The 44,725-nt window shown below is 51.7% G+C and carries 44 protein-coding genes, 1 tRNA gene and 7 pseudogenes; 48 read left to right on the top strand and 4 right to left on the bottom strand.

The window, feature by feature from the left end; all coding sequences use genetic code 11:
* The first annotated feature begins 260 nt into the window (after positions 1 to 260).
* From galE to JCM2850_RS14990, 20 genes and pseudogenes are all read left to right on the top strand, one after another.
* Entirely contained in the window at positions 261 to 1,262 is a 1,002-nt protein-coding gene (gene galE, locus JCM2850_RS15085) for a UDP-glucose 4-epimerase GalE (RefSeq protein ID WP_025872962.1), read from the top strand.
* Between the two features lie 182 nt (positions 1,263 to 1,444).
* Positions 1,445 to 1,921: a hypothetical protein gene (locus tag JCM2850_RS15080; RefSeq protein ID WP_148301307.1), complete on the top strand. Its 477-nt coding sequence runs from the start codon at positions 1,445 to 1,447 to the stop codon at positions 1,919 to 1,921.
* A 10-nt stretch (positions 1,922 to 1,931) separates the two neighbouring features.
* Positions 1,932 to 2,399, top strand: a complete 468-nt coding sequence (locus JCM2850_RS15075; protein ID WP_025872958.1) for a PEP-CTERM sorting domain-containing protein — start codon at positions 1,932 to 1,934, stop codon at positions 2,397 to 2,399.
* A 68-nt stretch (positions 2,400 to 2,467) separates the two neighbouring features.
* Positions 2,468 to 3,549, top strand: a pseudogene (locus JCM2850_RS19835) (TIGR03790 family protein).
* Positions 3,550 to 3,622: 73 nt separating this feature from the next.
* Complete coding sequence (gene thrS / locus JCM2850_RS15065; RefSeq protein ID WP_025872956.1) at positions 3,623 to 5,530, top strand: threonine--tRNA ligase; 1,908 nt, start codon at positions 3,623 to 3,625, stop codon at positions 5,528 to 5,530.
* Positions 5,531 to 5,580: 50 nt separating this feature from the next.
* Positions 5,581 to 6,126 carry a translation initiation factor IF-3 gene (infC, locus tag JCM2850_RS15060; RefSeq protein ID WP_081775105.1) on the top strand — a complete coding sequence of 182 codons (546 nt, stop codon included), beginning with the start codon at positions 5,581 to 5,583 and terminating at the stop codon, positions 6,124 to 6,126.
* 102 nt (positions 6,127 to 6,228) lie between these two features.
* Positions 6,229 to 6,426 carry a 50S ribosomal protein L35 gene (gene rpmI, locus JCM2850_RS15055; protein ID WP_025872951.1) on the top strand — a complete coding sequence of 66 codons (198 nt, stop codon included), beginning with the start codon at positions 6,229 to 6,231 and terminating at the stop codon, positions 6,424 to 6,426.
* Between the two features lie 11 nt (positions 6,427 to 6,437).
* Positions 6,438 to 6,800, top strand: coding sequence for a 50S ribosomal protein L20 (gene rplT / locus JCM2850_RS15050; protein ID WP_011480221.1), 363 nt, complete (start codon positions 6,438 to 6,440; stop codon positions 6,798 to 6,800).
* A 130-nt stretch (positions 6,801 to 6,930) separates the two neighbouring features.
* A complete protein-coding gene (gene pheS / locus JCM2850_RS15045; RefSeq protein WP_025872948.1) occupies positions 6,931 to 7,914 on the top strand; it encodes a phenylalanine--tRNA ligase subunit alpha in 984 nt (327 codons plus the stop codon).
* Between the two features lie 43 nt (positions 7,915 to 7,957).
* Positions 7,958 to 10,311, top strand: a pseudogene (gene pheT / locus JCM2850_RS19830) (phenylalanine--tRNA ligase subunit beta).
* Positions 10,312 to 10,356: 45 nt separating this feature from the next.
* Entirely contained in the window at positions 10,357 to 10,659 is a 303-nt protein-coding gene (locus JCM2850_RS15035) for an integration host factor subunit alpha (protein WP_025872945.1), read from the top strand.
* Entirely contained in the window at positions 10,640 to 11,068 is a 429-nt protein-coding gene (locus tag JCM2850_RS15030; RefSeq protein WP_025872943.1) for a MerR family transcriptional regulator, read from the top strand. Before JCM2850_RS15035 ends, JCM2850_RS15030 begins: the two co-directional genes overlap by 20 nt.
* Positions 11,069 to 11,241: 173 nt before the next feature.
* Positions 11,242 to 11,318: transfer RNA gene (locus JCM2850_RS15025), tRNA-Pro, on the top strand.
* 438 nt (positions 11,319 to 11,756) lie between these two features.
* Positions 11,757 to 13,276 (top strand): annotated as a pseudogene (gene exaC / locus JCM2850_RS19825) (acetaldehyde dehydrogenase ExaC).
* A gap of 218 nt (positions 13,277 to 13,494) precedes the next feature.
* Entirely contained in the window at positions 13,495 to 13,719 is a 225-nt protein-coding gene (locus JCM2850_RS15015) for a hypothetical protein (protein WP_148301306.1), read from the top strand.
* Positions 13,720 to 14,042: 323 nt separating this feature from the next.
* Entirely contained in the window at positions 14,043 to 14,333 is a 291-nt protein-coding gene (locus JCM2850_RS15010; protein WP_148301305.1) for a hypothetical protein, read from the top strand.
* A gap of 59 nt (positions 14,334 to 14,392) precedes the next feature.
* The gene (locus JCM2850_RS15005; protein ID WP_025872937.1) at positions 14,393 to 14,740 is read left to right on the top strand and encodes a hypothetical protein; all 348 of its coding nucleotides are present in this window, start codon (positions 14,393 to 14,395) and stop codon (positions 14,738 to 14,740) included.
* 126 nt (positions 14,741 to 14,866) lie between these two features.
* Positions 14,867 to 15,466 carry a glycosyl hydrolase family 18 protein gene (locus JCM2850_RS15000; RefSeq protein WP_025872935.1) on the top strand — a complete coding sequence of 200 codons (600 nt, stop codon included), beginning with the start codon at positions 14,867 to 14,869 and terminating at the stop codon, positions 15,464 to 15,466.
* A gap of 4 nt (positions 15,467 to 15,470) precedes the next feature.
* On the top strand, positions 15,471 to 16,841 hold the full coding sequence (locus tag JCM2850_RS14995; RefSeq protein ID WP_025872934.1) for a hypothetical protein: 1,371 nt from the start codon (positions 15,471 to 15,473) through the stop codon (positions 16,839 to 16,841).
* 57 nt (positions 16,842 to 16,898) lie between these two features.
* Positions 16,899 to 17,273, top strand: a complete 375-nt coding sequence (locus JCM2850_RS14990; RefSeq protein ID WP_025872932.1) for a DUF779 domain-containing protein — start codon at positions 16,899 to 16,901, stop codon at positions 17,271 to 17,273.
* A 173-nt stretch (positions 17,274 to 17,446) separates the two neighbouring features.
* Here the strand turns inward: JCM2850_RS14990 and JCM2850_RS14985 are convergent, their stop codons facing one another.
* From JCM2850_RS14985 to JCM2850_RS14975, 3 genes are read right to left on the bottom strand one after another with little or no spacing between them, the layout of a single operon-like run.
* A complete protein-coding gene (locus tag JCM2850_RS14985) occupies positions 17,447 to 18,757 on the bottom strand; it encodes a di-heme oxidoreductase family protein (protein ID WP_036266420.1) in 1,311 nt (436 codons plus the stop codon).
* Positions 18,758 to 18,816: 59 nt separating this feature from the next.
* The gene (locus tag JCM2850_RS14980; RefSeq protein WP_025872928.1) at positions 18,817 to 20,088 is read right to left on the bottom strand and encodes an ABC transporter substrate-binding protein; all 1,272 of its coding nucleotides are present in this window, start codon (positions 20,086 to 20,088) and stop codon (positions 18,817 to 18,819) included.
* A gap of 34 nt (positions 20,089 to 20,122) precedes the next feature.
* Positions 20,123 to 22,138 (bottom strand): TonB-dependent receptor plug domain-containing protein, encoded by a 2,016-nt coding sequence (locus tag JCM2850_RS14975; protein WP_025872926.1) that lies wholly within the window; start codon positions 22,136 to 22,138, stop codon positions 20,123 to 20,125.
* Between the two features lie 235 nt (positions 22,139 to 22,373).
* Here JCM2850_RS14975 and JCM2850_RS19820 point away from each other — a divergent pair, with 235 nt between their 5' ends.
* The 12 genes and pseudogenes from JCM2850_RS19820 (at position 22,374) to JCM2850_RS14925 (ending at position 30,476) form a co-directional block, all read left to right on the top strand.
* Positions 22,374 to 23,468 (top strand): histidine kinase, encoded by a 1,095-nt coding sequence (locus JCM2850_RS19820; protein WP_148301304.1) that lies wholly within the window; start codon positions 22,374 to 22,376, stop codon positions 23,466 to 23,468.
* A complete protein-coding gene (locus JCM2850_RS20720) occupies positions 23,423 to 23,830 on the top strand; it encodes a sensor histidine kinase (RefSeq protein WP_051525454.1) in 408 nt (135 codons plus the stop codon). Before JCM2850_RS19820 ends, JCM2850_RS20720 begins: the two co-directional genes overlap by 46 nt.
* A gap of 39 nt (positions 23,831 to 23,869) precedes the next feature.
* Complete coding sequence (locus JCM2850_RS14965) at positions 23,870 to 24,517, top strand: response regulator (protein WP_025872924.1); 648 nt, start codon at positions 23,870 to 23,872, stop codon at positions 24,515 to 24,517.
* 498 nt (positions 24,518 to 25,015) lie between these two features.
* The gene (locus JCM2850_RS14960; RefSeq protein ID WP_025872922.1) at positions 25,016 to 25,816 is read left to right on the top strand and encodes a flagellin N-terminal helical domain-containing protein; all 801 of its coding nucleotides are present in this window, start codon (positions 25,016 to 25,018) and stop codon (positions 25,814 to 25,816) included.
* A 75-nt stretch (positions 25,817 to 25,891) separates the two neighbouring features.
* Positions 25,892 to 26,254: a flagellar protein FlaG gene (locus JCM2850_RS14955; RefSeq protein ID WP_025872920.1), complete on the top strand. Its 363-nt coding sequence runs from the start codon at positions 25,892 to 25,894 to the stop codon at positions 26,252 to 26,254.
* A gap of 52 nt (positions 26,255 to 26,306) precedes the next feature.
* A pseudogene (gene fliD / locus JCM2850_RS23140) lies at positions 26,307 to 27,604 on the top strand (flagellar filament capping protein FliD).
* A gap of 29 nt (positions 27,605 to 27,633) precedes the next feature.
* Positions 27,634 to 28,308 carry a flagellar filament capping protein FliD gene (fliD, locus tag JCM2850_RS23130; RefSeq protein ID WP_234406299.1) on the top strand — a complete coding sequence of 225 codons (675 nt, stop codon included), beginning with the start codon at positions 27,634 to 27,636 and terminating at the stop codon, positions 28,306 to 28,308.
* Positions 28,309 to 28,322: 14 nt separating this feature from the next.
* Positions 28,323 to 28,796, top strand: a complete 474-nt coding sequence (gene fliS / locus JCM2850_RS14945; RefSeq protein ID WP_025872919.1) for a flagellar export chaperone FliS — start codon at positions 28,323 to 28,325, stop codon at positions 28,794 to 28,796.
* Positions 28,793 to 29,134 (top strand): flagellar protein FliT, encoded by a 342-nt coding sequence (locus JCM2850_RS14940; RefSeq protein WP_025872918.1) that lies wholly within the window; start codon positions 28,793 to 28,795, stop codon positions 29,132 to 29,134. The genes fliS and JCM2850_RS14940 overlap by 4 nt, the downstream gene beginning before the upstream one ends.
* The gene (locus tag JCM2850_RS14935) at positions 29,131 to 29,535 is read left to right on the top strand and encodes a hypothetical protein (protein ID WP_025872917.1); all 405 of its coding nucleotides are present in this window, start codon (positions 29,131 to 29,133) and stop codon (positions 29,533 to 29,535) included. The genes JCM2850_RS14940 and JCM2850_RS14935 overlap by 4 nt, the downstream gene beginning before the upstream one ends.
* Positions 29,532 to 30,155, top strand: a complete 624-nt coding sequence (fliK, locus tag JCM2850_RS14930) for a flagellar hook-length control protein FliK (protein WP_025872916.1) — start codon at positions 29,532 to 29,534, stop codon at positions 30,153 to 30,155. Before JCM2850_RS14935 ends, fliK begins: the two co-directional genes overlap by 4 nt.
* A 6-nt stretch (positions 30,156 to 30,161) precedes the next feature.
* Complete coding sequence (locus JCM2850_RS14925; protein WP_025872915.1) at positions 30,162 to 30,476, top strand: EscU/YscU/HrcU family type III secretion system export apparatus switch protein; 315 nt, start codon at positions 30,162 to 30,164, stop codon at positions 30,474 to 30,476.
* 183 nt (positions 30,477 to 30,659) lie between these two features.
* Here JCM2850_RS14925 and fliE read toward each other — a convergent pair whose 3' ends face one another.
* Positions 30,660 to 31,013 carry a flagellar hook-basal body complex protein FliE gene (gene fliE / locus JCM2850_RS19810; protein WP_036266410.1) on the bottom strand — a complete coding sequence of 118 codons (354 nt, stop codon included), beginning with the start codon at positions 31,011 to 31,013 and terminating at the stop codon, positions 30,660 to 30,662.
* Between the two features lie 270 nt (positions 31,014 to 31,283).
* On the opposite strand from fliE, the gene fliF reads away from it, so the two are divergent.
* The 16 genes and pseudogenes from fliF to JCM2850_RS14840 all read left to right on the top strand — a co-directional run bounded on the left by fliF (position 31,284) and on the right by JCM2850_RS14840 (position 44,005).
* Positions 31,284 to 33,047 (top strand): flagellar basal-body MS-ring/collar protein FliF, encoded by a 1,764-nt coding sequence (gene fliF / locus JCM2850_RS14915; protein WP_025872913.1) that lies wholly within the window; start codon positions 31,284 to 31,286, stop codon positions 33,045 to 33,047.
* On the top strand, positions 33,047 to 34,042 hold the full coding sequence (gene fliG / locus JCM2850_RS14910; protein WP_025872911.1) for a flagellar motor switch protein FliG: 996 nt from the start codon (positions 33,047 to 33,049) through the stop codon (positions 34,040 to 34,042). Before fliF ends, fliG begins: the two co-directional genes overlap by 1 nt.
* Positions 34,035 to 34,792: pseudogene (locus JCM2850_RS19805) on the top strand (flagellar assembly protein FliH). The gene fliG and the pseudogene JCM2850_RS19805 overlap by 8 nt, the downstream one beginning before the upstream one ends.
* Positions 34,785 to 36,181: pseudogene (fliI, locus tag JCM2850_RS19800) on the top strand (flagellar protein export ATPase FliI); the annotation flags it as partial. The pseudogenes JCM2850_RS19805 and fliI, both read left to right, overlap by 8 nt.
* Before the next feature lie 143 nt (positions 36,182 to 36,324).
* Positions 36,325 to 36,777, top strand: coding sequence for a flagellar export protein FliJ (fliJ, locus tag JCM2850_RS14895; protein ID WP_025872910.1), 453 nt, complete (start codon positions 36,325 to 36,327; stop codon positions 36,775 to 36,777).
* Between the two features lie 14 nt (positions 36,778 to 36,791).
* Complete coding sequence (locus JCM2850_RS14890; protein WP_025872908.1) at positions 36,792 to 37,274, top strand: hypothetical protein; 483 nt, start codon at positions 36,792 to 36,794, stop codon at positions 37,272 to 37,274.
* Positions 37,275 to 37,315: 41 nt separating this feature from the next.
* Positions 37,316 to 37,516: a hypothetical protein gene (locus JCM2850_RS14885; protein WP_159105189.1), complete on the top strand. Its 201-nt coding sequence runs from the start codon at positions 37,316 to 37,318 to the stop codon at positions 37,514 to 37,516.
* Entirely contained in the window at positions 37,513 to 38,055 is a 543-nt protein-coding gene (locus JCM2850_RS23120) for a flagellar hook-length control protein FliK (RefSeq protein WP_025872904.1), read from the top strand. The genes JCM2850_RS14885 and JCM2850_RS23120 overlap by 4 nt, the downstream gene beginning before the upstream one ends.
* 273 nt (positions 38,056 to 38,328) lie before the next feature.
* Positions 38,329 to 38,826, top strand: coding sequence for a flagellar basal body-associated protein FliL (gene fliL / locus JCM2850_RS14875; RefSeq protein ID WP_025872903.1), 498 nt, complete (start codon positions 38,329 to 38,331; stop codon positions 38,824 to 38,826).
* Positions 38,827 to 38,836: 10 nt separating this feature from the next.
* Entirely contained in the window at positions 38,837 to 39,844 is a 1,008-nt protein-coding gene (fliM, locus tag JCM2850_RS14870) for a flagellar motor switch protein FliM (RefSeq protein WP_025872901.1), read from the top strand.
* Complete coding sequence (gene fliN, locus JCM2850_RS14865; RefSeq protein ID WP_025872899.1) at positions 39,834 to 40,253, top strand: flagellar motor switch protein FliN; 420 nt, start codon at positions 39,834 to 39,836, stop codon at positions 40,251 to 40,253. The genes fliM and fliN overlap by 11 nt, the downstream gene beginning before the upstream one ends.
* Positions 40,253 to 40,687: a flagellar biosynthetic protein FliO gene (fliO, locus tag JCM2850_RS14860; protein ID WP_088177771.1), complete on the top strand. Its 435-nt coding sequence runs from the start codon at positions 40,253 to 40,255 to the stop codon at positions 40,685 to 40,687. Before fliN ends, fliO begins: the two co-directional genes overlap by 1 nt.
* 2 nt (positions 40,688 to 40,689) lie before the next feature.
* Positions 40,690 to 41,450, top strand: a pseudogene (gene fliP / locus JCM2850_RS19790) (flagellar type III secretion system pore protein FliP).
* A 64-nt stretch (positions 41,451 to 41,514) separates the two neighbouring features.
* Positions 41,515 to 41,784: a flagellar biosynthesis protein FliQ gene (gene fliQ, locus JCM2850_RS14850; RefSeq protein WP_025872895.1), complete on the top strand. Its 270-nt coding sequence runs from the start codon at positions 41,515 to 41,517 to the stop codon at positions 41,782 to 41,784.
* 49 nt (positions 41,785 to 41,833) lie between these two features.
* Positions 41,834 to 42,643 carry a flagellar biosynthetic protein FliR gene (gene fliR, locus JCM2850_RS14845; RefSeq protein ID WP_025872893.1) on the top strand — a complete coding sequence of 270 codons (810 nt, stop codon included), beginning with the start codon at positions 41,834 to 41,836 and terminating at the stop codon, positions 42,641 to 42,643.
* Between the two features lie 144 nt (positions 42,644 to 42,787).
* Positions 42,788 to 44,005, top strand: coding sequence for an EAL and HDOD domain-containing protein (locus tag JCM2850_RS14840; protein WP_025872891.1), 1,218 nt, complete (start codon positions 42,788 to 42,790; stop codon positions 44,003 to 44,005).
* The last annotated feature ends 720 nt before the right edge of the window (positions 44,006 to 44,725 follow it).

Raw genomic sequence — 44,725 nt, 5'->3', positions numbered from 1 at the left:
GGTAACACTACGACAGGTAACACTACGACAGGTAACACTACGACAGGTAACACTACGACAGGTAACACTACGACAGGTAACACTACGACAGGTAACACCACGACAGGTAACACCACGACAGGTAACACCACGACAGGTAACACCACGACAGGTAACACCTCAACCGCTGATACTCCCGGGAGTAATCCTATTGTGATTTCTAGGCCCTCTCCTCAATTAAGTCTAGAATGTAGATAGGTATAAAATCTCAAAGGTGTTTTGTGTTAATTCTTGTGACCGGTGGTGCTGGATATATTGGTTCCCATGCAGTTGTGGAACTAATGCTGGCAGGATATGACGTTGTTGTGCTGGATAATCTTAGTAATAGCCATGGCGAAACCCTGCAAAATATCGGACGGATTGTGGGGCAGGAGGTGGTATTTACCCATGGAGATGTGCGAGACGAATCTTTATTAACTGCATTATTCGAGCAATATTCCTTTGATGCGGTGATGCATTTTGCCGGGTTGAAGGCGGTAGGTGAATCGGTGTCGCAACCCTTGCGGTACTATGAAAATAATGTAGCAGGCAGTTTGACTTTGTTGCGAGTGATGGATAAGTTCAACGTTCGTCAATTCGTCTTTAGTTCATCCGCAACTGTTTATGGCAACCCAGCTGTTGTGCCCGTGCCCGAGTCCTCCCCAATATCTACTACCAATCCCTACGGTGCTAGCAAGGCTATGGTCGAGGGGATATTGCGCGATCTATCTCACTCCGACCCTGAATGGCGTATTGCTATCTTGCGTTACTTCAATCCCGTAGGTGCGCATCCCAGTGGCTTAATAGGTGAGCATGCCAATGGTGTCCCTAATAATCTCATGCCCTATATTGCTCAAGTGGCTGCAGGGCAACGCGAATACCTTTCAGTGTTTGGCAGTGATTACGCTACGGTCGATGGTACTGGGGTGCGGGATTACATTCATGTTGTCGATCTGGTGATTGGACATCTGCGTGCGCTGGAGTTTATTGGCCAGAGTAAGGGGATTTTGACTTGTAATCTTGGCACGGGGCAAGGCTATAGTGTTTTGCAGATGCTCAAGGCTTTTGAGCTTGCCACTGGGCACAAGGTCCCATATCGATTGGTGGATAGGCGTCCGGGGGATGTCGATTCTTATTACGCCGACCCTGCTTATGCTGAGGAGGTGCTGGGGTGGCGGGCTGAGCGTAGCATAGTGCAAATGTGCCAGGATAGCTGGCGCTGGCAGCAGGTCCTGATACATTAGCTAGTATGTTCTGCAATGGTGCTTAAAGTTAGGAATTGATAGTTAATAGTGCGAGCAGCCCAGCCTATGTGTTGGGCTTTGTTGTTTTAAGGTGTTGATAATGAATAATATTTTTTAAATATAATCATTGGCCCACTTATTGCTAATCCCACTATGCCTTAACCTTTTTGGGAGATGCAATAATGAAACGCCTTGTAATGATGTGGTTTGTGGGTGTGTTGATGCTGGTAAGTATGACGGCGGCCAATGCGGCCACGGGGTTTGATGAGGTCGGCTATCTTTACGCTGACGACGGCTTGCCTAGTGATGCTGTCTTTTCTCACAGCCTTAATGCGGGTGTATATGAGTTGTCCTTGCTTGATTACCAGTTCCCGGTAGGTTTTGTTGCCGGTAGTTTTGGGATTGAGGTGTCCAAGGGTGCCACACTCATCAGCACTTTTTATGGTTCCGGCACCTTCCTGTTGCCAGAACTGACCTCGGGAACGTATCTCTTCACCGTATTTGGTAATGCCAACAATGGCATTGGTGTAGGTTCTTTCGGTTTTACGGTATCTGCCGTGCCAGAAGCTGACACTTGGGCCTTGCTGGTTGTCGGTATTGGTTTGCTCGTGGCGTACACCTCACGTCGTAAATCCCCTTCTATTTCTGAGAATATCTAAGGATCAGATCATGAAAAAACTTTTAAGTTTGGCCAAATGGTTCATGGTGGCAATTACCTTGTCGGGTAGCCTGGCAGTTCAGGCTGCTCCGGTATTTGAGGTGGATGCAGCCACGACAATTCCGGGTATTTATAAGTACAATGTGGCGTTGCTGGCTGGGGATTACACCCTGACGCTGGAAGACATTGATAGCAGCTTTTCATGGCTGGGCGTGACTGTGGGCAAGGGTGCTACGCAGTACGGCACGCTTAACCTGTTGGGCACCATTGATGAGGGCGTGCTGAGTTTCTCAGTGGCGAACACGGGTATTTATACCGCCCTAGTATTTGCGCAAGGCGGAATAGGCCCGATCAATCTGGTAATCAGCAGTGTGCCAGAGCCAGAGGCTATGGCGATGTTGATGGCAGGCTTGGGGTTGCTTGGCTTTGTGGCGCGCGTCGGCGTCAGCGTAGATGACCTTGACTTAAAGTCATTGTAAGATTCGTGGGAGCTTAGGCTCCCTTTTTGTTTTATCCCCAACATACTCTCAACTCATTTAAGGCTGTCGTGAGATATTTTTTGCTATTGAGTGTCTTGCTGTTCTCTCCGAGCGGATATGCAGAAGAGCCGATTTCATTGCGGCTGCAGAGCAAGGGGGGCTACCAATTGCAGCCCGCCAATGTGGCCGTGGTAGTCAATGAGGATAATCCCGATAGCGTCAAGGCCGGCGAGTATTATCTCAAGGTAAGAAACATCCCTGATATCAATCTGATCAAGGTGAATATTCCCGCTAGCCCAAAGAAAATCAGTGCGCAGGCTTTCAGCCAGTTGAAGCAGGAGATGGATGCTCAACTATTGCCTCAGCATCAGGTTGTGGTACTGATGTGGACCGCACCCTACGCTGTGGAATGTAATTCAATTACCGCAGCAATCACCATGGGCTACGATCCTGAACAGTGCGCGCGCACCTGTGCGCCATCAAAGCATGCCAGTCGCTATTTCAATTCCGAATCGCGATTACCTTTTACTGATATGGGCTATCGATTGTCCATGTTGTTGCCTGTCCAGTCCTTTGAGCTTGCCAAGGAGTTGATAGATAGGGGGGTGGCTAGTGATTACAGTGCGCCTGCTGCCACTGCTTATTACTTGACCACCAAGGATGTGAATCGCAGTAGCCGTTCTCCATTCTTCCCACCATCCGGGAAAGTGGCGCAACGCTACCTCGAAATCAAGAACCTAAAGGCCAACAGCATTCGCGATGTGCAGGACATCATGATTTACCAAACGGGATTGGTGAGTGTGCCAGATCTTGATACCCTAAAGTTTCTACCGGGTGCTTGGCAGACCATCTTACTTCTACTGGAGGGGATTTGCTCGGAACCCAGCAGATGAGCAGTTTGCGCTGGCTTTCTGCTGGTGCCACTGCCAGCTATGGCACAGTCAGCGAACCATGCAATTACTGGCAGAAATTCCCAAATTCAGCGGTATTGCTCAAATATTACCTGATGGGCGCTAGTGCGATAGAAGCTACTGGAAAAGCGTCGCCTGGCCAGTACAAGGCGTGTTTATCGGCGAGCCTTTGGCTTCACCTTATCGACGTTAGTGCTGCTTGTGAGCTTGTTGTGAGAAAGTTGGCCTGTATGCGATAATCCAGGCCTTGGTTTAGCACAGTTTTTCATAAAAGCCGTTATGCGGCTTTTGTTGTTTATTGGATAGGGATATATGCCAGTCATACGTTTGCCAGATGGTTCTGAACGCAAGTTCGAGGGGCCTGTCACTGTTGCTGATGTCGCCATGAATATTGGCGCAGGTCTTGCCCGTGCAGCCTTGGGTGGCAAGGTCAATGGCAAGGCGGTGGATACTTCTTATGAAATCACCACCGACGTCGATCTGGCGATCATCACTGACAAGGATAGTGATGGCTTGGAAATTATCCGTCACTCCACTGCGCATTTGCTGGCTCAGGCCGTCAAGCAGTTATTCCCCGATGCTCAGGTGACTATAGGGCCTGTGATCGAAAACGGTTTCTTCTACGATTTTTCCTATAAGCGTCCGTTTACGCCCGAAGACCTGCAAAAGATCGAGGCACGCATGCTGGAGCTGGCTAAACGCGATATTCCTGTCGTGCGTAGCGTCATGGCGCGCGATGCTGCTGTGGAGTATTTCAAATCCATAGGTGAGGAATACAAAGCCGAGATCATCGCTTCCATTCCGGCAGATCAAGAAATTTCGCTGTATACCCAGGATGATTTTACCGACCTCTGTCGTGGCACTCACGTGCCCTCGACTGGCAAGCTAAAGGCTTTTAAGCTGATGAAGGTGGCGGGTGCTTACTGGCGTGGTGATTCCAATAACGAAATGCTGCAACGCATCTATGGCACCGCCTGGGCCAAAAAAGATGAGCTCGAAGCTTATCTGCACATGCTGGAAGAGGCGGAAAAGCGTGATCACCGCAAGCTGGGGCGGCAGCTGGACTTCTTCCATATGCAGGATGAAGCGCCAGGCATGGTGTTCTGGCACCCACGTGGCTGGAGCATCTGGCAAGAAATTGAGCAGTACATGCGCAATATGTTCCGCGAGTACGGCTATCAAGAGGTGCGCACACCGACCATCATGGATCGCAGTCTTTGGGAAAAGTCCGGTCATTGGCAGAACTACCGGGACAATATGTTCACAACCGCGTCCGAAAACCGCGATTATGCAGTCAAGCCCATGAACTGTCCTGGCCATGTGCAGATTTATAACAACAGTTTGCACAGCTACCGCGATCTGCCTTTGCGCCTAGCCGAGTTTGGCTCTTGCCACCGCAATGAGCCTTCCGGTGCGCTGCACGGTTTGATGCGCGTGCGTGGCTTTACGCAGGATGACGCGCATATCTTCTGTACCGAGGCTCAAGTCAAGGACGAGGTGGCTGACTTCATCGTTATGCTTTACCGCGCGTATAAGGACTTTGGTTTTAATGATGTGCTGGTTAAGCTGTCTACCCGCCCAGAAAAGCGCGTAGGTTCCGATGAAGCCTGGGATAGGGCAGAAGAGTCCCTGGCTGCAGCTTTGCATCAGAACAATCTTGAGTATGAAATCCAGCCTGGTGAAGGCGCGTTCTACGGTCCCAAGATTGAGTTCACTCTGAAGGACAGTCTGGGTCGTCTCTGGCAATGCGGCACCATTCAGCTAGACCCCAACCTGCCGGAACGCTTGGGTGCGGAATATGTGGATGAAGACAACACCCGCAAGCACCCCGTGATGTTGCACCGCGCCATTGTGGGCTCCATGGAACGCTTCATTGGCATTCTCATTGAAAACTTTGCAGGCGCCATGCCCGCTTGGCTAGCCCCGGTGCAAGCTGTGGTGCTGAATATTAGCGATGGTCAGGCTGAGTATGTGAATACTGTGGTGGCTGAATTGAAGAAAAATGGTCTCAGGGTCGATTCAGACTTGAGAAATGAGAAAATAACCTATAAAATCCGCGAGCATAGCTTGCAGAAGCTGCCTTACCTGCTAGTAGCAGGTGAGCGCGAAATGCAAACTGGTCAAGTGGCCGTGCGTACTCGTAAGGGCGAAGATCTTGGTTCCATGTCAGTTAGCGCTTTCATTGAGCGCCTGAAAAACGATATTGAGAACAAGATTTAAGCTCTCCAGCGAGTAGCGCGGTCTCATTTTTTTGGCCTTTTATAATCTAGATAACAGGGGATTTTGCGATAGCACAAGACAAGGAAGTACGAATCAACGGTGACATTACTGCGCCGCAGATTCGTTTGGTTGGGGTGGAGGGCGAGCCTTTAGGTATCGTCACTCTGAACGAGGCTTTTGCCAAGGCGGAAGAAGCTGATATCGACTTGGTCGAGATCGCGCCGCAGGCGAGTCCTCCGGTTTGCCGCTTGATGGACTATGGTAAGTTCAAGTATGCCGAAAGCAAGCGCCAGCATGAAGCTAGGCTCAAGCAGAAGCAGGTCCAGGTTAAGGAAGTCAAATTCCGTCCTGGCACTGATGATGGCGATTACCAGGTCAAGCTGCGCAACCTGATCCGCTTCTTGAGTGAAGGGGATAAGGCCAAAATTACCTTGCGCTTCCGTGGTCGCGAAATCACACACCAGGAGCTTGGATTGGCGCTGTTGAAGCGCGTCGAGGCTGATCTGGCTGAACATGCGGTGGTAGAGCAGTTTCCCAAGATGGAAGGCCGCCAGATGGTGATGGTGTTATCACCACAAAAGAAAGCAAAGCCATAAGCCAATAGGCTGGTGGTTTGTGAGTAGAAGTAATGAGGTAGCGACGCGGCTTAAAGGCATGCCCGATCGCTCTTTAAATTCAATATCCTTTAGGAGCAAAAAATGCCAAAGATGAAGACCAAGAGCAGCGCTAAAAAGCGCTTCAAGTTCTTGGGAAATGGCAAGGTGAAGCGTACTCACTCTCACCTGCGTCATATCCTGACCAAGAAGACCACCAAGCAGAAGCGTAACCTGCGCGGCACGGCTATTATTTCCCCAACTGACGTCAAGCGCGTACGCGCCATGATGCCTACCCAGTAAAGGAGATATAAATGCCAAGAGTAAAACGTGGTGTTATCGCCCGTGCGCGTCACAAGAAGGTTCTGAACGCTGCCAAGGGTTACCGTGGTCGTCGTAAGAACGTCTATCGCATCGCCAAACAGGCGGTGATGAAGGCTGGTCAATATGCTTACCGTGACCGTCGTCAAAGAAAGCGTCAATTCCGCGCTCTGTGGATTGCACGTATCAATGCGGGTGCACGTGAGTATGGTTTGACCTACAGCCGTTTCATCAACGGTCTGAAGAAGTCTGCGGTTGAAGTTGACCGCAAGGTGCTGGCTGATCTGGCAGTGTTCGACAAACAGGCTTTTGCCAAGTTTGCAGAACTTGCTAAATCCGGTCTCGCCGCTGCCTAAGCAACAGCAATAAGAAAAGGAGGCCTAGTGCCTCCTTTTTTTTCCGGGTTTTTTCACTAGTTGCCATACGCTGTACAAGAACTAGCACAAGGCAATTAATGCAAGCATCCATGAGAGCAAGACAGATAACATGCAAAATCTCGATCACATTATCAGCGATGCCCAAAGCGACTTCTCGGCCTGTAACTCTATCGCCGAGCTGGAGCAAGCCAAGGCGCGTTATTTAGGCAAGAGTGGTAGCCTCACCGAGGCTATGAAGGGGCTGGGTAAGCTCAGCGCTGAAGAGCGCCCAGCGGCAGGCGCTGCCATCAACGTTGTCAAGCAACAGGTGGAAGCCGCGCTCAAGCAGAAGCGTGACGCTATTTTGGAGGCCGAGCAGGCTTTGCAATTGGCCAGCGAAGCCTTGGATGTGACCCTGCCTGCGCGGGCAAATGGTAGTGGTGGCTTACACCCTGTGACGCTGACGCTCAGGCGTGTGGAAGAGCTGTTCCGTTCCATAAGTTTTGAAGTGGCGGAAGGCCCAGAAATTGAATCTGACTTCTATAACTTCACCGCCCTCAATATCCCCGAGGATCACCCGGCACGCGCCATGCACGACACCTTCTATGTCGATGCACAACATGTGCTGCGTACCCATACTTCACCAGTGCAAGTGCACTACATGCAAAATAAGCAGCCACCGCTGAAAATTATTGCGCCTGGCAGAGTTTACCGAGTGGATTCTGATGCCACGCATTCGCCTATGTTCCACCAGGTAGAAGGTTTGTGGGTGGATGAGAACATCAGCTTTGCCAATCTTAAGGGCGTAGTGCAGGATTTCCTGCAGCGCTTCTTTGAGCGTGATGACCTGCAGGTGAGATTCCGTCCCTCCTTCTTCCCGTTTACCGAGCCTTCCGCCGAGATGGATATGAGCTGGGGCGATGGCTGGCTGGAGATAGGTGGTTGCGGCATGGTGCATCCCGAAGTGTTTGGCCATGTGGGCATAGATAGCGAAAAATATCGCGGCTTTGCCTTTGGTCTGGGCGTGGAGCGTCTGACCATGTTGCGCTACGGTGTTAACGACCTGCGACTGTTTTTCGAGAACGACCTGCGTTTTCTCAAACAGTTTGCCTAGCGCACCCCCAGGATAGAACGACCTACCAGGATAGAACGACAATATGCAATTCTCTGAACATTGCTGCGCCAATTTGTAAATCCTGCCATGGATAGCCAAGCCGTGAGCCATCTGCTCACCATGGCTGGGCTGGAAGTTGAAGAGCTTACCCCGGTTGCACCCGCTTTTACCAAAGTAGTGGTGGCGCAGATCGTCAGTGCTGAAAAACACCCTGATGCTGATCGCTTGCAGATTTGCAAAGTGGATGTCGGCCAAGGCGAGCTGCTGCAGATTGTCTGTGGTGCACCAAATGCCCGTGCTGGTTTGAAAGCCCCATGTGCCCTGGTGGGCGCAGAGCTGCCTGACTTCAAGATCAAACAAGCCAAAGTACGTGGCGTAGAATCCTTCGGCATGATGTGCTCTGCGAAAGAGCTGGGCATATCCCAAGAGGGCGAGGGCATACTGGAACTGTCCGAAAGCGCTGAGCTGGGCCAGGATATACGCGCACTGTTTGAGCTTGATGATCAGTTGCTGACACTCAAACTGACGCCTAACCGTACGGACTGCCTGAGCATCTTGGGCATAGCCCGAGACGTGGCGGCCCTGACCGGAGCGCCCTTGGCACAGCCAGAAATTGCTGTGCATACGGCCGCACATACCCAGCAGCGCGCGGTTCAGGTGAGAGAGCCTGAAGCTTGCCCACGCTATAGCGGCCGCTTGATTCTGGATGTGAATGCCCAGGCGCAAACGCCGGAATGGATGGTACGCAGGCTAGAGCGTAGCGGCATACGTAGTATCAGCGCCGTGGTGGATATCACCAACTACGTGCTGCTGGAGCTTGGCCAGCCTCTGCACGCCTTTGATGCAGATAAACTACAAGGCAATATACAAGTGCGTTATGCCCGTGCCGGGGAAGAGCTGCTTTTGCTCAACGAGCAAACCGTCAAGCTGGCAGATGACATGCTGGTGATCGCTGATGACAGTGGCCCACTGGCCCTGGCTGGCATCATGGGTGGAGAAAGCAGTGCTGTCAGTGATTACACTCGCAATATCTTCCTGGAAAGTGCTTACTTCGCGCCTGCTGCCATTGTCGGCAAGGCACGACGCCTGAATTTCTCTAGTGATTCCTCTTACCGCTTTGAGCGTGGTGTGGATTTTGCCAATACCTTGCAAGCGCTTGAGCGTGCCACCCAGTTGGTGCTGGAAATCTGCGGCGGACAAGTCGGGCCTGTTGTAGAGGTGCTGAATGCCTTGCCAGTACGTAAGCCAGTCAAGCTGCGCTTGGCCAAGCTTAATTCTGTGCTGGGGATCATACTCAATGCAGATACCGTCAGCGCACTGCTGCAACGCTTAAACTTCAGCTTTGTAGCGCTGGCGGACGGCTTCGAGGTTACGCCTCCAAGCTATCGCTTTGATATCGATATCGAAGAAGACCTCATAGAAGAAGTCGCACGCCTGCATGGCTACGACAACATCCCGGCTTTGCCACCTCAGGACAGCATTAACATGCTGCCTGCGCCTGAAGCCAGCCTGAGCCGTGACTTACTGCGTGACAAACTGACAGCACATGGTTACCAAGAAATCGTTAGCTATAGCTTTGTTGATGAACACTGGGAGCGTGATTTCCTCAATAACCCCCAGCCGATAAAACTGCAAAACCCGATTGCCAGCAATTTGAGTGTGATGCGCACTGGCTTGTGGGCAGGCTTGATGGAAACCCTGAGCTACAACCTCAACCGCAAGCAAGACAGGTTGCGCTTGTTCGAAGTAGGCTCAGCCTATTTTTCCGCTGAAAATGGCTACCGTGAAGTGGCACGTATTTCGGGTCTGGCTTATGGCCCAGCTGCACCAGAGCAGTGGGCGGCAGAAGCGCGTGACGTAGATTTCTTTGACGTCAAAGCCGAAGTGGATAGCCTGACTTCTGGGCGTGCGCAATATGTGGCTGCGCAGCACCCGGCGCTGCATCCCGGCCAGACTGCACAAGTGTTGCTGGATGGTCAGCCCGTAGGCTGGATAGGCAAGCTGCATCCCAAGTGGCTGCAGCATTATCAATTGCCGCGTAGCACCATACTGTTTGAACTGGATGTAGAGCCGCTGCTGCAACGCAAGGTCGCCTCCTACACCCAGGTGGCTAAGTTCCCTCCGGTGCGTAGAGATATTGCCGTGGTGGTCGATGAAAACACCCCAATACAGGCATTATTGGACACTATGTGGAGCAGTGGAAATAAGCTGCTGAACCACCTTGCCTTATTCGATGTTTACCGCGGCAAAGGCGTGCCTGAAGGCAAGAAAAGCCTTGCATTTCTTGTGCTTATGCAAGATACTCAAAAAACTTTGACGGATGCAGAAGCCGATGCCGTCGTGGCCGAATTGCTGGAATTATTGCACCAGCGACATGGTGCAGAATTAAGAAATTAAAATAAAGCGCTAAGAAATTAAAAAAGTAGTAGGGAAAGGTTGGGCATGACATTAACAAAAGCAGATTTGGCAGATTTATTGTTTGAACAAGTAGGTCTGAACAAGCGCGAAGCCAAAGATATGGTTGAAGCATTTTTTGAAGAGATACGCACCGCCTTGGAGTCTGGTGACAGTGTCAAGCTATCGGGGTTTGGTAATTTCGAGTTGCGTCAGAAGTCTGAACGTCCTGGCCGCAACCCCAAGACCGGAGAAGAAATCCCCATTACTGCACGTCGCGTTGTAACTTTCCATGCCAGCCAAAAGCTCAAAAGCAAGGTAGAGGAGGCTTATGCCGGAGCAAGCGCCTAAGGTTCAGCTCCCACCCATCCCCGCCAAGCGCTATTTCACCATCGGTGAAGTTAGCGACCTTTGCGGGGTGAAACCTCATGTCTTGCGTTACTGGGAACAAGAATTTACCCAGTTGAAACCCGTCAAGCGCAGGGGTAACCGTCGCTACTATCAGCACCATGAAGTGCTGTTGATCCGTCGTATCCGTGAACTGCTCTATGAGCAAGGTTTTACCATCAGTGGTGCCCGCAATCGTCTTGATGGCAATGCCGGCTTGGATCTCGTGCATGATCCAGTGGCTCAGGCTACAGATCACTCAACCGTTCATCCTGACGAGTTCTATGAGACCTCATCCACCACGCAACCGGGCTTTGACTTCAAAGGCCTGCGCCTAGAACTGCGTGCGGTGCTGGATTTGCTAACGCCATAGATTTTTCTTGGACAAGATTTGATATCTTGGTCTTGTCCTTGAATTTACTCCCTAGCTCTGGCTGTTTGATCCAGCGTAGGCTCAGCAAACAAAATCATCTTTCCTCTGTGACATTCTGGTGATATTGGTTATAATCTCGTTCTTGCTGCTTTGTACTGCAAAGCAGCCCGGTTCGGGGCGTAGCGCAGCCTGGTAGCGTACTTGCATGGGGTGCAAGGGGTCGTGTGTTCGAATCACACCGTCCCGACCAATAACATCAAATAGTGACGAGCATTCCCCCTCGTCCCAGTCTCAAAAGTACTAGAGCATGTTCTAATACTCGGTCTTTCAGTGGCATGCGCAGAATCATCTCTGATTCAGCCACAATCTCAACTTTATATACTCATCAGTCATAAGTTCATTAGTGTGAGCTTTTGTCACTAGTCTGTTGCCAAATTTAAGCTATCTCCAAGCTTGCCTTAGCCTTCACATGTCCGGCATAGGCATGTTTGAGGGGGCTAGCCCAGGCACTTCTAAAACTCGAACATTAAACCTTCTTCCGTCAAATTTGCGAAACGCAGAGCTATTCCCAAGGACAAACACTAGACTAGGGAGTATATTTATAAAAATATAGAGTTCAGTGAGGCTCTATGTTGCAAACAGCTGCCAGTTCAGCACAGTCATTAATAACGCTTGGAGGAGTGTAGTTATGAGTATTGAGATATTGAAGGGTTTGGGTATTAAGGTTCCGTACAAAAATAAATATGAGAACTTTATTGGTGGTAAATGGGTAGCTCCGGTGGATGGGGAATACTTTGATAACATCAGCCCCGTGACCGGTAAGGTGTTCTGCCAAGTACCTAGGTCCAATGAAAAAGATATCAATCTGGCGCTGGATGCGGCGCATGCGGCCAAGACTGCCTGGGGCAAGACATCTGGCACTGAGCGCTCCAATATCCTGCTCAAAATTGCTGACGCGATGGAAGCCAATCTGGAAGCCATTGCCACTGCTGAAACCATAGATAACGGCAAGCCCATACGCGAGACCATGGCGGCAGACATTCCTCTGGCCATCGATCATTTCCGCTATTTTGCGGGCTGTATCCGCGCACAAGAAGGCGGTATTAGTGAAATTGATCACAATACCATCGCGTACCATTTCCATGAGCCCTTAGGTGTAGTCGGTCAAATCATTCCCTGGAATTTCCCTATTCTAATGGCTGCCTGGAAGTTGGCACCCGCATTGGCAGCGGGCAACTGTATTGTCATGAAGCCCGCAGAACAAACGCCTGCTTCTATTTTGGTGGTGATGGAAATCATTGGCCATCTGTTGCCTGATGGCGTGCTGAATGTGGTCAACGGTCATGGTGTTGAGGCGGGTAAAGCCTTGGCGACCAGCCCACGCATTGCCAAGATTGCCTTCACAGGCTCTACTTCTGTTGGCCGCTTGATCATGCAATATGCCAGCCAAAGCCTAATCCCGGTGACGCTTGAGCTGGGTGGCAAATCGCCTAATATCTTCTTTGAAGATGTGATGGATAAGGACGATGCCTACTTTGATAAGTGCCTGGAAGGCTTTGCCTTGTTCGCGCTGAATCAAGGCGAGGTTTGCACCTGCCCAAGCCGTGCCTTGATCCAGGAATCCATTTATGAGCGCTTTATTGAGCGTGCTATCAAGCGCGTCAAGGCGATCAAGCAAGGTAGCCCGCTGGACAGCGGCACCATGATTGGTGCGCAGGCGTCCAGCGAGCAGGTGGAAATCATTATGTCCTACATCAAGCTGGGTCAGGAAGAAGGCGCCCAACTACTGACTGGCGGCAAGGCCAATAAGCTGAGTGGTGACCTGAGCGATGGCTACTATATTGAGCCTACCGTGTTCAAGGGCCATAACAAAATGCGCATTTTCCAGGAAGAAATCTTTGGTCCGGTATTGGCCGTGACCACCTTCAAGGACGAAGCTGAAGCGCTGGAAATTGCCAATGACACCATGTACGGCCTAGGTGCTGGTGTTTGGACTCGCGATGGTAGCCGTGCATTCCGTGTAGGTCGTGGCGTGCAGGCTGGTCGTGTTTGGACAAATTGCTACCATCTCTATCCTGCCCATGCAGCCTTTGGTGGTTATAAGCAATCAGGTATTGGGCGTGAAAACCACAAGATGATGCTTGATCACTATCAGCAGACGAAAAACCTTTTGGTGAGCTATAGCCTGATGCACTGGGTTTCTTCTAACACTAATAATATGAAGTGAAAATAGGTCTGGATTTGTTCACAAATCCAGACCTTTATTTTTATGGGTTAACGTGGCCACTGTTGCTGCTCAGGGGAGGAGCTGATCCAGTACGGATCAGTATGTTGAGTGTTTAATGTGCAGGGTGAATATTATGCTGAAAAGGAAATTTTTGTTGTTGATGGTCGCTTTGCTTGGATTAAGCCAAGGAGAGCTAGTGATGGCAGCCGAGTTTGCTTCTTGTGTGGGAGTTCAGGAAGAAGGAGTTGAGCTCAACTGTGCGGTGCAGGATCGCAATGGCAATCCCTTGAATGTTCCTGAGCGGTCAATAGGTGCAATGTATGGAATGGGTTGGCGATTGATTCAAGTGGTTAAAAGCGTCAGAGATAACAACCAGAACACCAAGAAAATCAATGTGAACATTTTTTATTTCGACAGACCTTAATGCCTCAAGCTTTACTACCCCGCATCATGCCGGGGTAGTAGCAACGCCAATGCGGGTGCTGTAACACCAAGTAAGTCCCAAGTCCCAAGTCCCAAGTCCCAAGTCCCAAGTCCCAAGTCCCAAATTATTAGTAAAATAAAAGACAAATTGGTATTGTTTTTTTTGATACGCGTCTTTAATATCCAACAAATTGACAATTAAATATTTCCGTCTAGCTTTGGTTATTGTGGCTTTGATATTTGTTGTTGATTTTATTGATGTTTTTATTGATAAGAAAATTCGTCGCAAATATGACAATTAGGTTAATAGTAAAAATACTGTATTTGAGTCTGTTTGCTGGATCGCTGACAGGGTGTGCTCATGCCCTTGGAAAAAGCAAATCAGAGGATTTGGTGGGCTTGCTGGCCGATTCAAAATCTAAGAGTGGCGTCACTGAGGAGCAAGCAGCGTATTTGGAGAAGTACTTATACCGTCATTCAGCTATTGATGAAGTGGACGATTATTTTATTCGAGATGCTGATTATCCCTTTGCAAAATCAATAGAGGATGCGGTCAGTTTTCAAAAAAATATCTTGATAAAATTGAAAGAAAAGAACAGAAAGATATCAATGTAAGTGAAAAAATAAAAAACAATTTCTATCAAAATATTCAAGCAATAAAATCGGCAGTTTCAGTGAGATATATCAATAAGAAAACCCGTATTGATGAAGATGGAAACGAAATTTTATCTTTGATTATTTGGATGGAAAACAATTCGGGAAAAGATGTTCATCAAGTCCGGGGAAAAATGCTAATGATGACCAATGATGGTATGGAAGCAGCAACATTGAAAATTAATAGCCATCAAGTGATTCGAAGTGGATCAGCATCATTATGGAAAGGAAGTTTTTCTTTAGACACGAATTTGAACGGGTTGGTAAACAGAAGGTTAGCAAAGATTTCAGATAAAGATTTAAAAGGAATTTGGGTGCCAGAATTGATTCTTTTCTCAGATAAAAGTCGTCTGCAAATTTCTGAGTAAAAATTGCACATAAGGGGATAAATTTATTATTTATAAATAATGATGATTTTATCTTTTAATGCGGCAATTTTTTATGTTGGTGTAATTGCTGTATGAGTAAATTTTAATGGTTAAAGGGAGATTTACATGAATAATCCAAAGCTGAGTGTGGTGGCCCTCGCGGTGTTGTCAGTGATTAATGCAGGTGTAGCTGTAGCTGCAACTGCTAACGAGGGTTATAAACAATTAATTAATGTTTCGGACCGTGCTGTAGATGATGGGATTGCAGGAAGCGGTAAGTATCCGCGCAAGACTTTTTATAAAGACCGCCATTACGTCATACCAGAAGGTTTGGAGATTGGCTCTTATTATGCCACTTGGGGTGGTTATCCAGGGCGTGATTATCGCCCTCACCAAGTACCAGTTGAGCGGTTAAATACCATTTATGTGGCATTCGCTGGTATTTGCGGTGAAAACCCGGGTGCTAATGAAGGTGGCGCGGGTTTACGAACGGCTTGTTCGGGCCTGCATGCTGCAGAAAATGGCGCTTACTTCTTACCCGGTCTAGATAAACTGCAAGATGGTGAAGTGAGTTTTGTCGATGACACCTGGGGGCTGCTTGATAAAGCCTTTGATGGCCCAGCAGATAAATACTCACATTTTGCCGGCATGATGGATTGGAAAAGACGCAATCCAAACTTGAAAGTGATCTGGTCGGTTGGCGGCTGGAGCTACAACCGGGGATAAATGGGTGTTATTTGAGGAGCAGCGGCTGTCAGGTTTCATCAGTGTCAGAAACTGGCGCGCTGGAGATGCCTATCCAATGATAGGCATGATCGTCAAATATCTTGAAAGAGATTGGGTCAATCTGCGCCCCGTGTTGTTTGATGGCACCATGCCTCCTTCGTCCAATGCCTGGGAGTTGTTGAACAAAAAAGATTCAGGCACTTCTGCTGCCTTGGGGGCAGCGGTCAGCGAAACCGATGTGCAATGGCAACAAGCGCGCAACTACAACATCATAGGCACGGTGGTGACATTCAACGGTCTTAAATATAGAAGCCTGATTGAAGTCACTGGAGGCAACCCGCCGCCTTATAACCAGCAGGCTTGGCAGCTATTATCCGACCTCAAGACGGCTGGTACCACATTGATGCCGTTAACCACCGAAGCAAAATCATCCGCCGAATGGAACCCGCAAACCATCTATGACACCCGCGGGGCGGTAGTGAGGTATATGGGGCAGGACTGGACCAATAGCTACTGGACTCAGAAAGATGTGCCTGGGGAAAGTCTGGTCTGGCAGCCATTGGTCATTGCAGATGAGGCTGCATGGAACAGATATATTATTTACGACAACACGCGTACTTATACCGTTTTGTACAAAGCCAAGCTTTATAAAAATCAGTATCGGACGCAAGGAGATGAGCCTGGCGTTTCATCTGCATGGTTGGAAGTCACCAGTTATGCAGATATCAACGGCGCAAATTGGTCAGCTACTTCGCAATACACTGCCCCCAGAATGAAAGCCAAACACAATGGACGTACCTGGTATAACCTCTGGCCAACCACTGGGCAAGAGCCAGGCGCGAGCGGCGTGTGGCAACCTGAGACATTGTTGGATGAAGAGCCTTGGAGCCAGTTTGTTATTTACGACTATAAAAGCCGAGGTGAGCCTGAGCGCAATTACCGGGTTACCTATCAGGGTAGGGTATGGGTACAAAGCTGGTGGACACAGGGCGATACCCCCGGTGTGAATGATGCATGGAAGCCTTATGTCGCCAATACCACGCATGTGAATGGCAATGAATGGCAAGCAGAACGCATTTACTCCAGCCCCAATATGATTGTGACCTGGCCTGCGACGGGCAGTACGCGAGAATGGTATAACCGCTTCTCAACTAAAGGCGACACCCCAGGGCAAAATCCGGTATGGCAACCAGTGACCATTCTTGATGGTGAGGCTTGGAACACAAATGTGATTTATGATGCTTCTGCACGTGGAGAATCCAAGCGCAACTATGTTGTCACATACAATGGTCAGCGCTGGACAAATCAATGGTATTCACAAGGTGATCAGCCAGGAGTCTCCAGTGTCTGGCAATCGCTGGACAAAAAACCATAGAGTATCCATTGTCACCTCGTGGTCTAAGGGGCAATGGCTTAGCCCCTTGGAGGAAATATGAGTGTGAGCCGTATTGTTGCAAGTCCCTCAGCATCTGCCTTGATTGATGAGTTGAGGGCCCGCCATGGTGATTTGATGTTTCACCAATCCGGTGGCTGTTGTGAGGGTAGTGCCCCGATGTGCCTGAAGGATGGAGAGTTCTTGCTTGGCACTTCAGACGTCAAGGTTGGCGTGGTGCATGGCGTGCCCTACTATATGAACAAGACCCAGTTTGAATATTGGGAACACACGCATCTGACCTTGGATGCTATCCCCGGACACGGCGGCATGTTTTCCTTGGAGCAAGCCACAGGCAAACATTTTTTAATCCGCTCCCGCTTGTTTACCGATGACGAAGCGCAAGACCTGGAACCGGTGCAAGCTTGTGGCTAAAAGCTGCTGGGATGCAGGAAGCGTTTGCGAAGCGGTGGCTGCACTACATTATATGGTTTGCCATTACTTAGAATGCCAAGTAATTAAGCAGTAGCTTTACTTCTTGTTAGATGTTGTCGCATGCGATGACTTGCATCTGCAGGCTGGCAATTTGCCACTATGCATTTTGCCACTCAAAGCGATTCCAGAAACCGCAACAAAGCCTGCCTATCCTCATCTGGCATAGTCCGCACTTGCTCTTTAGAGGCTTCTGCCTCACCGCCGTGCCAGAGTATGGCTTCCAGCAAGCTTCGTGCACGGCCATCGTGCAAAAAGCCCACCTGCTCATCCACCTTTTGCGCCAAGCCTATGCCCCACAAAGGCGGCGTGCGCCATTCACGACCACTGGCCTGGAAATCCGGGCGGCCATCGGCCAATTCCGGCCCCATATCGTGCAGTAGTAAATCGGTATAAGGCGCAATCTGCTGATGACTCAGCGCGCTCAAGCCAGGAAAGTCCCCGGTCTGTAATACTGGTTGGTGGCAGGCCGCACACATGGCGCGTTCAAACACCTGCTTGCCGCGCATAACCATGGCATCACCCGCTTGGCGTTGTTTGGGTACGGCGAGTGCCAATTGATACATTGTCATTTGCTGTAACTGGCTGGCGTTGATCTCTGGGGCAACTGTCTGAGCTGCCTGCTGGCAATCACGCTGCTTTGGTGCGCAATTACCATGGGGAAACACGCTGGAGCTTAGGCCCATATCGCCCGAGAGTGCGCTCGCGGTCTGCTGACGCAAGCTAGGGACATTGGCTTTCCAGCCAAAGCGTCCCAGGCTTATTTTCTTAGCTTCTTCATCCCACACCCAGTTGGGGCGGCCTTTGATTTTGCCGGGCTTGGTTTGGGCTGCCAGCGTCAGGATAGTTTTTTCCTCTATCGCTTGTAGCAGGCCCATGCCATAAATGGCAGGCGCAATTCTGAGCGAGGTTTGAATATTCTTGGGTAATGGGCCATAAGCCAGCTCAGTGAAACGCAGCTGGGGTTTGCGCAAGCTGACATTCTGGCCGTTAGCTAGGCTTACCGTATGCTCGCTATAGCTCAGGCTGGCTCTACCCTCGGCCACTACGCTAGGCGCACCATACTCTTGCAATTGATCGCCATAAAAAGGGTGGGGCAGAGGCGCACCGCTCAGGGTTTTGCCCGGGATGCTAAGCCGCACCAACATGGCGCGCATGGACTCATGCTCGTTAGTTGGAGCAAAGCCACGGCCATTCTTGGCGTGGCAGGCTATGCAGGAGTTACGGTTGTAAAGCGGGCCCAGGCCCTGAATCTCGCTATCTAGTGCTGGGCCGATAATCCAGCTTTGTCGCACCAGTGTGCGGCCCTGCATAAAGTCGCGCAGCTCATCCTCGCTTAATGGGCTGATGGGTTGGCTATAGGCTTCCCGGCTTTCTAGCGCGGTATATACCTGGCTTTCCTGGCTCAGGGCCAGTGTGGTAAGCATCGGGCTGGGCAGCAATATCAGAAAAACAAGCGCGCGCCATACGCTTTTGCTGGCTTGCTTCAAGGCTGTGCCAGAATGCGCGCAGCTTCTGCATAGCGTTGCTGCATTTGCAGTTGCCAGGCCTGGATTTGTGCCTTGTCCGGGCTGGTGATTTCGGTACTCGACTCGGTATCAATAGGCTCAGGAATAGGCAAGGTTTGCAGCAATGCCCTGGCTTTCAGCACTTGTGGCGCATCAGCCCCCAGCTTCTGCGTGGCGGCAGTCAATTGCTCATAGCTATATTGTAGCTGGGCGATATTGAGGCTGATGATGGCATCGAACAAAGCATTGGTGAGTTCTTGTCGTGCCAGGCCTTTTTTACTGTCGTAGATAAAGCCTATGTTGCTGGCGTAAGGGTTGTAATAATCGGCTGGCTTGTAGGCATAGGCGGAAGGCCGTACCGGCAATTTGCGCACATCAGGATGAAACAGCAAGCGCTGGCCAGCTTCAGATAACACAAAGTCTCTGAACGCCCGTGCACCTTCAACGTTAGCCGCCTGGCGCATGATGGCAATATGGGCAGGGGAGTAAGCCGTAATCTCCGGGTAAACAAACTGCAGCGGGGCACCATTGGCGATGGCCGAGGCGGTAAAGAAATCAATGGTCAGTCCTGCCAGCAGCCGACCATTCGCGACATCATCGCTGATAAAAGTAGCGCCACTGGTGACCAACTCGGCATTGGCGGCCAAAGCTTGCAGCAAATTCCAGCCAGCCTGCCAACCATAACCTTGCAACAGAATATCAATCAAAGGCGGCGCATAGCCCACCTTGGAGGGTATAGGCAAACCTATCTTGCCGTGGTAGCCAGCTGCGGTCAGATCCTGCCAAGTGCTAGGTGATGGCAGCCCTTGCGCTTGTATAGCCTTGGGGTTGATGGCCATGCCATAACCTGCTATTTCGCTGGCGATGTAATGGCTGCTGCGCAAGGGGTAGCCGTGCAGCTGCTCAGGCAAACCTGTGAGGTCAAGGTCTAGCGGCGCCAGGGCCTGCATGTGCTCAAGCTGCGCAAAGTTGCGTTGTGCTGGAGTCCAATACACATCTACTGGCTGTGGCGGCTGTTTGAAATAGGCCATGGCATCCCGCGATTGACGCCAGAGCACTTCCAGTTTGTATTGCGGGTATTGCTGTTCAAAAGCCGCCTCGAAGGTGGAGACAACTTCTTGCGGATAACTGGTCATGACCACAACCTTGCTGCTTTCCGCGTATAGGGCTTGGCTGCCTAGTAGCAGCCCAGCCAGTAAAAATGAGGTGAGCCAGCGCAATGCTGCCTTGATAGTAAGTGCGCTGGGCATGGTGTTTCCTATCTAATAGTAAGGTTGAGTTCGCTTAGAACTTGCGGGTGACGTTGACGAACATATTGCGGCCTTCCATATAGAAGCCTTCGGTGTAAGCGTAATTCTTGTCCAGCAAGTTATTAACGCCTGCTTCGGCAAACCAGTCAGCATTCACCGCATACATGGCCTTCAGATTGCCTGTGGCATAACCCTTGGCAGACAACCAGTCATTAAGCGCGGAATTCTGGCGTGAGTAGCGTGAGGATGCTGCCTCTACACTGGCGACGAGTTGCAGGGCATCTGTGGCTTTCCAGCGGCCATAGGCAAATAACTTTTGGCGTGGCACATCGGTGAGTCGCAGGTCGTTACTGAGGTTGTCGCGATTGATAAAGCTGTAATTGCCGCCTATTTCCAGAGAGTCGCTGCTGAACCAAGTTGCGCCCAACTCTATGCCCTGACTCTCAACCTTGCCTATATTGCGGAACTGGAAGCATTGGCCACCGCCTGCGCTACAGGCTGAGTTTGGCAGGCTGACGGACTGAATCATGTCCTTGGTGTCGGTATAGAACACGGCACCCTGCAAGCGCAGTTGCGGTGTGACAAAAGCCGATGCACCAAGCTCATAATGGGTAGCAATCTCAGTATCCAGGTTTGGATTGGCCACGGCACGACCAAAGCGACCTGAGAATCTATCCTTCATAGTGGCAAAGCGGCTTTTTCTGGCCACAGTCAAATGAATGTCACTATCCTCAGAAGGTTTATAGAATAAGCCAGCCTGTGGGTTCAAAGCGTGAGCACTGCCTCTAGGGAAGTCGTAAATACGATTCGCGTTATTTAAACCTTCTGCTTGCAAGGTGTCACGCACGTCATAGCTCAAGCCTGTAACCAAGCTCAGCTTGTCCGTGATCTTGTGTGTATCTTCAACGGCAAACGAGACAGTCCGGTCTTCAAAGGTTTGCACCGGATTGCCTTGGTTATGCTCTTCATGCTTATCGTGCTTGTAATGTGCGGCAAACTTAAGCGTATTACGTGCGGCAATCTCAAAGCCCAGTTCTGCACTTGCCCCATAGGTATCGTCGTTATAAATACTGGTAAATGAGCTGCCACGTGTCATGGTGGCATAGCGCGCATCATCGTAGCTTTCCAGCACGTTCTTGAACTTGTCATAGAAGGCGCGCACCTTGAGGTAAGCGTTGCCACCCAGACTAGTACGCGAGATGAAATACAGGCTTTCCTTATCCCACTTGGGCCAATCCCAGTAATTGGCAGTGCGGCCGCTATCATTGCCCGCATAGACAGGGCTGCCTTTATCACCTTGTTGGTTGATGTAGTTCAGGCTGTATTCATCACCTTCTCTTGGGGTAAACCCTATCTTCAGGTTGATTTTGCCGTCACGGTTGTAAGCACGTTCACGGTCGCCGCCATTCTCAAAGCGATTGGGGTTGTACTCGCTGGACATGCGATAGCGGTCATTGTCCAGATAGGAGGTGTTGGCCTGCCAATACCAGGTGCCATAGTTGCCCCCCATATTGAGATCGGTGCTGTAGCCGTTGTACTTGAAATTGCGGTCAGTTTTGAGGCCTGCCGTGATGCTACCTTCAAACTCCTTGCTGGGCTTGCGGCTGACCAGGTTGATGGCGCCACCCAAGGTGTTGGGGCCATAGAGAACCGAGCTGAAGCCCTTGGAGACCTGAATCTTGGACAAGTCGAAAGTATTGAAGCGCGCCAGATCTACATAACCATCATAGGTCACATACACCGGGATGCCATCAACAAACACCGGGACTTGGCGCAGATCGAAACCGCGTAATTGCACTAACTGCTCATTGCGCTGACCACCCTGGGTCATGCTGATGCCAGGCAGGGTATTGAGTGCTGTGCCAACCGTCTCGCGATTGAATAAACGCATGTCCTCTTGGCTGATGGCATCGTCGGCCAAAGAAATAGCCTCACCCCTGGGCGCGGTGACATTGATCTCACCCAAGGTATAAGGTGCAACCTCAGCCTGAGCACTGGCTGCCCAGGCTGTTAACAGCGCGAGCGCCAGAGGTTTGTAGTAGTAATGCATGAAACTCCCCGAAATAAGTCATTCAAAACCAAGACACTCCTAAGACAAGTGCTTGAATCAGGGCGGATTAGATAATATTTCATTGTATTTGTAAATATATAACGAGGTCAGGTTGATGATGCATTCAAAAGTCCCTTGATCCAAGGCCCGCAATTTTTATTCCCCGTTTGCGCATCAACTGGTGACTCGACTTGAATTGGTGAATTAAACTAGGTAGTCTTTTTTGGCAGCCATCATGTTGAGCCTACCCTTGTCCCCCTTATCGGAAATCCGCAAATATCTGGAATCCGCAGCACTTAGCTCACTGGACGATGCTTATCTCATCGATCCATTGCGGCTTAACCTGCTTGCGGTGCTGGTGGATGGGCAAGAATACGAGAGAGATGCTTATCCACTGGATGAACTATTGCAGGCTTTGGCACAGCCGCAGGCGCGCAAGGTGCTAGACACTGCACCTGTGGATTGGCCACTGATAGATATCAGCCATGCACTACAAGAGATCAATGGTTACTTTGCCGAATTCCGTTTGCTGCTGGTGGGGCGTGGTGAGGAACGTGCTTTACTTATTGTGCGCGACAGCCGTGCGTTCAGCCGCCATATTCTCCATGTGCTGCAGGATGGCGGCTCCAAACTCAGCGCGCTGATCTCCAATACCCCTGGTGTGGTCTATCAGGCACGTATGAACCGGGATGGGGTGGTTGGTTTTCTTTATCTTAGTGATGCCTGTAAGCCCTTGTTGGGTGAGGAGGCAGACACCTTGATCAGCAAACCCGATGTGTTCTTGTCACTGATTGATGAGGATGACAGGCTGGCCTACGAGAAGAATATCCGTCAGTCGGCACAGAATCTCAGTGTGTTGAACTGGACCGGACGTTTCTGGATGAAGGAGTGGCAGGATATCAAGTGGATCAACCTGCGCGCCAGCCCACGCCGCATGCCGGATGATACCGTGCTGTGGGAAGGCATCATGACCAATATTACTCAGAGTCGCCGTGAGCAGTTGGCCATTAGGCAGTCACATCAAAAACTCGCGCGTTTATCTGCGCAGATGGCGCAGATCAAGGAAAAAGAGCGTCTGCGTATTGCCCAGGAGATTCATGATGACCTCGGCGGCAATCTGACGGCAATTCGGCTGGGTTTATCTTCTATCATCAAGCGGCTAGACCCTAGCAATGAAAGTTTGCTAGCCAAGCGCGCCAACTCGAATCTATCGTCGATGATACTTTTGAGTCTGCGCATCGCATCGCCAGCGATTTGCGTCCCAATGTGCTGGAGCTTGGAATTGTGGCTGCGCTGGAATGGCAGGCCGCACAGTTTGCTGAAAAAATAGGCATAGCATGCGAGTTTGCCTGCAATCATGCAGAAGTCGATATCAGTACCGACCAAGCCATTGCCTTGTTCCGCATCTGCCAGGAGGCCATGTCCAACATTGCCAAGTATGCCCACGCCAGCCATGTTGAGGTTACGCTGGAAGCCACCAGTCGGGAAATTGTCATGCAGGTGATTGATAATGGGCTAGGTATTGCCCCAGCCGATGTGCTGAAACCCAATGCCTTTGGCATTAATGGCATGGTAGAGCGGGCGGTGGCACTCTCCGGTCAGTGCCGTGTGCAAGCAGGAAAGCAAGGCGGTACAATTGTCATTGTGACCATTCCACTACAACCAGCCCAGCTGGATGCGGTCACGGTTTGAGTCCCCATTATCCATTCGGACATTTTTCATACAGCAACCATGCCAACAACACCAACAATTAAAGTCATTATTGCTGACGATCACGCCATTCTGCGCGAAGGTCTGAAACAGATCCTAGCCGAAACCGAAGATATAGAAGTGATTGCCGATGCCAAAAATGCGGCCGAAGCCATCAAACTGGCGGGCACGAGTGGTCTGGATATTATGCTGCTAGATATCTCCTTGCCGGATCGTAGTGGAATTGAGGCCTGTAGTTTGATCAAGAAGGCGCACCCCAGGGTTTCTATACTCATGCTCTCCATGCACAGGGAAGATGCTTACGCTATTCGTGCCTTGCGCTCAGGGGCTTCAGGCTACCTGAGCAAACAAGGCGCTTCGGATCAGTTGGTAACGGCCATCCGTACTATCGCCAAGGGCAAAAAATACATCAGCGAAGAAGTGGCCATGGCTTTAGCCGAGCAAGTTGGCGGCAATGCGGACAAACCTCTGCATGAATGTCTGTCCAACCGGGAGTTTCAGACCCTCACCATGATTGCCTCTGGTCTGGCAGTGGGTGAAATTGCCGAGAATCTCTCGCTCTCGGTCAAGACCATCAGCATGTACCGAGCGCGTCTGCTGGAAAAGCTCAACCTGCGCCATAACGCTGAGCTGACGCATTACGCGATCAAGAACAATCTGGTTGATTGATCACAACCCCAGCGTCTAAACATCTTATGCGCCGATTTGGCGCAATTTCCCCTGCCTGTTAAGCCGATTGTGACTAGCCTGACCTCGCTAATATAGCGGTCAGGCTCATGTTGAATGGCCCTCAACCCTGAATTTAGAAAATATTTTTCACCGAATTTGACCTGGCTGGACCGTAAAAAACAGGTGAAAAAACTTTAGGGTTAAAGATAAATAATATTCTTTTTTAAATTTTAAGTTATTGATTTAATTGATTTTGTGTTGAAATATTAATTGCAGAAAGGCGAGGTCCCTAAAGATTTATTTAAGTAATCCGACAACTGCAGCATGGCATTGGTAAACGATGCAAACCGCGAGAAAAGATAAGTGCAGAACACCGCTAAATTTTTCGCAGGAATGACCGATAACAGTCTTAACAGCGCAACGTAACAAGAGCTGTGAAGCGATACCAAATGCAACACGTGGTTTTGGAAATTAACTTAAATCGAAGGAGATTTGAAAATGGCTGCAATTATCAACACCAACCTGGCTTCGCTGAACGCTCAACGTAACCTGACAACTTCGCAATCCAGCCTGAATACATCCCTGCAACGTCTGTCTTCCGGTCTGCGCGTTAACAGCGCCAAGGATGACGCGGCTGGTATGTCCATCGCAACACGTATGGATGCTCAAGTTCGCGGTCAAACCGTTGCTATCCGTAACGCTAACGATGCGATTTCTTTTGCACAAACTGCTGAAGGCGCGCTGGGTAAGGTAACTGACGCTCTGCAACGTATGCGTGAACTGGCTGTACAGTCCATCAATGCTACTAACGGTACTGGTGACCGTGCTAACCTGGATGCTGAATTCCAACAACTGGCTACTGAAATCGGTCGTCTGGGTACAGACACCAAGTTCAACGGCTCTGCAGTATTCGGTGCTACTGCCATGACCTTCCAGGTTGGTGCTGATAGCGGTCAAACTATCACTGTGGCTGCTACTGCGGCTTCCACAATCACTGGTAGCATCACTACTGCTGACAATGCCAACACTGCGCTGACTGCAATTGATACTGCGTTGAACACTGCGAATACCAACCGTGCGACTTTGGGTGCTGTGCAAAACCGCTTTGAATCTGTGATCAGCAGCTTGCAAGTGTCGGTTGAGAATCAGTCTGCCGCCAAGTCCCGTATCCTAGATGCAGACTTTGCTTCGGAAACTGCCAACCTGACTCGTGGTCAAATCTTGCAACAAGCAGGTACTGCGATGCTGGCACAAGCGAACTCCTTGCCTAACAACGTTCTGACACTGTTGCGTGGCTAAGGTGACACAATAGGCACTAACTCCCGCAGTCTGCTCAGATAGAGGCTGCGGGTTTTGCTTGAGGAAATCAAGAAAATGGCTATCTCCAATATAGATGTTTATAGTCAAGCAGGAAGTTTCCCCACTTCAGCACGTAGTGCTACGCCAGTCAGTGCATTGCCAGGTACCAAGGAATTGGTGCAGCAGCAGGCCCAGTCTGCCACGAGTCAAGTAAGCAAGGCAGAAGTAGATACCGCGGTGAAGCAGATCAATGAGTTCATATCACCGATTCTGCAGTCCATCCAGTTTTCTACTGATAATGATTCTGGCCGTGTAGTGGTCAAAGTCGTGGATTCTGAGACGCAAAAAGTATTACGTCAGATTCCCAACGAGGAAGTGCTGGCAATTTCAAAGACGCTGGACAAGCTTCAAGGCTTGATCATCCGACAAACTGCCTAAGGTTTAAGGTGAGTATGCTGAAGGCGAGTATTTAAGGAAGCGAGTAAAGATTATGGCAACCACAAGCGGAATTTCTGCAAGTACCAACTTTGATATTAACGCAATCGTCACTAGCCTGATGCAGGCGGAACAGCGTCCTGCGGTCTTGTTGAATGAACAGAAAACCTCATATCAAGCAAAAATTTCTGCATTTGCCACATTGAAAAACTCGCTATCCACCTTCCAGACAGCCCTGGGCAATCTTGCCTCTACTAGCAAATTCAAGGTGCAGGCAGCAACTTCCGGTAACAACGATATCTTTACCGCTACCTCGGATGGTAATGCCACGGTGGGTAATTACGCCATTAAGGTTGGCCAGCTGGCGCAGGCACATAAAATTGCGACTAGCAGCTTTGCCAACACAAGTGCTGCGGTGGGTACTGGCACTTTGACCATTACCTTGGGCACGTATGATGCCGTTAACAACAGCTTTACCGCCAATCCGGACAAATCACCCAAGAACCTGACTATTACCGCTGCCAACAACAGCCTGACGGGCATTCGTGATGCCATCAATGCAGGTGATCTGGGTGTAACCGCTTCCATCGTCAATGATGGGCAAAATGGTGGCCGACTGGTGTTGACCTCCAAGGAATCTGGCGCTGCCAACAGCATCAAAATCTCCGTAGCAGATGCAGATGGTGGCAATACCGATGGCACAGGCCTCTCCAGCCTGGCTTACGATCCTACTGCCGCCGCTGGGGCTGGTAAAAACCTGGGTGAACTTCAAGCTGGCAAAAATGCACTGCTCAACATTGATGGCATAGACGTAGAAAGCGCTAGTAATGTGGTGTCTGGCATATTGCAAGGCGTGACACTGAACCTGTTCAAGGCCGATCCCACTACCAGTGTCTCACTGGATATCACCAAGGATTCGGCCAAGATTGAAGAGTCGGTGAATGCCTTCGTCAAGGCGTTCAATGATTTCAACACCACTTTGCGCAATCTGACCAAGTTTGACGAAAGCACACAGACTTCACCAAGAAAAACTCTGGTGTATTGCTGGGGGATGCTACGACGCGCTCTATCTCGACGCAGATTCGCTCGGCTTTGACCAGAACCGTGACTGGCGTGGGTGATTTCAATTCCCTGAGCCAGATAGGTGTGGCATTCCAACGCGATGGGTCTCTGGCGGTAGACAGCACCAAGCTCAAGGATGCTATCAGCACTAATTTTGATGATATTGCCAAGCTGTTCTCTGCCGTAGGCACTGCCACCGATAGCGGCGTCAGCTATGTCACCCAGGGTGCCAAGACGCAATCCGGCAACTACTCAGTGAACATCACCCAGGCAGCTAGCGTGGCACCCTGACCGGTAGCGCAGGTCCCAACCTGAATATCGTGGCTGGTAGCAATGATGCGCTGCAAATCAAGATAGGCGAGGGCACTTACAACATCACGTTGACGGCTGGTAATTATGCCAGCGCAGCAGATTTGGCCAATGAAGTGCGCAGCCAGCTTTCAAGTGCCAAGTCCACGGCAGAAGTCACTGTCGAAGGCGGTGTGCTCAAGATCACCACCCCAGGTTATGGCAGCGAAGCCGTAATCGAGATCAAGGGCGGCAATGCCGCTGCTGACCTGTTTGGCAGTAGCCCAACGGCTGTCGCGGGCAAAGACGTGGCAGGCACCATCAATGGTGCTGCCGCTACCGGCAAGGGTCAGGTGCTGACCAGTTCCGCCAGCGGTAATGCAGCTGAAGGCCTGGCCTTGCTGATCCAGGGCAATACCACAGGTGCACGCGGCGATATCAATCTGAGCGTGGGCTATGCTGCTACGTTGAATAGCCTGGTCAAGGAGATGGTGAGCGACACCGGCATCCTGGCATCCAAGACTGAAGGCCTGACCGATTCCGTCAACCGCGTCACCAAGCAGGAAGAAGCCCTGACGGTGCGCTTGACCGCAGTGGAAGCCCGCTACCGCGCCCAGTTTGTCGCACTGGATGTCTTGGTGAGCCAGTTGAAGACTACCCAGTCATACCTGACGCAGCAACTGGCTGCGATTAGTGCCAATAGCTAGAGAAGGAGGGCAGCATGTTTGGATATAATGGAGGCGTCAACGCCTACGCACGCGTGGGTGTAGAAACTGGTGTTGTGGCAGCAAGCCCGGCACGTTTGATCGTCATGCTCTACGATGGTGCGATTGCTGCGTGCAGCTTGGCTATCAAGCACATGCGCGAGAATAACTATGCTGCCAAGAGTGCTGATCTGACCAAGGCCATTACCATCATAGATAATGGCTTGCGTGCCAGCTTGGATCAAAAATCCGGTGGCGAGATTGCCCAAAGCCTGGATAGCCTGTATGAATACATGTCCGGCCGTCTCTACAACGCCAACAGCAAAAGCGATATTGCGGCGGTAGAAGAAGTCATTAAACTGCTCAAGGATTTAAACGAGGCATGGACCGCCTTGGGTGAGCAGCCTGCGGTGCAGGCCAATGCAGCGAATCAGACCCAGGGTAATCAGGCAGTGCAGCAACAAAACCATTTGGCAAAGGCATACTCATGAGCACTCAGCAAACCTTGTCCCTTTATGCAGCCGTGGTCGATATCACCGACCAGATGCTTGAAGCCGCCAAGCAACAGAATTGGGAAAGATTGGCCAGCCTGGAGCTGGAGTGTGCTGAGCGCATCAAGCTGGCGGATGTGGGGGCTTGTGACGAGCCGCTGCGTGAGCCTGAGCAACAACTCAAAGTGGCGCACCTCAAGCGCATACTCGCCTCTGACCGCGAGATTCGCAACATCATTGATCCCTGGATGGTGAAACTGTCTGGTTTGCTGACCAACCACACGGCCAATCGCCAGATGTTCGATACCTACAAGCAATTGATACGGCCCAGTAGATGATTATCAAGCAATCTCCTGACCCAGTCGCGAATGTTGCGCCACTCTCGCGAGTGGCACCTGCGCTGGCGGTAGAGGAGATTGCAAGTACCGTCCAGGATCAGGCATTACGTGCCAGCCTGCTAACTCGCGGGCAGGATTACCTCGGTCAGGTCATGGCCAGATTGCAGCCCGGCGTATTTCAGGTCAATATCAACGGCCAGAGCTATAAAATGGATCTGGGCCAACAGGCCAATGTTGGTCAGCAGATGCTGCTGAAATACGTAGCAGACAGTCCAGTACCTACCTTCCGCATGCTGGGCCAGGCCCCCGGCCAAGCACCCCTCGATACCACGCGACTAGCTGGCATGATGCTGACAGCCGTGCCTTTGCCAACACCGATGCTGGCGTTACTACCGCCTTGAGCACGGGGGCAAGAATACTCAGTCAGCAATTGGCGCACACTGGCACCCAGGAATCTTCGCAAACCCTGGCCAATCAGGCGGTGATTAGCCATGCACCACAAAATCCGCGTGTATTGGCACAGGATATCCAGCGTGCGCTCACCAGTTCGGGCATGTTTTATGAGTCGCACTTGGAACAATTTGCCACCGGCAAACTCAGCCTCACTTCACTCTTGCAAGAGCCGCAGAACCAGCCTGGTGTTGCGGCCGAATCCTTGATCAACAAGCAATTGGCGGTGCTGGAAAACCAGCGTTTTCAGTGGCAAGGCGAAATCTGGCCGGGGCAAAAAATGGATTGGCAGGTACAACTGCAGGAAGAAGCCGTGCGCGAAGACCAGCATGGGGCTGATCAACCCACGGCCGAAGAAGCCCCTGTTTCCAGCACCTTGAAGTTGGATCTACCTTCGCTGGGCAAAATTTCCGCGCATATCACGCTGCAAGAAGGGCGTTTGCGCGTACGCATGGCCGCTGTCGCTTCTGACGCAGCCAATCGCATGCAAGCTGAATTGTCCAGCTTGGCGCAGGCGCTTACCAGCCATGGTCAGGCACTGGATGCGCTGGCCGTTGTGCGTGAGGAGTAAGCGAGCATGGCGGATAATAGCTTGCAGCAGGCGGTAGCGCTCGCGTACGAAAGCGGTGATTTTGCACCACGGGTCGTGGCCAAGGGTAAGGGCGTGGTGGCTGAGCAGATTATCGCCCGTGCCAAGGAACACAATGTATTTGTGCATGAGTCTAGAGAGTTGTTATCCCTGCTGATGCAGGTGGATTTGGATGAACATATCCCCGGGGCGTTGTATCAGGCCATCGCCGAAATACTGGCCTGGCTTTACAGGTTGGAACATGGCGGTCTGGAGGCCGCGGGTGCATTACCCAATTTTGATCCGCAGGCTAGCGAAAGCTAAACCTCAAGCGCTTGAGTTGTCTGTCACCCAAGTGTTCGCTTAAAAGCTCAGTTCCGCCTCAACACCTCATCTGGCTGCAGATCGCCATCTCATTTGATCACCGCATTGAGCAACATCGATCACTATATTCTTGCTGGTCAACATACCAATTCCCAGCGGTGAATGTCTTCAACGGCCAGTGTTTTATACCTGCATATTCATGATGTCCTGGTAAGCGGATACCAGGCGATTGCGCACTTGTATGGTGGCTTGCAAAGAGATATTGGCTTTTTGCCCGGCAATCACGACATCCGATAGACTGACTTTGTCGTCGCCCATGGTAAAACTCTTACCCAGCGCATCTGCATTCATCTGGGTCTGATTGACGTGGTTAAGTGAGGATTTCAGCACTTCGGCAAAATCCACGCGCTGGGTAGCCTGGGTCTGTGCCAGTTTCGAGGCAGCGTCACCGTTCTGCGCAGCCGCATTCACGCCATTTTGCACAGCGGCATACTCGCCACCCGGGCGTTGGGCAGCCGCCTTGAGTTGCGCCATCATGCTTCAATGCGGCCTGAATCTATCGCTGAGGTTTTCATGCCTTGCTCCTGTCACCGCCAACTTTGCGGACCTTTTTCAACATGACAGCAGCTTATCACCCGATACCAACCTATTTGCCTGCAAACAGACAGGTAAAACCTGCCTTATTTCGCCTATGAAATTGACGGTACACTCATGATAATGGCATCGCAGTGATATAGCGGTGACCAGTGGTAAGCTGGTTGCAGCCACTGACAGCATTGTGATTCGCCATTCCATGGGAGAAGTATTATGGCAGCAGCCAATGAGGCGGCATTACCCGCAGAAGCCACCACAGCCCAGAACTTGTTCAGCCTGAAATCACCCTTGGGCAACAAGTTGCTGCTGGGTCTGGGCGTGGCTGCCGTCATTGCGCTGATGACTGTGTTCTGGCTCTGGAGCCAGAAGCCTGAGTATCGCGTGTTGTTCTCCAGCTATTCCGACAAGGATGGCGGTGCCATCGTGGCCGCGCTGGAGCAGATGAACATCCCCTACAAAATAGCCGAAGGTGGCAGCGCCATTCTGGTGCCCGCTAACAATGTGCACGATGTCAGGCTTAAGCTGGCAGCACAAGGCTTGCCCAAGGGCGGTAATATCGGTTTTGAATTACTGGAAAACCAGAAATTCGGCGTCTCGCAATTTGTAGAACAGGTGAATTTCCAGCGTGGCCTGGAAGGTGAGCTTGAACGTACCATTCAATCCATAGGTGCAGTGCAGGCGGCACGTATCCATCTGGCCATGCCCAAGCCTACGGTCTTTACGCGAGATCAGCAGAAACCTACAGCATCCGTCATGCTCAATCTGCACCCAGGCCGTGTGCTTGACCACGGTCAAGTGAGTGCCATTGTGCATCTGGTGGCCAGCAGTGTGCCTGAGCTGCCAATCTCCAATGTGACTGTCGTTGACCAGAACGGCAACCTGCTTTCCGAGAACGGCGTCAAGGACAAGGGCGCTAACAATCTTGACCCCACGCAGCTCAAGTATGTAGATGAAATGCAGCAAAACATTATTCGCCGCGTAGAGTCCATTATTGCGCCGCTGGTGGGTGCCAAGAATGTGCACGCAGAAGCCAGTGCTGAGGTGGATTTCTCAGTGATTGATCAAGCTTCGGAAAGCTATAAGCCAAATCCAACACCTGATGCTGCCTCGGTGCGTAGTTTGCAGAACAGTGAAGCCCAGACCTTGCCAGGGCAGGGCGCAGGTGGCGTACCAGGTGCGCTGACCAATCAACCGCCCGTGCCTGCAACCGCACCCATTACCACTGCGCCTACCCCTGGGGCGGCTGGGGCTGCGCCAACCACGACGACTAACGCTGGAGTGGTGACGACCACTACAACCACACCGCCTGGTACTACGGTCACCACCCCCATCATGAACTCGGAGAAGAACACCACCACCAACTACGAGCTTGATAAGACTGTGCGTTACCAACAACAGCCCATGGGCGGTATCAAACGCCTCACGGTTGCGGTTGTGGTGAACCACAAGCAAGTGGTGGATGCCAAAGGTAAGGTCACTACTAGGCCTTTAACCGATGATGAAAAAACCCAGATCAGCGACCTGGCAAAGCAAGCCATGGGCTTTAACTCCGAGCGCGGGGATTCCCTGACCGTGGTTAACAGCAGCTTTATGCCTGACACCGTGGAAAGCTTCCCAGAAATCCCGATGTGGAAGGACCCCAACAATATCGAGACCGCCAAGGAGTGGCTGAAGAACGGTCTGGTGCTGCTGGTGCTGTTCCTGCTGTACCGTAAATTCCTCAAACCTCTGCTGAATAAACTCTCGCCAGAGAAACAGAAGGAAGAGGCCGCGCTTGCGAAAATGGCGCAAGAAGATCAGGATGCCATCGTCAGCCTCTCACGTGGTGAGGGCGGCGTTGACGGTGAGGCCGGTTCGGCAGCTGGGGCAACAGCGGCTGAGCGCGGTTACAAGAAAAATCTGGACACAGCACGACAGATCGCCAAGGAAAATCCACGGGTGGTCGCCAGCATCGTGACAAATTGGGTCAATGAATAATGAGTGATACCGGCATAGTCAGGAGCGCAGTCCTGATGCTCGCCCTGGGCGAGGATGAGGCTGCCGAGGTCATGAAATACCTGGGCCCGCGCGAAGTGCAAAAATTGGGCACTGCCATGGCCTCCATGAAATCTGTGGGGCACGATCAGATTGAATCCGTGCTGCAGGCTTTTATGGAAGAAACTGAGAAGAACACCTCCATAGGTCTGGATTCCGATGAATATATACGCTCGGTGCTGACCAAGGCCTTGGGCGACGACAAGGCCTCAGGCCTGCTCAACCGTATTTTGCAGACGCGTGATTCCAGCGGCATTGAAAGCCTGAAATGGATGGATGCGCAGACGGTGGCTGAATTCATCAAGAACGAACATCCGCAAATCATTGCCACTATTCTGGTGCACCTGGAGCCAGATCAGGCCGCCGAAATTCTCGGTCACTTTACCGATCGTCTGCGTCAGGATGCCATGCTGCGGATTGCCACTCTGGATGGCATCAAGCCAACCGCACTGCGCGAACTCAATGAGGTGTTGACCAAGCTGCTCTCAGGCAATGAAAGCATCAAGAAACAGCAGATAGGCGGCATCAAGGCGGCAGCCGAAATCATGAACTACATGAGTGGGGACAATGAAACCACCGTCATGGACAGCTTCAAGAATTACGATGGCGATATGGCGCAGCGCATCATGGATGAAATGTTTGTCTTCGACAACATCATGGAAATCGATGACAAGGGCATACAGATCATGCTGCGTGAAGTGCAGTCCGAAACTTTGATTGTGGCGCTCAAGGGCACTACAGAAGAGTTGCGCGACAAGATATTCCGCAATATGTCCAGCCGTGCCGCTGAGATGATGAAGGAAGATTTGGAAAGCAAGGGCCCGGTCAAGTTGTCAGAAGTAGAAGCGCAGCAGAAGCAAATTCTGCAAGTGGTGCGCAGATTGGCCGACGAAGGTCAGATTATGCTAGGCAGCAAGGGCGAGGACGCTTATGTCTAACGTCGTCATTCCCAAAGAGCAGCAAACCGCTTATCAGCGTTGGGAAATGGCCTCGTTCTCCGAGTCTGGCGAAACTGCACGGCCTGCGGTCACGGTTTCTGCCCCCACACCACCACTGGAAACGCCGGAACAAAGAAATGCGCGCTTGGAGCAAGAGCTGGACGAGGCGCGGCGCGAAGGTTACAAAATTGGACTGCAACAGGGTTTTGATGCTGGCATTGCCGATGCCGCGGCCCAGGTCAAGCAGGATCAAGAACAACTCAAGGCATTGCTTAATAGTTTGGGCGATGCACTTGGCACTGCCAACGAGCATATTGCCGAGCAATTGCTGACCCTGGCCTTGGATATCGCCAAGGCCATGATCAAGGATAGGCTGCAAGTCAATCCTGGCATTATCCTGCCTGTGGTGCAGGAATCTATACATTATTTGTCTATGGTGCAGAAGCCAGCGCGGCTCATCCTCAACCTGTTGATGTGCCTGTGGTGAAAAAATACCTTTACGAAGACATGGCCGATACCACCTGGCAAATTCAAGAAGATGCCAGCGTAGAACGCGGTGGTTGCATGGTGGAAACTGGCGAGAACCAGATAGATGCCAGCAACCAGACCCGCTGGAAGCGGATTTGCGAGGCCCTGGCCCAGCATAGTGATTGGGCAGACACTGGCACTGGCAAGGATGCTGCCAGACCAGACCATGGCCAGTCAGTAAAATCGCAAGCCGATCAAGCGCAGGACAGCGCAGATGACTAGCTTGCTAGCCCATCAGCAAGGCTGGAAGGATTACCTCAAGGATTGCAGCGAGCTGCTGGAAATCGTCGAGTCTTTAGAGGTATCTGGCCGCATCACCAAGCTTACTGGCTGGTGATGGAAGCGGTGGGCATTAAGCTGCCTATAGGTAGCGCCTGTTATGTGCCCTTGGCCGAAGGCCGCCGGGTTGAGGCTGAAGTTGTGGGTTTTGATGGCGGCCGCATGTTGTTGATGCCGCAAAGTGGTGTTGAAGGCGTCACTCCTGGTGCCAAGGTGTTTGCCCTAGAAGTGGCCGAAGCGCTGCCCAAGCCCAATCAGGCCAAGCATCCGCGCCGTAGAGCGATAGACAGGGCGCGTCATCTGCCAGTAGGCGATGCTTTATTGGGCCGCGTGGTTGATAGCGCGGGCCGTCCGCTGGATGATCTGGGTCCGCTCAACAACGAAAACAGCGTGCCGCTCAATACGCGCCCGCTCAACCCTTTATCGCGTGCGCCCATAGATAGCATATTGGATGTAGGCGTGCGTGCTATCAACAGTATGTTGACGGTAGGTCGCGGCCAGCGCATGGGCTTGTTTGCTGGCTCCGGTGTCGGCAAGAGTGTGTTGCTGGGCATGATGGCGCGATACACCACGGCTGATGTGATTGTTGTTGGCCTGATAGGTGAGCGCGGTCGCGAGGTTAAGGAGTTCATCGAGCAAATCCTTGGGCCTGAAGGCTTGGCGCGTTCAGTGGTGGTGGCAGCACCTGCCGACGTACCTGCACTGATGCGCTTGCAAGGCGCTAGCTATGCCACCGCGATTGCCGAGTATTTCCGCAACCAGGGCCACAATGTGCTGCTGATCATGGATTCACTGACCCGTTACGCCATGGCGCAGCGCGAAATAGCGCTGGCAATAGGTGAGCCACCCGCAACCAAGGGGTATCCACCCTCGGTGTTTGCCAAGCTGCCTGCCTTGGTAGAGCGCGCTGGCAATGGCAAGCCGGGTGAGGGTTCGATTACCGCTTTCTATACCGTATTGACCGAGGGTGATGACCAACAGGACCCGATAGCGGATGCGGCGCGCGCGATTCTGGATGGCCATATTGTCTTGAGTCGCAGCCTGGCTGAAAGCGGGCATTACCCTGCGATTGATATTGAACAATCGATCAGCCGTGCCATGCATAACATCACCTCGCCTGATCATCAGAAAAACGCGCGCAAGCTCAAACAACTCAATTCGCGCTACAGCCGTAACCAGGATTTGATCAATGTCGGTGCCTATGAAGCTGGCAGTGATCCGGTGCTGGATGAGGCCATTGCCAAGCATCAGGCAGTTGAGGCGTTTTTGCAGCAAGATATTGCCGAATCTGCTTCCTGGGGCGATAGTGTGCAGGATCTGGCGCAGCTGGTGCAGCGACGCAATTCGCGACAAGCTTTAATTAAGAGGTGTTTACATGTTTTATTCGGGCATGGTTTGAGGCATCACCTAATCAATAATATGAAGCTGCATGACTGAGATGCCATCAGTCATCAACAGATTGGAGGGGAAAGGGCATGGGTAGCCAGAAAACGGTCGTACTCACCACCTTGCAGGAATTGGCGGGAAAAGAAGTGGATACTGCAGCCGAACGTTTGGCTGAGGCCAACCGCCAGCTTGCCGAGGCCGAAAAAAGCCTGGGCATCCTGATGCAGTACCGCGCTGATTATGTCAGCCAGCGCGACCATGCCATGAGCAATGGCATGACCGCTGAAATCTACCAGAACTACCAGAATTTTCTTGGCAAGCTTTCCTCTGCGATTGTGAGCCAGACCGAGAGCGTGGAGCGTGTGCGCCAGGTCTCCAATCTGCGCAAGCAGGAGTGGCAGGAGTGCCAGAAAAAGAAACTGTCCTACGATGTGCTGCTGGATAGAGATGAAAAGCGCACCCAGGCCGCAGAACTGAAGAAAGACCAGAAGCTCATGGACGAACATGCCATGCGCCTGAGTCGTCAATACCCGAGACAATAAGCAGGAGCACTTCCATGAATACGCCATTGCCCAATCCAGTCAGTGTCAACCTCGCAGCGATGAATGCGGCTGCGAGCAAGGCAGCCAAGCAGGCCAATAATGACGGGCAGGAGTTCAAGCAAGTGCTGGCCAACCAGGTCAAGGCCAAGGATGCAAATACCAAGGACTCTACTCAGCAGTCCAATGCCGAATCCAATGTTAAAACACGTGAAGTCTTGGCCAGAGAGCAGGCGCAGCACTTGCAGCGCAGGCAATTACAAATCAAGGCAAATGAACAAGCTCAGGGTCAGCAGCCTGTTGAGCAAACACTTCCCGGTCAGCAAGCGCTAGATCCTGCCTTGCAGGCGGGCGCTAGCCAACTGGGCGATCAGGCATTGCCGACAGAGGCAACAGAACAGCTGGGTCTGGCAGACAGTAGCGTGGACGAAGCGTTAGCTCCCCTTGTGGCAGGCGAGCAACTCAGCAAGGAGCAGGCCTGCCAATCGCGCAGCCTGTGACACCAGAGGTGCAATCTTCCCAGTCACCAGTGGCGGGGGCGGTGCGGGATGCGTTAGCCGGGATGAAACAGCCTGTTGATGAACTAGGCAAGCAGGCCCGCGACCTTAACGCTAAGGATGTGCTGGCGGAAAGTGGCAAGCTGGACAAACTAAGCACGGCAGAACTGGAAGCCTTGCTGGATAAATCAGCTGGCGCTGCAGTCACTGCAAGAGTGTTTCTGACAGTCAGGCAACGCCCTTGACTGGTGAGCAAGGCTCACGTTTTGCCGAAACCCTGGCACAGCAGGCCGCACTGCAACAAACCAGCGCCACTGGCCACACTGCGCAAACAACTGCGGCCCAGGCTTTGGCGGTAGACCCACGCAGCAGCCAAATAGCGGCCCCCTTTGGTCAAACTGGCTGGAACCAGGCCATAGGTCAAAAAGTAGTGTGGATGGCGGCGGGTGGCGAGCAAAGCGCAACCCTGACACTCAATCCACCTGATCTTGGCCCATTGCAGGTGGTGATCCATGTGCACAACGGCCAGGCAGATACCACCTTCCTTTCTGATCAGGCCGATGTCCGCCGGGCATTGGAAGATGGCATGGCCAATCTGCGAGACATGATGAGTCAATCTGGCATGCAACTGGGCCAAGCCAATGTGCGCTCAGGCCAACAAGAGGCACAATCGCAGTCATCAGGCGCACGTGCTCAGTCCGGTCAAGATGCCAACAATAACGAAGTCAACCCAGTGCTTGCCAAGGCCGCCAAGGTTATGGGCATGGTAGATACCTACGTTTAATGATTTTAGGGCTGCGGTTTAAGCCCATGTTTTGTTAAATCTTCTTGAGTCTGGCCATGATTTGGCCGGACTTAATCTTTCGCTGGACTACCCTGTGATCCATAGGAGAGATCGTCCAGTCATCCAAGTCTGACAAACCTTTGCATATCTAGGCCAGACTTGGCTCAAATGCAGATTTGGCCTGGTTTCCTCCTTTTATTTAGCGCATGTTATCCTTCCGTTTCTTTCATAATATTTCAAACAGCTGACATAGCGGCGGGAAGGTGAATAGCAATGGCGCAAGAAGAAGCTAAAGAAGTCCAGCCAAAAAAATCCAAGAAAATTCTGATACTTGCACTGGTAGGTGTGGTGTTGGTCGCCGCCCTGGGGGGTGGAGGTGCGTATTGGTATCTGAGTCAGCACAAGGATGGCGAGCATGGCGAAAAGCATAAGGAAGAAGAAAAGAAGCCAGCCAAGGAGCCAGTCTTTGTAACCTTGGAGACCTTTACCGTGAATTTGCAGCCTGATCCTGATGATCAATATCTGCAAGTGGATATCAGCGTGCAGGTTGAAGACCAGGCTGTGGCAGATCTCATCAAATTGCACATGCCTAGCGTGCGTAACCGCATTCTCATGCTGCTTAGCAGCAAGAAATCCTCGGAATTGATCAGCGTAGAAGGCAAGCAGGCACTGACTAAAGACATCATCGCCCAGCTTTCAAAACCGTTTACCGCGGGTGGCAAGCCGCAAGTCGTCCACGACGTCTTCTTCACTTCGTTCGTGATTCAGTAAGCAGAAAGATATGGCTGATAATTTTCTCTCACAGGAAGAAGTCGACGCCCTGCTCAGGGGCGTGACCAACGAGCAGGAAGATGATACCCCTGCCGTTGATCCTGCTGGAGTACGTAACTACAACCTGGCAACCCAGGAGCGCATCGTCCGTGGACGTATGCCCACCCTGGAAATTATCAACGAGCGTTTTGCCCGGTTGTTGCGTATCGGCCTGTTCAATTTCCTGCGCCGTACCACCGAGGTCTCGGTAGGCCCGGTCAAAATTTCCAAATACAGCGAATTTATCCGCAATCTGGTAGTGCCTACCAATCTCAACCTGGTGCATATGAAACCGTTGCGCGGTACGGCGCTGATGGTGTTTGATCCTACACTGGTGTTCCTGATTGTTGACAACCTGTTTGGTGGCGATGGCCGTTTCCATACGCGGGTTGAGGGTAGGGATTTCACCCAGACCGAGCAGCGCATTATTCAGCGCATTCTCAATATTGTGTTCGAAACCTATTCAAAATCCTGGGAGCCTGTGTATCCGCTGGAGTTTGAATATATACGCTCGGAAATGAACACACAGTTTGCCAATATCGCCACGCCAAATGAGGTGGTGGTTTCCACCACATTCAACATCGAGCTTGGTGCCTCCAGTGGCGAAGTGCATTTCTGCTTCCCTTATTCGATGATAGAGCCGATACGTGATGTGCTGACGTCTCCCTTGCAAGGCGAAACCCTAGGCGTGGATAAGCGCTGGGTCAGGCTGATGACGCAGCAGATACAAAGTGCAGATGTGGTGCTGGTGGCTAACCTGGCTCAGGCCGAGTTGATGCTGGGTGATATCCTCAATATGAAAGTAGGCGATGTGATCCCCTTGAGCATAGACGAAGAAGTTGAGGCCAAGGTGGACAATGTGCCAGTCATGCGCTGCAAATATGGTTTGTTCAACGGCCAATACGCATTACGGGTAGAAAAACTGCTGCGATCCAATTCCAGCGAATATGTAAAAGGAGAGGAATCCTATGGCGATTGATCCCACAGACGAACAAATCATGGATGACTGGGGTGCGGCCATGGCTGAGCAGTCCCAGGCCGAAGCTTCTGTCTTGCAGGAAAACCCTGCCGAGCAAACCCCGGTCTTTACCGAGTTTTCTGCCAAGAACAAATTGCACGAAACCCAGAATGATATCGACTTCATCCTCGATATCCCGGTGCAACTGACCGTGGAATTGGGCCGGACCAAGATCGCCATCAAAAACCTGCTGCAATTGGCGCAAGGCTCGGTGGTAGAGCTTGATGGCCTGGCAGGTGAGCCCATGGATGTGCTGGTCAATGGCTGCCTGATTGCCCAGGGTGAAGTCGTGGTAGTTAACGACAAATTTGGTATCCGCCTCACTGATATCATCACCCCAGCCGAACGCATCCGTAAAATCAACAGATAATGTTCAATATGAAACGCATGCTGGGCAACACCTTGCTGGCAGGGCTGCTGCTGGGCTTGCCTGTCATTGCCCTGGCGGCAGTGGAAGAAGTATCAGCCAGTGCTAGCCTGTTGCGTATGGTGCTAGGCCTGGCTGCAGTGCTGGGCATCATGATATTGATTGCCTGGCTGATGAAACGCCTCACCCCTGGCCTGAAACAGCAATCCGTGGTGCGCATCGTGGGCGGCGTCAGTGTAGGCAGCCGCGAACGCGTAGTGGTAGTGGAAGTGGCCGATCGCTGGCTGGTACTGGGCGTGGCACCAGGTCAGGTTACCCAGCTTGCCAACCTCGACCCAGGCCAGGAACTGCCGCCGCTGGCAGTTAACCCAGTGCCACCCATTGCAGGCAAGCCATTTGCCAGCTGGCTCAAGCAATCCCTGCAAAGAAAACCCTAAGTATGCTGTCACGTCTTTTCCGTCCCCTATTGCCCTTGCTGGCGCTGGCCCTGCTAGTCCTGCCCCTGATAGGCCACGCGGCCGAGCCCGGTGGCCTGGGCATTATCAGCAGCCAGCCCGCAGCTGGCGGTGGCCAGAACTATACCCTGACCATACAGACGCTGATCCTGCTCACCAGCCTGTCTTTCCTGCCTGCGGCACTGCTGATGATGACCAGCTTCACGCGCATCATCATCGTGCTTTCCTTGTTGCGTCAGGCACTGGGCACACAATCTTCGCCTCCTAATCAGGTATTGGTGGGCCTGGCGCTGTTCCTGACGTTCTTTGTCATGAGCCCGGTGTTTGACCGTATCTACACCGAGCTTACCAGCCGCTGGATGAAGATAGAATCAGCATGCAGGAAGCCATGCAGCGTGGTGCGGTACCACTCAAGGAGTTCATGCTCAAGCAGACGCGTGAGTCTGACCTGGCCCTGTTCTTTAAAATGTCGCGTACCGATGCAGTGGAAAAACCTGAAGATGTACCGCTGCGCGTGCTGGTGCCTGCCTATATGACCAGCGAACTCAAGACCGCTTTCCAGATTGGCTTTGCCATCTTCATTCCTTTCCTCATCATCGATATGGTGGTGGCTAGCATCCTGATGTCCATGGGCATGATGATGGTGTCTCCGGCGATTGTCGCCTTGCCGTTCAAGCTCATGTTGTTTGTGCTGGTGGACGGCTGGCAATTACTGCTGGGCTCGCTGGCCCAGAGTTTCTACTGACGGGCGGCAGCATGAAAGCAGGAGTGAGAGTGCAAGCAAGCATGAGTGAAAGGACATTGCCATGATGGGGCCGGAACATGTCATGACCATGGGGCGTGATGCAGCAGAGGTACTGCTGCTGATGGCTGGCCCCATACTGCTGGTGGTGCTGGTGATAGGCCTGGTGGTGAGTATTTTTCAGGCCGCGACTCAAATCAACGAAGCCACGCTGACCTTTATCCCCAAACTGATAGGCGTGTTTGCCACCCTGATCATTGCCGGGCCATGGATGCTGTCGGTGTTTTCAGATTACCTCAAGCATGTGTTGACCAGCATACCCACGCTGGCTGGGTGATCGTCACCGTGAGTGTGACAACAATATTCGCACTGGCAGGGGCACGCACATGGTGACCATGAGCAGCGAGTTCCTGCAGGTTTGGATAGCCACGCTAATCTGGCCGCTCACCCGTATTCTGGCATTTATTACCACCGCGCCGATTTTCAACCACCGTGCCATTCCCAGGCAGATTCGTTTGGGGCTGGGCTTGGTGTTGACCCTGTCCATTATTCCGGCCTTGCCAGATATTCCGCCTGTATCAGTGTTTTCCATGAGCGGTGTGCTTATCCTCATGCAGCAGATTCTTATAGGCGCAGCCATGGGCTTCAGCCTGCGTATTATCTTCACCGCCGTTGAGCTGGCAGGCCATACCGCCAGCATGACCATGGGCCTGGGTTTCGCCAGCTTTTTCGATCCGCAGACGCAAGGTCAGAGCACCGCCATAGGCCAATTATTGGTGGTGCTGGCTATGCTGATCTTCTTGGCCATTAATGGGCATCTGATGGTTATTTCCACGCTGCTCGACAGTTTTCACAGCTTTCCTATCAGTGATCAGCCCAATTTTGCCTTGAATCCATATAAAATCGCCCTGTGGGGAGGCAAGATATTCAGTGCTGGCCTATTGATATCTCTGCCCATCGTCACGGCCTTGTTATTGGCCAATATGGCGCTGGGCATACTCACCAGAACAGCGCCGCAGCTCAATTTGTTTGGTATAGGTTTCCCAATCACCATAGCGCTGGGATTCCTCATCCTCACCCTGGCCATGCCGCATATGCTGCAGCCAGTGCAAAGATTGATGGAAGAAAGCATGAGATTCATGCAGGAGATTGCAACACCCGTGACCGCTGCCAAGGTCATGCCTCCTGCGCCGTAAACATTAAAATCGGTAAACATAACACCTGATAATCCAGCAGCTTCAGGCCTTCAACCTGAAACATCCATCATTTACCCTGACGCTAACCTTGGTGCTTCAACGTCAGGATTGCAAAAGGGAAATGATGACTCGAGAGAAGCAAGCATGAGACAAGATCAAGCCTATATTGGCCGCCAGCCCATCATGAACCTGGCGCAGAGCATAGTGGCCTATGAACTCTTCTTCCGCCATAGTGGCGAGGCTACTACCGCTGTGTTTGAAAACAGCCTGCAAGCCTGCACTAGAGTGCTGGTCAACACCATCAGCGATATGGGCTCGCAATGGCTGCTGGGCGATAAAATGGCCTTTATCAACATCAGTGAGGAAATGCTGCATAGCGAGTTTCTTGAGCTGTTGCCGCCTGCCAAAACCGTGCTGGAATTATCCTCACGCACTTCTACCAGCACAGAAGTCATAGAGCGCTGCCAATTCTTGCGCAAGCGTGGCTACAAAATTGCCGTCAAGGACAAAGGCGAGTCCCTATTGGGCTCCGCCTTGCTCGATTGTGCCGATTTCATCAAGATCGACACCCAGGCCCTGACCATGGACGAAGTGGCGCGCCGCTTTCTGGAATACCAAAGCCTCACCGTCAAACTGGTGGCCGAAAAAGTTGAGCAGCAGGATCAATTTGAAGCCTGCAAGACCATAGGCTTTGACCTGGTACAGGGCTACTTCTTTGCCCATACCGAAACCTTCACCGCCAAAGTCATCAACCCGGCCTTCACCTCGGTGCTGGATCTGCTTAACATGATCAGCCGTGATGCGGATATGGGCGAAGTAGAAGAAGGCTTCAAGCGCGATGCCGCCTTGTCTTTCAAGCTATTGCGCTATATCAACTCCGTTGGTTTCGGCCTGTCCTGTGAAATTCAGTCCATACGCCATGCGCTTACCATCATAGGCACCAAGCAACTATTCCGCTGGTTAACCCTGTTGATGGTCACCGCAGGTGAAAACTCGGCCGCACCTGCGCTGATGAAAACCTCCATCACGCGCGGACGCCTGACTGAGCTGCTGGGCGAGGGTTATTTCGACAAGACTGGTCGCGATAACCTGTTTGTGGTGGGCGTGTTTTCCCTGCTGGACCGTATGCTGGAAATGCCTATGGAAAAAGTGCTGGAAAAAATTGATCTGCCTGAAGCCATCACCGATGCCTTGCTGCACCGCAGCGGCATTTACGGCCCCTTCCTGGAGCTGGCCGAGGCCTGCGAGAGCCAGGATGATAGCCGCATTATTGCACTGGCAGACAGCGTGCAACTGGATCATAACAAGGTGAATGATTGCCATATTGCTTCCTTGTCTTGGGTGGAGGCACTGGGAGTTTAATCCTTGCGCAATTCAGCTTAGTCAAAAGCCCGGCTTGCCGGGCTTTTGACTTTTAGACTATTGCTAGGCTTGCCCCTAGCATCTGGTATTGCGGGAGCTTAGGTAGTATTAAGTAGTTTTGACGCCTGCTGCCGTTGGCGAGAGGTGTTGTTTCGCCTCGCCCGGAACGGCTAAGCAAGCCCATGCTTATGTAAGCCTTTGTAAGACCACCCCCTTACAATAAGGCCTGGCCCTTGCTATTAACATTGCTACACTGACCACGTATATCTAGCGGTTTTGTAAATAAATAATTGATTATTATGTATTTATTTTTAATTTCTTCAGCGATGCTGCCAGCCTCAGCTATTATAGCCCGCGTTCTCATCAGCAAGCTCAATGTGAGCCTCCCCTGACAGATGTAGGGATGTGTAAATTAATTTGCCGTGCTTTGCAGCTGGCAATTAATATCTACCGCATTCAAGGTGGTTTCCGCGCGTGGTTTTCCTCGTTTTCGGCCCCTACATTCCAATTCATGTATTAACACTGACCCACTATCACTGACCCAATATGTCCAAACCATTTATCAAGTCCCTACGTCCCTGGCTGATTCTGTTGCTGATTCTTGGCGCGGTGGCCTATGCCTTGTGGAAATATGTGCCTTTGTCCTCCGGGGGCGGCCAGCATGGCGGGCCTCCTGGTATGGGTGGCCCGGGTGGCCCGGGTGCGGCCTGGGCGGCCGTG

It is taken from the genome of Methylobacillus glycogenes JCM 2850 (genome assembly GCF_000617925.1).
In the GTDB taxonomy this organism is placed as follows: domain Bacteria; phylum Pseudomonadota; class Gammaproteobacteria; order Burkholderiales; family Methylophilaceae; genus Methylobacillus; species Methylobacillus glycogenes.
The sequence above is the reverse complement of the archived record's forward strand: the minus strand, read 5'-3'. Positions and strand labels throughout refer to the sequence as shown.

Coding starts and splice junctions, on each gene's coding strand:
- fliL (WP_025872903.1), top strand. CDS start 38,329: ATGGCGCAAGAAGAAGCTAAAGAAGTCCAGCCAAAAAAATCCAAGAAA.
- thrS (WP_025872956.1), top strand. CDS start 3,623: ATGCCAGTCATACGTTTGCCAGATGGTTCTGAACGCAAGTTCGAGGGG.
- fliJ (WP_025872910.1), top strand. CDS start 36,325: ATGGGTAGCCAGAAAACGGTCGTACTCACCACCTTGCAGGAATTGGCG.
- fliF (WP_025872913.1), top strand. CDS start 31,284: ATGGCAGCAGCCAATGAGGCGGCATTACCCGCAGAAGCCACCACAGCC.
- fliN (WP_025872899.1), top strand. CDS start 39,834: ATGGCGATTGATCCCACAGACGAACAAATCATGGATGACTGGGGTGCG.
- JCM2850_RS14935 (WP_025872917.1), top strand. CDS start 29,131: ATGATTATCAAGCAATCTCCTGACCCAGTCGCGAATGTTGCGCCACTC.
- JCM2850_RS15000 (WP_025872935.1), top strand. CDS start 14,867: ATGAATAATCCAAAGCTGAGTGTGGTGGCCCTCGCGGTGTTGTCAGTG.
- JCM2850_RS19820 (WP_148301304.1), top strand. CDS start 22,374: ATGTTGAGCCTACCCTTGTCCCCCTTATCGGAAATCCGCAAATATCTG.
- rplT (WP_011480221.1), top strand. CDS start 6,438: ATGCCAAGAGTAAAACGTGGTGTTATCGCCCGTGCGCGTCACAAGAAG.
- JCM2850_RS14965 (WP_025872924.1), top strand. CDS start 23,870: ATGCCAACAACACCAACAATTAAAGTCATTATTGCTGACGATCACGCC.
- rpmI (WP_025872951.1), top strand. CDS start 6,229: ATGCCAAAGATGAAGACCAAGAGCAGCGCTAAAAAGCGCTTCAAGTTC.
- pheS (WP_025872948.1), top strand. CDS start 6,931: ATGCAAAATCTCGATCACATTATCAGCGATGCCCAAAGCGACTTCTCG.
- JCM2850_RS14955 (WP_025872920.1), top strand. CDS start 25,892: ATGGCTATCTCCAATATAGATGTTTATAGTCAAGCAGGAAGTTTCCCC.
- fliE (WP_036266410.1), bottom strand. CDS start 31,013: ATGATGGCGCAACTCAAGGCGGCTGCCCAACGCCCGGGTGGCGAGTAT.
- JCM2850_RS14990 (WP_025872932.1), top strand. CDS start 16,899: ATGAGTGTGAGCCGTATTGTTGCAAGTCCCTCAGCATCTGCCTTGATT.
- fliS (WP_025872919.1), top strand. CDS start 28,323: ATGTTTGGATATAATGGAGGCGTCAACGCCTACGCACGCGTGGGTGTA.
- JCM2850_RS14980 (WP_025872928.1), bottom strand. CDS start 20,088: ATGCCCAGCGCACTTACTATCAAGGCAGCATTGCGCTGGCTCACCTCA.
- JCM2850_RS14925 (WP_025872915.1), top strand. CDS start 30,162: ATGGCGGATAATAGCTTGCAGCAGGCGGTAGCGCTCGCGTACGAAAGC.
- fliQ (WP_025872895.1), top strand. CDS start 41,515: ATGGGGCCGGAACATGTCATGACCATGGGGCGTGATGCAGCAGAGGTA.
- JCM2850_RS15035 (WP_025872945.1), top strand. CDS start 10,357: ATGACATTAACAAAAGCAGATTTGGCAGATTTATTGTTTGAACAAGTA.
- JCM2850_RS15075 (WP_025872958.1), top strand. CDS start 1,932: ATGAAAAAACTTTTAAGTTTGGCCAAATGGTTCATGGTGGCAATTACC.
- JCM2850_RS15030 (WP_025872943.1), top strand. CDS start 10,640: ATGCCGGAGCAAGCGCCTAAGGTTCAGCTCCCACCCATCCCCGCCAAG.
- JCM2850_RS15015 (WP_148301306.1), top strand. CDS start 13,495: ATGGCAGCCGAGTTTGCTTCTTGTGTGGGAGTTCAGGAAGAAGGAGTT.
- JCM2850_RS14840 (WP_025872891.1), top strand. CDS start 42,788: ATGAGACAAGATCAAGCCTATATTGGCCGCCAGCCCATCATGAACCTG.
- JCM2850_RS14985 (WP_036266420.1), bottom strand. CDS start 18,757: ATGCTTACCACACTGGCCCTGAGCCAGGAAAGCCAGGTATATACCGCG.
- fliG (WP_025872911.1), top strand. CDS start 33,047: ATGAGTGATACCGGCATAGTCAGGAGCGCAGTCCTGATGCTCGCCCTG.
- JCM2850_RS15080 (WP_148301307.1), top strand. CDS start 1,445: ATGAAACGCCTTGTAATGATGTGGTTTGTGGGTGTGTTGATGCTGGTA.
- fliO (WP_088177771.1), top strand. CDS start 40,253: ATGTTCAATATGAAACGCATGCTGGGCAACACCTTGCTGGCAGGGCTG.
- JCM2850_RS14975 (WP_025872926.1), bottom strand. CDS start 22,138: ATGCATTACTACTACAAACCTCTGGCGCTCGCGCTGTTAACAGCCTGG.
- JCM2850_RS14960 (WP_025872922.1), top strand. CDS start 25,016: ATGGCTGCAATTATCAACACCAACCTGGCTTCGCTGAACGCTCAACGT.
- fliR (WP_025872893.1), top strand. CDS start 41,834: ATGGTGACCATGAGCAGCGAGTTCCTGCAGGTTTGGATAGCCACGCTA.
- JCM2850_RS14890 (WP_025872908.1), top strand. CDS start 36,792: ATGAATACGCCATTGCCCAATCCAGTCAGTGTCAACCTCGCAGCGATG.
- JCM2850_RS14940 (WP_025872918.1), top strand. CDS start 28,793: ATGAGCACTCAGCAAACCTTGTCCCTTTATGCAGCCGTGGTCGATATC.
- fliM (WP_025872901.1), top strand. CDS start 38,837: ATGGCTGATAATTTTCTCTCACAGGAAGAAGTCGACGCCCTGCTCAGG.